General features: G+C 39.4%; 46 protein-coding genes (2 of these 46 cut by a window edge). 26 read left to right on the top strand and 20 right to left on the bottom strand.

The features are described from left to right. The 3 genes in view from bshB1 to R2S57_RS16225 are tightly spaced (at most 6 nt apart) and all read right to left on the bottom strand, a layout consistent with a single transcriptional unit that may run on beyond the window. Positions 1-212: the start of a bacillithiol biosynthesis deacetylase BshB1 gene (gene bshB1, locus R2S57_RS16235; RefSeq protein WP_316846007.1), read on the bottom strand. The gene continues 505 nt to the left of window position 1, outside the view; only the first 212 of its 717 coding nucleotides appear in the window; it begins with the start codon at positions 210-212; its stop codon lies beyond the left edge, outside the window. A gap of 3 nt (positions 213-215) precedes the next feature. Next, a complete protein-coding gene (locus tag R2S57_RS16230; RefSeq protein ID WP_316846006.1) occupies positions 216-728 on the bottom strand; it encodes a glutathione peroxidase in 513 nt (170 codons plus the stop codon). A gap of 6 nt (positions 729-734) precedes the next feature. Then, complete coding sequence (locus R2S57_RS16225) at positions 735-1,349, bottom strand: DUF4294 domain-containing protein (RefSeq protein WP_316846005.1); 615 nt, start codon at positions 1,347-1,349, stop codon at positions 735-737. A gap of 109 nt (positions 1,350-1,458) precedes the next feature. Here R2S57_RS16225 and R2S57_RS16220 point away from each other — a divergent pair, with 109 nt between their 5' ends. The 3 genes from R2S57_RS16220 to R2S57_RS16210 all read left to right on the top strand — a co-directional run bounded on the left by R2S57_RS16220 (position 1,459) and on the right by R2S57_RS16210 (position 5,642). Then, complete coding sequence (locus R2S57_RS16220) at positions 1,459-3,666, top strand: bifunctional (p)ppGpp synthetase/guanosine-3',5'-bis(diphosphate) 3'-pyrophosphohydrolase (RefSeq protein ID WP_316846004.1); 2,208 nt, start codon at positions 1,459-1,461, stop codon at positions 3,664-3,666. A gap of 160 nt (positions 3,667-3,826) precedes the next feature. After that, on the top strand, positions 3,827-4,330 hold the full coding sequence (locus R2S57_RS16215) for a transcriptional repressor (protein WP_316846003.1): 504 nt from the start codon (positions 3,827-3,829) through the stop codon (positions 4,328-4,330). A 31-nt stretch (positions 4,331-4,361) separates the two neighbouring features. After that, a complete protein-coding gene (locus R2S57_RS16210; protein WP_187591286.1) occupies positions 4,362-5,642 on the top strand; it encodes an adenylosuccinate synthase in 1,281 nt (426 codons plus the stop codon). 247 nt (positions 5,643-5,889) lie between these two features. Here the strand turns inward: R2S57_RS16210 and R2S57_RS16205 are convergent, their stop codons facing one another. Continuing rightward, complete coding sequence (locus R2S57_RS16205; RefSeq protein ID WP_316846002.1) at positions 5,890-6,207, bottom strand: hypothetical protein; 318 nt, start codon at positions 6,205-6,207, stop codon at positions 5,890-5,892. Between the two features lie 180 nt (positions 6,208-6,387). On the opposite strand from R2S57_RS16205, the gene R2S57_RS16200 reads away from it, so the two are divergent. Beyond that, a complete protein-coding gene (locus R2S57_RS16200) occupies positions 6,388-7,644 on the top strand; it encodes an anthranilate synthase component I family protein (RefSeq protein ID WP_316846001.1) in 1,257 nt (418 codons plus the stop codon). Between the two features lie 201 nt (positions 7,645-7,845). Here R2S57_RS16200 and R2S57_RS16195 read toward each other — a convergent pair whose 3' ends face one another. The 4 genes from R2S57_RS16195 to R2S57_RS16180 form a co-directional block, all read right to left on the bottom strand. Next, positions 7,846-8,652, bottom strand: a complete 807-nt coding sequence (locus R2S57_RS16195; protein WP_316846000.1) for a M48 family metallopeptidase — start codon at positions 8,650-8,652, stop codon at positions 7,846-7,848. A 97-nt stretch (positions 8,653-8,749) separates the two neighbouring features. Further along, complete coding sequence (gene plsY / locus R2S57_RS16190; protein ID WP_029279402.1) at positions 8,750-9,397, bottom strand: glycerol-3-phosphate 1-O-acyltransferase PlsY; 648 nt, start codon at positions 9,395-9,397, stop codon at positions 8,750-8,752. A 49-nt stretch (positions 9,398-9,446) separates the two neighbouring features. After that, complete coding sequence (gene nadC, locus R2S57_RS16185; protein WP_316845999.1) at positions 9,447-10,289, bottom strand: carboxylating nicotinate-nucleotide diphosphorylase; 843 nt, start codon at positions 10,287-10,289, stop codon at positions 9,447-9,449. A gap of 109 nt (positions 10,290-10,398) precedes the next feature. Next, positions 10,399-10,764 carry a DUF4783 domain-containing protein gene (locus tag R2S57_RS16180; RefSeq protein WP_316845998.1) on the bottom strand — a complete coding sequence of 122 codons (366 nt, stop codon included), beginning with the start codon at positions 10,762-10,764 and terminating at the stop codon, positions 10,399-10,401. Between the two features lie 205 nt (positions 10,765-10,969). Between R2S57_RS16180 and gpmI the strand changes: the two genes are divergently transcribed. Together gpmI and R2S57_RS16170 are read left to right on the top strand one after the other, a co-directional pair. After that, positions 10,970-12,493 carry a 2,3-bisphosphoglycerate-independent phosphoglycerate mutase gene (gene gpmI / locus R2S57_RS16175; RefSeq protein ID WP_316845997.1) on the top strand — a complete coding sequence of 508 codons (1,524 nt, stop codon included), beginning with the start codon at positions 10,970-10,972 and terminating at the stop codon, positions 12,491-12,493. Continuing rightward, on the top strand, positions 12,493-13,023 hold the full coding sequence (locus R2S57_RS16170) for a hypothetical protein (RefSeq protein WP_316845996.1): 531 nt from the start codon (positions 12,493-12,495) through the stop codon (positions 13,021-13,023). Before gpmI ends, R2S57_RS16170 begins: the two co-directional genes overlap by 1 nt. 49 nt (positions 13,024-13,072) lie before the next feature. On the opposite strand, the gene R2S57_RS16165 is transcribed toward R2S57_RS16170, so the two are convergent. After that, on the bottom strand, positions 13,073-13,693 hold the full coding sequence (locus R2S57_RS16165) for a tetratricopeptide repeat protein (RefSeq protein ID WP_316845995.1): 621 nt from the start codon (positions 13,691-13,693) through the stop codon (positions 13,073-13,075). A gap of 316 nt (positions 13,694-14,009) precedes the next feature. On the opposite strand from R2S57_RS16165, the gene lon reads away from it, so the two are divergent. After that, complete coding sequence (lon, locus tag R2S57_RS16160; protein ID WP_316845994.1) at positions 14,010-16,481, top strand: endopeptidase La; 2,472 nt, start codon at positions 14,010-14,012, stop codon at positions 16,479-16,481. An 83-nt stretch (positions 16,482-16,564) separates the two neighbouring features. Next, positions 16,565-17,515, top strand: a complete 951-nt coding sequence (locus R2S57_RS16155; protein ID WP_316845993.1) for a lipid A deacylase LpxR family protein — start codon at positions 16,565-16,567, stop codon at positions 17,513-17,515. A gap of 89 nt (positions 17,516-17,604) precedes the next feature. Here R2S57_RS16155 and arfB read toward each other — a convergent pair whose 3' ends face one another. Next, on the bottom strand, positions 17,605-18,012 hold the full coding sequence (arfB, locus tag R2S57_RS16150; protein WP_316845992.1) for an alternative ribosome rescue aminoacyl-tRNA hydrolase ArfB: 408 nt from the start codon (positions 18,010-18,012) through the stop codon (positions 17,605-17,607). 38 nt (positions 18,013-18,050) lie between these two features. After that, the gene (locus R2S57_RS16145; protein WP_316845991.1) at positions 18,051-18,575 is read right to left on the bottom strand and encodes a ferritin; all 525 of its coding nucleotides are present in this window, start codon (positions 18,573-18,575) and stop codon (positions 18,051-18,053) included. A 129-nt stretch (positions 18,576-18,704) separates the two neighbouring features. On the opposite strand from R2S57_RS16145, the gene cmk reads away from it, so the two are divergent. From cmk to R2S57_RS16110, 7 genes are all read left to right on the top strand, one after another. Then, a complete protein-coding gene (gene cmk / locus R2S57_RS16140) occupies positions 18,705-19,385 on the top strand; it encodes a (d)CMP kinase (protein ID WP_316845990.1) in 681 nt (226 codons plus the stop codon). 626 nt (positions 19,386-20,011) lie between these two features. Beyond that, positions 20,012-20,842 (top strand): DUF1080 domain-containing protein, encoded by an 831-nt coding sequence (locus R2S57_RS16135; protein ID WP_316845989.1) that lies wholly within the window; start codon positions 20,012-20,014, stop codon positions 20,840-20,842. A 60-nt stretch (positions 20,843-20,902) separates the two neighbouring features. Then, positions 20,903-22,405 carry a TPM domain-containing protein gene (locus R2S57_RS16130; protein ID WP_316845988.1) on the top strand — a complete coding sequence of 501 codons (1,503 nt, stop codon included), beginning with the start codon at positions 20,903-20,905 and terminating at the stop codon, positions 22,403-22,405. 15 nt (positions 22,406-22,420) lie between these two features. Further along, entirely contained in the window at positions 22,421-23,494 is a 1,074-nt protein-coding gene (locus tag R2S57_RS16125; RefSeq protein ID WP_316845987.1) for a hypothetical protein, read from the top strand. 189 nt (positions 23,495-23,683) lie between these two features. After that, positions 23,684-24,673 carry an SH3 domain-containing protein gene (locus R2S57_RS16120; RefSeq protein WP_316845986.1) on the top strand — a complete coding sequence of 330 codons (990 nt, stop codon included), beginning with the start codon at positions 23,684-23,686 and terminating at the stop codon, positions 24,671-24,673. A 782-nt stretch (positions 24,674-25,455) separates the two neighbouring features. Then, positions 25,456-27,390, top strand: a complete 1,935-nt coding sequence (gene rpsA, locus R2S57_RS16115; protein WP_131534443.1) for a 30S ribosomal protein S1 — start codon at positions 25,456-25,458, stop codon at positions 27,388-27,390. Positions 27,391-27,959: 569 nt separating this feature from the next. Then, a complete protein-coding gene (locus R2S57_RS16110; protein WP_316845985.1) occupies positions 27,960-29,627 on the top strand; it encodes a beta-N-acetylhexosaminidase in 1,668 nt (555 codons plus the stop codon). Here R2S57_RS16110 and R2S57_RS16105 read toward each other — a convergent pair. Then, positions 29,624-30,550 (bottom strand): AraC family transcriptional regulator, encoded by a 927-nt coding sequence (locus R2S57_RS16105; RefSeq protein WP_316845984.1) that lies wholly within the window; start codon positions 30,548-30,550, stop codon positions 29,624-29,626. The two genes, R2S57_RS16110 and R2S57_RS16105, sit on opposite strands and share 4 nt — an antisense overlap. A gap of 330 nt (positions 30,551-30,880) precedes the next feature. Here R2S57_RS16105 and R2S57_RS16100 point away from each other — a divergent pair, with 330 nt between their 5' ends. From R2S57_RS16100 to R2S57_RS16090, 3 genes are all read left to right on the top strand, one after another. Further along, on the top strand, positions 30,881-32,386 hold the full coding sequence (locus tag R2S57_RS16100) for an aldehyde dehydrogenase family protein (protein ID WP_316845983.1): 1,506 nt from the start codon (positions 30,881-30,883) through the stop codon (positions 32,384-32,386). Positions 32,387-32,519: 133 nt separating this feature from the next. Beyond that, on the top strand, positions 32,520-32,894 hold the full coding sequence (locus R2S57_RS16095) for a DUF779 domain-containing protein (protein ID WP_316845982.1): 375 nt from the start codon (positions 32,520-32,522) through the stop codon (positions 32,892-32,894). 307 nt (positions 32,895-33,201) lie between these two features. After that, a complete protein-coding gene (locus R2S57_RS16090) occupies positions 33,202-33,408 on the top strand; it encodes a hypothetical protein (RefSeq protein WP_316845981.1) in 207 nt (68 codons plus the stop codon). Here R2S57_RS16090 and R2S57_RS16085 read toward each other — a convergent pair. Beyond that, complete coding sequence (locus R2S57_RS16085; protein WP_316845980.1) at positions 33,405-33,803, bottom strand: DUF393 domain-containing protein; 399 nt, start codon at positions 33,801-33,803, stop codon at positions 33,405-33,407. The two genes, R2S57_RS16090 and R2S57_RS16085, sit on opposite strands and share 4 nt — an antisense overlap. A gap of 131 nt (positions 33,804-33,934) precedes the next feature. On the opposite strand from R2S57_RS16085, the gene R2S57_RS16080 reads away from it, so the two are divergent. The 5 genes from R2S57_RS16080 to R2S57_RS16060 all read left to right on the top strand — a co-directional run bounded on the left by R2S57_RS16080 (position 33,935) and on the right by R2S57_RS16060 (position 41,685). Beyond that, the gene (locus tag R2S57_RS16080; RefSeq protein ID WP_316845979.1) at positions 33,935-34,756 is read left to right on the top strand and encodes an aminotransferase class IV; all 822 of its coding nucleotides are present in this window, start codon (positions 33,935-33,937) and stop codon (positions 34,754-34,756) included. 282 nt (positions 34,757-35,038) lie between these two features. Beyond that, positions 35,039-35,593, top strand: coding sequence for a bifunctional pyr operon transcriptional regulator/uracil phosphoribosyltransferase PyrR (gene pyrR, locus R2S57_RS16075; protein ID WP_316845978.1), 555 nt, complete (start codon positions 35,039-35,041; stop codon positions 35,591-35,593). Between the two features lie 92 nt (positions 35,594-35,685). Further along, complete coding sequence (locus R2S57_RS16070) at positions 35,686-36,615, top strand: aspartate carbamoyltransferase catalytic subunit (protein WP_029279355.1); 930 nt, start codon at positions 35,686-35,688, stop codon at positions 36,613-36,615. A gap of 344 nt (positions 36,616-36,959) precedes the next feature. Beyond that, positions 36,960-39,983 carry a tetratricopeptide repeat protein gene (locus tag R2S57_RS16065; RefSeq protein WP_316845977.1) on the top strand — a complete coding sequence of 1,008 codons (3,024 nt, stop codon included), beginning with the start codon at positions 36,960-36,962 and terminating at the stop codon, positions 39,981-39,983. A 4-nt stretch (positions 39,984-39,987) separates the two neighbouring features. Further along, positions 39,988-41,685 (top strand): TonB-dependent receptor, encoded by a 1,698-nt coding sequence (locus R2S57_RS16060; protein WP_316845976.1) that lies wholly within the window; start codon positions 39,988-39,990, stop codon positions 41,683-41,685. A gap of 214 nt (positions 41,686-41,899) precedes the next feature. On the opposite strand, the gene R2S57_RS16055 is transcribed toward R2S57_RS16060, so the two are convergent. Next, positions 41,900-45,220, bottom strand: a complete 3,321-nt coding sequence (locus R2S57_RS16055; RefSeq protein WP_316845975.1) for a DUF5107 domain-containing protein — start codon at positions 45,218-45,220, stop codon at positions 41,900-41,902. Between the two features lie 76 nt (positions 45,221-45,296). Further along, the gene (locus R2S57_RS16050; RefSeq protein WP_316846009.1) at positions 45,297-46,652 is read right to left on the bottom strand and encodes a sugar porter family MFS transporter; all 1,356 of its coding nucleotides are present in this window, start codon (positions 46,650-46,652) and stop codon (positions 45,297-45,299) included. Between the two features lie 473 nt (positions 46,653-47,125). Here R2S57_RS16050 and R2S57_RS16045 point away from each other — a divergent pair, with 473 nt between their 5' ends. From R2S57_RS16045 to R2S57_RS16035, 3 genes are all read left to right on the top strand, one after another. Then, the gene (locus R2S57_RS16045; RefSeq protein ID WP_316845974.1) at positions 47,126-47,842 is read left to right on the top strand and encodes a hypothetical protein; all 717 of its coding nucleotides are present in this window, start codon (positions 47,126-47,128) and stop codon (positions 47,840-47,842) included. 142 nt (positions 47,843-47,984) lie between these two features. Further along, positions 47,985-48,482, top strand: coding sequence for a hypothetical protein (locus R2S57_RS16040; RefSeq protein ID WP_316845973.1), 498 nt, complete (start codon positions 47,985-47,987; stop codon positions 48,480-48,482). A gap of 97 nt (positions 48,483-48,579) precedes the next feature. Further along, on the top strand, positions 48,580-48,891 hold the full coding sequence (locus R2S57_RS16035) for a hypothetical protein (RefSeq protein ID WP_316845972.1): 312 nt from the start codon (positions 48,580-48,582) through the stop codon (positions 48,889-48,891). 74 nt (positions 48,892-48,965) lie between these two features. On the opposite strand, the gene R2S57_RS16030 is transcribed toward R2S57_RS16035, so the two are convergent. The 5 genes from R2S57_RS16030 to R2S57_RS16010 all read right to left on the bottom strand — a co-directional run. Beyond that, positions 48,966-51,143, bottom strand: coding sequence for an alpha-galactosidase (locus tag R2S57_RS16030; RefSeq protein WP_316845971.1), 2,178 nt, complete (start codon positions 51,141-51,143; stop codon positions 48,966-48,968). Between the two features lie 33 nt (positions 51,144-51,176). Continuing rightward, entirely contained in the window at positions 51,177-53,093 is a 1,917-nt protein-coding gene (locus tag R2S57_RS16025; RefSeq protein ID WP_316845970.1) for a glycoside hydrolase family 97 protein, read from the bottom strand. Beyond that, positions 53,090-54,121: an aldose epimerase family protein gene (locus tag R2S57_RS16020; protein ID WP_316845969.1), complete on the bottom strand. Its 1,032-nt coding sequence runs from the start codon at positions 54,119-54,121 to the stop codon at positions 53,090-53,092. Before R2S57_RS16020 ends, R2S57_RS16025 begins: the two co-directional genes overlap by 4 nt. Before the next feature lie 38 nt (positions 54,122-54,159). Beyond that, the gene (locus tag R2S57_RS16015; protein WP_316845968.1) at positions 54,160-56,490 is read right to left on the bottom strand and encodes a glycoside hydrolase family 95 protein; all 2,331 of its coding nucleotides are present in this window, start codon (positions 56,488-56,490) and stop codon (positions 54,160-54,162) included. A gap of 61 nt (positions 56,491-56,551) precedes the next feature. Beyond that, on the bottom strand, positions 56,552-57,671 hold the 3' portion of the coding sequence (locus tag R2S57_RS16010) for a DUF4998 domain-containing protein (RefSeq protein WP_316845967.1). It continues 92 nt past the right edge of the window; the window shows 1,120 of its 1,212 coding nt (coding positions 93-1,212); the start codon falls outside the window, past its right edge; the stop codon is at positions 56,552-56,554.

Below are 57,671 nucleotides of genomic sequence, written 5' to 3'. Positions count from 1 at the left end.
AAATTCTCACGGGCATGTAAGCCTAAAATTTTTGCAGAGTCAGCCGCTTCTTCATCTCTGGTTTCTGCGGTACCACGTGTACCCAGCTCACCACGGGTTAATTCTACAATTCCAACTTTTTTACCAAGTGCAATATGTTTTAAAATGGTTCCAGAGCAACAAAGTTCCGCATCATCGGGATGCACGGCTATCACTAAAATATCTAATTTCATTATTTATTTGGCATTTTGATTCAGCAGCTGCTGAATTTTCTTTTTAATTTTCGAACTCAATGGCTTGGTAAATGGCAAAAAATAATCTTCCAGTTCACCATTTTTGTTCACGATGTATTTATGAAAGTTCCAACGGGGTTTCGAACTTAATTTTGAGTTTTGTTTTTTATCGCTCAGAAATTGATAAAGCGGATGGGCATGTTCACCACGCACCATAATCTTGTGAAAAACAGGGAATTTTACCCCGTGATTGATCTCACAGAAAGACGCGATATCAGAACCATTTAGCGGTTCCTGTTTTCCAAAATCGTTGGTCGGAAAGCCTAAAATTTCAAAATCAGAGTTATTAATCTCGTCTTTAAGCTGTTGCAATTCTTTTAGTTGTGGTGTAAAACCACACTCAGAAGCTGTATTTACAATTAAAACAACTTTATTTCGGTAGGCTGACAATGGCTGCTCTTCGCCATTAATTTTTTTAACCTTAAAGGAATAAATATTCGGAATGCGTTCCTGCATTATATGTTATTGATAAAATCCCGAGGTACGGATAATAGATTCGATATCCCTATCCTCAGTCGGATCGTAAGTGCTTTTTAAATTATGTCCCACTACACGGGCAACAATCTGGTAAGAAAATGCCGCAAAACCACCCTTGGTTTGCTTTACAATTTCGTAGGTTGTTCTGCCCACTTCACGGTCGATCAGTTTCGTTAAAATCTGACCTTGTGTAATCGTTAAATCTTTTATCTCGCGGTTAAACATGTCTTTAATTTCTTTATCACATTGTTTAACCAATTGTTTTTGTTCTTTTTTCTCCGGTGTTTTTGCAATATCCTGCTCCAACTGCTCGTATCTGCGTTTTGCAAACAAGGCATAAGGCATCACTTTCAATACATTATACCTTAAACGGTTATATGCGGCCTGTTCTGCAGGCGACTTCCATATCCTGAGCGCATAAATAGATACATCATTAAGTTGCATCCATGGAATCATTACGCCATTGTCATTTGTGGAGGCTACTCTTATTGTATCGCTCTTGCCCATTTTCGGGAATACCGGGGCAACAGGATCCTGAGCCCATAGCGAAATGCTACAAATCATTACAATACAAAGAAAAAAGAGCCCTTTAAATTTCATAAATTTATACTTTTACAAAGTTAGGTGTTATTTCATATATTAGTTGTTTCACAAAACTAATATAAGTTTTATTCATAAATAAGACGCAATTTTTACGCAAAAAATACAAATGAAGACAGAGTTAGTGATTGATTTAGAGGCGGAAAAGCAAGAGATTCTAAAAAGATATAGGGCATTACTACGGGCAAGCAAATCTACTTTACAAAAGGGCGATAAGAAAGAGATCAGGAAAGCTTTTGATATGGCATTGGAAAGCCACAAAGATATGCGGCGCAAATCAGGCGAACCTTATATCTACCACCCTATTGCAGTAGCGCAGATTGCTGCTGAAGAAATCGGGCTTGGAACAACTTCAATTGTATGTGCGCTATTGCATGATGTTGTAGAAGATACCGATATCACGCTAGAAGATATTGAACGCGAATTCGGAAAAAAAACTGCTAAAATCATCGACGGTTTAACCAAAATTTCGGGTGTTTTCGATACCAATAGCTCTTTGCAGGCAGAGAATTTCCGTAAAATGCTGCTTACTTTGGCAGATGATGTTCGGGTAATCCTGATCAAACTTGCCGATCGTTTGCACAATATGCGCACGATGGATTTTATGCCACGCCATAAGCAGCTTAAAATCGCTTCAGAAACCATTTACTTATATGCCCCATTAGCCCATCGTTTGGGTTTATATGCCATAAAATCAGAGTTGGAAGATCTTTCGATGAAATATCTTGACCCTGATACTTACAAATTCATCGCAAAAAAATTAAACGAGAAAAAAGCAGAACGTGCGCTTTTCATCAAAAAATTTGTCGAACCGATTGATGAAATCGTTCACGAACAGGGTTTAGTGGCCGATGTTTATGGCCGGCCAAAATCGATCCACTCCATCTGGAACAAGATGAAAAAGAAAAATATTCCTTTCGAAGAGGTGTATGATCTTTTTGCCATCCGGATTATTCTGGATTCGGCCCCTGAAAATGAAAAGGCAGATTGCTGGAAAGCATATTCTATTGTAACCGATTTATACCGCCCCAATCCCGACCGTTTACGCGATTGGGTTTCCTCACCAAAAGGGAATGGCTACGAAAGTCTGCATACTACCGTAATGGGTCCCCGCGGACAATGGGTTGAGGTGCAGATTCGCACACAGCGTATGAATGAGATTGCAGAAAAGGGTTTTGCTGCCCACTGGAAATACAAGGAATCGAGCAATGATAATGGTTTGGATCAATGGATTCAGAAAGTGCGCGAAATGCTGAGCAATCCTGAAGCCAACGCGTTAGATTTCCTGGATGATTTTAAAATGAACCTCTTCTCTGATGAGATTTTCATTTTTACGCCAAAAGGCGCCTTGATCCAGTTGCCTTTAGGCGCTACTGCATTAGATTTTGCTTTTGAAATCCATACCGATGTGGGTGCAACCTGTATCGGCGCCAAAGTAAACCACAAACTGGTTCCAATCTCTTACAAACTTCAAAATGGTGATCAGGTAGAGATTATCACCTCGAGCAAGCAAACCCCAAAAGAAGACTGGCTAAATGTGGTGGTTACTGCAAAAGCCAAATCGAAGATCAAATCTTCTCTAAAAGAAGAAAAGCGGAAAATTGCGGAAAATGGCAAGGAAATCTTAGAAAGAAAGCTAAAATCATTAAAAATCACCTACAATACCGATAATTTACAAAAGCTAAGCTATTTCTTCAAACTGCCTTCTACACAAGAGCTTTTTGTGAATGTTGCACTTGGAAAAATTGAGCTAAAAGATATTAAAGAGTATTTATCGAGCGAAAAAGAAGTCGAAAACCGAAACCCGGAGCGCCCTGAAAACCTAACGGTTGACATGGTGAAGACTAAAATGAAAGGTTCGGAAAACGACATTTTATTGATCGGAGAAGATTTACAAAAGATAGATTATACTTTAGCCGCTTGCTGTAATCCAATCCCTGGCGATGATGTTTTTGGTTTTGTTACGGTAAGTGAAGGCATTAAAATTCACAGAACGAATTGCCCCAATGCTGCCCAATTAATGTCAAATTATGGCTACCGGATAGTAAAAGCCAAATGGAACAAACAACAGGAACTTACATTTTTAACAGGCTTACGTATTGTGGGTATTGATGATGTTGGATTGATCAATAATATCACCAGGGTAATTTCTACCGACTTCAAAGTAAATATGCGGTCAATTACGGTAGATACCAATGAGGGGATTTTTGATGGTTCGATTATGATTTTTGTAAACGATACCGAACATTTAGAAAACCTGATTAAAAATTTATTAAAAGTTAGAGGCGTTACCGGAGTGACCAGGTTTGATGCCTAGTTAGTCCGAAAGTCGGGAGACCGAAGTCGGAATTATTTGTAATGTAAACTTTTGACTCCCGACCTCAGACCTTCGACTTAATACAAATCTGTGTAATGATTTAATCCGTGTAATCATTTTTCAAAACAATTTACCTACCTTTGAATGGAGTTTAAAAACTATGTCTGAACAAAAAACAAATGAGCTCGTTCGCAAGATTTTTGAGGCTTATTTAGAAAACAAAAATCTACGTAAAACACCAGAGCGTTTCGCTATATTGGAAGAAATATATTCAAGAAACGACCACTTTGATGTAGAAACCCTTTATATCCATATGAAAAACCAAAAGTACCGCGTAAGTCGTGCTACGGTTTATAATACTTTGGAGTTATTGGTTTCATGCGATTTAGTTACCAAACACCAGTTTGGTAAAAACATGGCACAATTCGAAAAATCTTACGGTTACCGCCAGCACGATCACGTGATCTGTATTGAATGTGGTAAAGTAGTAGAATTTTGCGATCCCCGAATCCACCAGATCCAAACCATGGTTGGTGATCTTTTAAAATTTGATGTGAAACACCATTCGCTAAATCTTTATGGCTTCTGCTCCGATTGCAGTATGGCCAGAAAAGTAAGCGAAAGTGCAGAAACAGCCGAAAAAATCGAAGAAATTAAATCATAATACAAATAAAACCAGCTTAATTTATTAAATAATGACGCAAGTAGATGTACTTCTCGGCCTGCAATGGGGCGACGAAGGAAAGGGAAAAATCGTTGATGTACTAAGTCCAAAATATGATCTTATTGCCCGTTTTCAGGGTGGCCCAAATGCCGGACATACTTTAGAGTTCGATGGCAAAAAATTCGTTTTAAATACAATCCCTTCAGGAATTTTTAACGAAAAAACCATGAATCTTATTGGTAATGGCGTAGTAATCGACCCTATAATCCTAAAAAGAGAGTTAGATAATTTAAAAAAAGCTGGACATGATCCTGTTGCCGATGGCAAATTGGTAATTGCCCGTAAAGCACACTTGATTTTACCCACCCACCAGTTATTGGATGCTGCAAATGAAGCACGTATGGGTAAAAATAAAATTGGATCAACCTTAAAAGGTATCGGTCCAACTTATATGGACAAAACCGGACGTAATGGTTTACGTGTTGGCGATACTACCCTACCTGATTTCAAAGAGCGTTATGCTAAATTGGTAGAAAAACACACTGAAATTCTTTCTCATTACGAAGGTTTCGAATATGAACTGGCAGAAAAAGAAGCTTCATTCTTCGAGGCGATCGAATTCTTAAAAACCATTCCGCACGTAGATAGCGAGCACTATGTTAATGGTTTCTTAAAAGAAGGAAAAGCCGTTTTAGCTGAAGGTGCACAAGGAACTTTATTGGATGTAGATTTCGGTTCGTACCCTTTTGTAACTTCAAGTAACACTACAACTGCTGGTGCTTGTACTGGTTTAGGTATTGCGCCTAATAAAGTTGGTGCTGTTTATGGCATCTTTAAAGCATATTGCACACGTGTTGGTGGCGGTCCTTTCCCTACTGAATTGGATAACGAAGTTGGCGAAAATTTACGCGCTTTAGGTCACGAATTTGGTGCAACAACAGGTCGTGCCCGCCGTTGTGGCTGGATTGATCTTCCTGCATTAAAATATGCCATCATGTTAAACGGTGTTACCGAGTTAATTATGATGAAAGCGGATGTTTTAGATACTTTCGATACTATTTATGCTTGTACACATTACGAATATAATGGTGAAACGATCGATTACATGCCTTATGACATTATTTCTATCGAACCAAAACCAGTGTTAAAAGCAATTGATGGCTGGGCTACTGATGTAACTAAAATTACTTCAGTTGATCAAATTCCAGCTAAATTGAATGATTACATCGCGTTCTTAGAAAAAGAGTTAGAAGTGCCAATTAAATTCCTTTCGGTAGGACCAGATAGAGCACAAACTTTAGAATTACGTTAAAGTACGACTTTCGTCATCTCGACTGCAGCGCAGTCCCGAATTTTCGGAAGATAGATCTATATGAATCGCCTATAAAGATTTCTCCACTACGGTCGAAATGACGGAGATAGATAATAAAGAAAAGCAATCCATAACGGGTTGCTTTTTTCATTTCAGCCTTGTCAACTTTAATGACAGAAGCGAGCGAAAGTTGACAACGCTTATCAATTGATAGCAAATTAACTTAACAACCTGCTTAACATCATCTTCAATCTTCTACCCAGAGTAAATCAGAGAAAACATATTTAGCTTTTTTGGGGATGATATAATTCTCAGGTATCGAAACCACCAGCTCTTTTACAACTTTATTTTTAATACTATCTTTTGCAAGATAAACGCCTTTAAAAAATGGAAGGGTTTTCTCCCGGCCGCAATCAGCAAAAACATAAAGCGTGTCTCCTGTTGATTCCTGTTTACATACATATAGGTTTGCAAATTTTTTGTTCGATTCGCACTTTTCCATATTTGGAAAGTAGTACAGGATATCTACTATTGCACAGGAATCTTTCGCATTAGTCGTTTCCATTTTCACTTTAGCGATTTGAAGTTCGTCAAGATAAATTTTTCTTTGTTTAAGCATCGAACAACTGAATATGAGTATAGCTAGGAGGAAGAGGAATAGATACTTTACTTTCATGAGTTTATAAAATCCAAGGTAAAATTAATTTCTTACAATTACCATCTCAATTTCTACCTTTGCCGCAACTTGAAAAACCAACAAAATATATCCCATTTTAAACAAAAAGCATTGCACTGGGCAAACCAGTTCGAAGTATGTTGTTTTTTAGATTCAAACGATTACAAAGATGCCTATTCGGCCTACGATTTTATTATCGCTGCGGGTGCAGACGCTGAATTAAAATGTTCGGCAGGCAACTCCTTTGACCAGTTAAAAAGCTTTTATATTACACATAAACAATGGGTTTTTGGATTCTTTAGCTACGATTTAAAAAACGAAACTGAAGATCTCTATTCCAGTCATCCTGATCATTTGGGCTTCCCTGATTTATACTTTTTCGTTCCGAAATATTTGATCGCATTTAAAAATGGTAAAGCTGAGGTCTTAATTGGCGATCACTCCATTTTAACGGATATCGATTCGTTTCAGTTTAAGCCAAAAAACCAATCGAAAGCGATAAAAATCACACAAAGATTATCAAAAGACCAGTACATCAATAAAGTAGATGCATTACGAGATCATATCATCAGGGGGGATATTTACGAGGTTAATTTTTGTCAGGAGTTTTTTGCCAAACATGCCGAAATAAACCCAGTCCAAACTTTTGAAGCGTTAAACGAAGTATCCCCTACTCCATTTGCGGGTTATTTTAAGGTTTACGATCAATATATTTTGTCTGCTACACCTGAAAGATTTTTGTGCAAACGAGGATCAAAACTTACCTCACAACCCATTAAAGGAACTGCTAAAAGAAGTTTGGATCCAGTGGAAGATGAGGCTATAAAATTGCAGCTCAGGAACGACATTAAAGAACAGGCAGAAAATGTAATGATCGTTGATTTGGTACGTCATGACCTTACCAAATCGGCTGCTAAGGGTTCTGTTACCGTTAATGAATTATTTGGCATTTACAGCTTTCCGCAGGTTCATCAGATGATCTCTACCATTAGCTGCGAATTAAATCCGAAGGTTCATTTTATTGATGCCATTAAAAACGCCTTCCCAATGGGTTCCATGACAGGTGCGCCAAAGGTTAAAGCCATGAAATTGATTGAAGAATATGAAGTAACCAAACGTGGCATTTATTCGGGCTCAGTCGGATGCATCAGTCCGGATGGGGATTTCGATTTTAATGTGGTTATCCGAAGCATATTATATAACGCTGAGGCTAAATATTTATCTTTTCAGGTTGGTGGGGCTATTACTTATCAAAGCAGTGCCGTTTCAGAATACGATGAATGTTTATTGAAAGCCAGTGCTATTTTGAAGGTATTGGGGGGTTAGTTTATTGGTTAAATTTTTCATTCATAGTATGTCATCCTGAACGCAGTGAAGAATCTTTTTATCTCTTACTGTAACGTTTTACACTTTCGAATTTCAGATTCTTCTTAAACTCAGAATGACAAATTTTCGGAAAACAAAAAAGGCGGAAAATTTCTGCATGATGCAAAAACCTTCCGCCTTTCTATCTTCCGGCTTCTAACCTTACTTTTTATAATACTGTTGTGCTTCGGGTAAATATTTTTGAATCTGTGCAATACGCGTGGCATCACTTGGGTGGGTGCTTAAAAACTCTGCCGGTTTTTGTGCACCTGCAGAAGACGCCGACATCCTATTCCAGAAAGCAGTAGCGCTTTGTGGATTGTATCCGGCCATGGCCATAAAAATCAGACCTAAACGATCGGCTTCTAACTCCTGGTTACGGCTAAATTTTAGCATGGCAACCGGAGTACCTACACCGTATAGGGTATTGAAAATAGATTGCGTTTTCGGGTTTTTAGATAAAGCTACACCTGCTGCTGCACCAACACCCTGTGCAACCATCTCCTGCGACATACGCTCTGCCGAGTGACCAGCAATGGCATGTGCAATCTCGTGGCCCATTACGGTAGCTAAACCTGCATCATCCTGCGTTACAGGTAAAATCCCGGTATAGACCACAATTTTCCCACCTGGCATACACCAGGCATTTTTTTCGTTATTCTGAACCACGTTAACTTCCCATTGGTAGTCTGCAATCAGGTTACCATAGTTATTGCTATTCATATACGATTTTACAGCTGTAATTAGCCTGCTGCCGATAGTTTTCACCTTTAATGCCTGCGCATTAGAAGCGGGTAAAACTGTCGATTTATTTTCTGTTAAGAAAGTACTATAAGCCTGGAACGCCATTGGCAGCACCTGATCGTTACTCACTAAATCAAATCGACTACGGCCTGTTAACGGAACGGTAGAACATGAGTTAAATAATAAAATCCCAGCGACACTCGCTGTTAAAAATAACTTTTTCATAAATGCGATTTAAAATGATTAGTAAATACTGATAAGCAAAACCGAAGATTAAACAGTAAGCCTATAAATAAGTTTTAATGAAATGTGTTTTGTTCAATTAATTCGTTTTCTTCCTAAACAAATACACTTTAGATTCTTTGCCCTTCAGCAACCTTTCGAGGTTTTTTTGATGCGTAACGAGGATTAAGATACAAACCACCATGCCATAAAGCACTTCAGATTTGATCGAAACCTGAAACAAAAACACCACACTGAGCGGAAAAGTAAATCCTGCGCAGATGGAGCTTAGCGAAACATATTTAGTTAATAACAATACCACCACAAAAACCAGAACACAAAGCATAGATGCTTCGAAGTTAACTGCCAAAATCATTCCAAAAAGCGTAGCAACCCCCTTACCCCCTCTAAAACCAGCAAATACAGGAAATAAATGCCCCATTACTGCGGTTACGCCAAGCGCAAGCTGATAATTAACAAAAACGACTGAGTTTTGTGGCCCGGTTACCGACATGCCGATTAAATAAGCCAGATTGGTTGCGGTATAACCTTTCGCAATATCGATGATCATTACGGCAATTCCGGCTTTTTTGCCCAATACCCTAAAAGTATTGGTAGCGCCAGCATTACCACTTCCGTATTCTCTTACATCAACCCCATAAAAGGCCTGACCAAGCCATACAGCTGTTGGTATAGATCCAAAAAGGTAAGCAATTAATAGCGCGCTGAGAGAATAAACCGTAACCATAGCCTACAATGATACAAAAAATAAGCTTTTAATTTTATAGCAAATCACTTTAGTATGCTTTTAAACTCATATCCAGGCTTTTCACAGAGTGTGTAAGCGCGCCCATCGAAATAAAATCTACACCACAGGCCGCATATTCGGCAACATTTTCTTCGGTAATGCCACCTGAAGCCTCTGTAATAAATCTGCCATCGATTAATGCAACAGCAGCCCTTAAGTTTTCAAAACTGAAGTTATCAAGCATAATACGATCAACACCACCAATAGCCAAAACCTGCGATAATTCATCCAGATTCCTAACTTCAATTTCAATCTGAAGACTTTTATTTTGATCAACGAGGTACTTTTGAGCAGCTGTAATGGCATTCGAAATCCCACCGGCATAATCTACATGGTTATCTTTAATCAAGATCATATCATATAAACCTATGCGGTGATTTACGCCACCACCAATCCTTACTGCCCATTTTTCTAAATAACGAAGACCAGGCGTAGTTTTACGGGTATCTAAAATCTTGGTTTTAGTTGTTTTCAATAACGAAATAATTCGATGGGTTTTAGTAGCAATACCACTCATGCGTTGCATACAGTTTAGAACCAATCGCTCTGCGATTAAAATAGCGTGTGTGCTTCCTGCAACAGTTAATGCGATATCTCCTACTTTAACTGCTGCACCATCCTGCAATAATACTTCAACTTTCAGATTGGCATCAACTTCCTTAAAAATCTCAAGAGCCAGTTCAATCCCCGCCAAAATACCATCTTCTTTGATAATCAGCTTGGCTTTTCCCTGTGTTCCAGAAGGAATGGTTGAAAGTGAGGTATGATCGCCGTCACCAACATCTTCGGTAAGGGCATTTTTTATAAATTGTTGTATAAGTTGAATATCCAAAATGTAGATTTTATGCCGCAAAAATAAGAAATATTTGTTAGCAGACAATTTACTAATGGGTATAAAGATACGCTGAATAGCGGATTTTAAGAATTAATCAGCTACGCGGTTAATCTTTTGCAGGTTCGATTCTCAATTCCGTAATCGAAAAGCTTGTATTGAACTTCTTCATGGTAATGGAAACCCTGAAAGTTTCTTTCGCAGTGTTTAAGATTACTACACCAAAGCGGTAGTTTGGATTGGTATTAATTTTATGAAAAATACTTGTTTTTACCGGAGGATGTTTGATGAAAAAATCTCTCAAAATCTGTTCACCTTGTGCTTTTGAGTATACATCTTCCTCATCAATTATGATCAGTTCGATGGTTGAAGCAAAATTTTTGGCTATTTCTTTTGAATTGCCAGCCTTAAAATACGAGGATAAATCATCAATAATATCAGCCTGGAGGGCTGTAGAACTATATAATGATGACAAACTAATAATGAATAAAAATAAGCTCCGGATCATTTCTGTATTTTATACAGAACCCTATAGCTAAAATTATGCCATTAGCATATCAAAAAAAGGATTTCTTAATTTGTATAAGCTTCAATAAAGCTATATTTGCCATATAAACAAAACACTAAAACATGTTATACATGAAAATGTTTTAATATGGATCATAAATTTTTCAATAAAAATGGTAAACGATAAAAAACTCGCACTTATAATTCTAGATGGTTGGGGCTACGGAAAACAAGATAATTCCGATGCTGCTTATGCTGCCAATACTCCTTTTTTCGATTCGCTATTAAAAAACTATCCTAATTCTAAACTGGAAGCCTCTGGTGAAGCAGTAGGATTACCAGCCGGACAAATGGGCAACTCTGAAGTTGGACACATGAATTTAGGTGCTGGGCGTGTGGTTTACCAGGAACTTGGAAGAATCAACAAATCCATTACAGACAGAGAATTACACAGCAATCCTATTTTGGTAAGCGCATTCGATTATGCCAAACAAAACAACAAAGCGGTTCACTTTATAGGTTTGGTTTCGAACGGTGGCGTGCATGCGCACATCGAGCATTTAAAAGCCTTATGTGATGCCGCAAATGAGGCACAGGTACCGAACACTTATGTTCATGCTTTTTTAGATGGCCGTGATACTGACCCTAACTCTGGATTGGGTTTTATTACCGACCTTGAAAATCACATTCAAAATACCAATGCCAAATTGGCTACAATGGTTGGCCGTTATTATGCAATGGACCGCGATAACCGTTGGGAGCGTGTTAAACAGGCTTACGATGTAATGGTTAATGGTGTTGGCGAAAAAACTCAGGATGCTTTGGCAGCCATTAAAAAATCGTATGCAGATGGCATAACTGATGAATTTCTAAAACCAATTGTTTTAACAAAAGATAATGGCGCTCCGGTAGCGACCATTCAAAACGACGATGTGGTGATCTGTTTCAATTTCCGTACCGATAGAGGTCGTGAGATTACAACGGCTTTAACACAAAAGGATTTCCCGGAACAACAAATGCATAAACTGCCATTGTATTATGTTACGATGACAACTTATGATGAAAGTTTTGAAAAGGTAAATGTAATTTTCACTAAAGATGATTTAGTACAAACCATTGGTGAAGTACTGGCGAATAATAATAAAAACCAGATCCGCATTGCCGAAACTGAAAAATATCCACACGTAACTTTCTTTTTCTCAGGTGGAAGGGAAGCTGAATTTAAAAATGAAAAACGACTTTTAGTTCCTTCGCCTAAAGTAGCAACCTACGATCTTCAACCAGAAATGAGTGCAGCAGGAATTACAGATGCCATTACCAAAGAAATGGAAACGGGTTGGGCCGATTTTATCTGCCTAAACTTTGCCAATCCGGATATGGTTGGCCATACAGGTGTTTTTGAAGCAGTGATCAAGGCAGTAGAAACGGCTGATAAATGTGCAGAAACGGTTGTAAATACAGGTTTGGCGAACGGTTATTCATTTATTCTTTTGGCCGATCATGGCAATTCGGAGTTTATGGTTAACGGAGATGGGTCTGCCAATACCGCACACACCACCAACCTGGTTCCTTGTATTTTAATCGATAAGGATTATAAAACCATTGCTGATGGAAAATTAGGCGACATTGCTCCTACTGTTTTAAAAATATTAGGTGTTGCCATTCCAGAAGAAATGACAGGAAACGTTTTAGTATAATGGTTAAAAAACTGTATCTTCTGGTATTTGCTTTGGCCTTGTTTTCCTGTAATCAGCGAAAAGAAGCCGAAGCAAATACTGATTTATTATATTTTGATTTAAAAGGATATTTCGAAAAGGAAATTACCCGTTTGCAAAAACTAAATCCAGATGTAAACAAAACGGTTAGCATAAATGGTGCGGCAGAAAATAAAACAGCCAAAATAGCCGACTGGACAAAAGAGTTGGCCATCTTTGTCAATGCCGACATTAATAAAACATCGTGGAAAGGGAGTTTTAAAATAAAAGAACAAAACGGAGTAGATAGTTATACTTCTGATAATAAAAAAATCCCTATCAAAAAGGTTTCTATTACCTGGAAAGGGCAGAAAGCAGGTAAAATAGAGATCATTATCGATAACAAAAATATCTTATACCGATCGCTGGATACCTTAACCTATTATCCCGACAGCTTATATTCGATCAAAAATCAACAGAAAATCAGGTTGTTAAATGAGAAGAAATATTCAATTGTTGGAAAATTGAAATAAAAAAAGGGGACTCGAAGTTATTCATTCCCCTTTTCTTTATGACTAAATTTTATTTTAAGGTTGCTATCTGGGCTTTATCGTAAGTTACCCAGTCAATAATATCTTTTCTTAAGGGCTGTAGGGTCAATACTTTCTGAAAATCAGCTATTGAGTTATTGAAAGATGCCACACAAGCTGCTTTTTCTTCTTTTTTCTTTGCTTTAAAAGATTTGAAAATTGCATAATCTTTATACGCTAAACCACGGTTCTGGAACATCTGGGCATCTTCATCACCATTAATTTCGATTGCTTTTGTAAAATCTTTGAGAGATGCCAAATAAAAATTCTCGCGCATGGTATTTAACGACTCTTTCGGATCATTTGCAATTTTTAACCTGGCTATGCCGCGGTAATAATAAGCCGTAACTTCAGTAGGTTTAATCGTTAATAAACGGCTATAGGTGGCAATACATTTCTCGTATTCACGGTTTTGAAAATAAGAATAACCAAGCATTTGCAGCACATTTGCATTATCAGGTGTTTTGGCATCAGCTTTTTCTAATTGAGCGGCGGCAGTTTTATAATCACCTTTCATCATGGCCTGCATGCTTCTTTCGTAACTGCTTTGGGCAAAACTACCGGTAGATGAAAAAATAATGAGTCCTAAAATAGCCTTTTTAAAATAGTTCATGTATGAGTAATAAGTTTAACGAATCTAACGCCTAACAAAATTTATAGGAGAAATTTTTTGCAATATAATCCTATTCTGATAATTTAAAAGTTTTTAATTTTCTTTCATTTAAACCAAACGTCCTAAACATTAGCTTAAACGTTAAAATATGCTTTATATGATACTGGCTGAAATATTTATGTTACTCTGCCTTTTTAACATAAGATTAATGCTATTTTCACTTTGGCACAAGAGTTGAATTTATTAACTTAATAACAAAATTAAACAAAGTGGATACGATTAAACTGCCAGTTTGTCGTTAGCGGAAAATGTGATAATGAGTAAACAAGATATATTTGATTTCCATACAGCAATGCCAATCATAAACGAGGATACCGAATTTTTCCCTCTAATGTCTCAACAGGACGAAGAGGAAATGAACAATGAGGAAACGCCCGAAACGTTGGCCATATTGCCTTTGCGAAACACAGTTTTATTTCCAGGTGTAGTGATTCCCATTACCGTTGGAAGAGATAAATCGATTAAATTAATTAAAGAAGCGTACAAAGGAAATAAAATTATTGGAGTAGTTTCTCAAAAAGATGTTTCGATAGAAGATCCTACTTTTGAGCAGCTTAACACCGTTGGTACTGTTGCAAACATCATTAAGCTCTTGCAAATGCCCGATGGAAATACCACGGTAATCATCCAGGGCAAGCAACGTTTCAGCTTGATTGAAGAGGTACAGAACGAACCTTACATCAAAGCTGTTGTTAAGAAATTTGAGGAGCAGAAACACAAGGCAGATAAAGAGTTCAAAACCTTGATTGCCTCTATCCGCGAAATGTCTTCGCAGATTATACAGCTTTCTCCAAACATCCCGAGCGAAGCCAGTATTGCGCTTAAAAACATCGAGAGCAATTCATTTTTGATCAATTTCATTTCATCAAACATGAATGCCGAAATGGCCGATAAGCAAAAAATACTCGAAATGGGTAAATTGCAGGAAAGGGCACAAAAAGTAATGGAGCTTTTAATGGTCGAGTTACAAATGCTCGAGCTGAGAAATCAGATCCAATCGAAAGTACGTACCGATTTAGACAAGCAACAACGCGATTATTTCTTAAATCAACAGCTAAAAACCATTCAGGAAGAATTGGGGGGTAACTCGGCCGATTTAGAATTTGATGCCCTACAGGAAAGAGCTAAAAAGAAAAAATGGACTCAGGCAGTTGCAGATCACTTTGATAAAGAAATAGATAAGCTTGGTAGAATGAACCCTGCCGCGCCTGATTATTCGGTACAGTTAAATTATTTAGAGTTACTTTTAGATTTACCCTGGAGTGAATTTACCAAAGATAACTTCGACCTAAAAAGAGCACAGCGCATCTTAGATAAAGACCATTTTGGTTTAGAGAAAGTAAAACAGCGTATTATTGAGTACCTGGCTGTACTCAAACTAAAACGCAATATGAAAGCGCCAATTTTATGTTTAGTTGGCCCTCCGGGAGTTGGTAAAACATCTTTAGGCAAATCAATTGCAAAAGCATTGGGCCGTAAATATGTACGTATGGCTTTAGGCGGTATCCGCGATGAAGCAGAAATCCGTGGTCACCGTAAAACTTATATTGGTGCGATGCCTGGCCGCATCATTTCATCCATTAAAAAAGCTGGTGCAGATAATCCTGTTTTTGTTTTAGATGAGATTGATAAAGTAGGTACCGACCACCGTGGTGATCCATCATCAGCTTTGCTGGAGGTTTTAGACCCTGAGCAAAATAATGCGTTTTACGATCATTATGTGGAAGTGGATTACGATTTATCAAATATCCTGTTCATTGCAACAGCAAACTCTTTAAGCACCATACAGCCTGCTTTGTTAGATCGTATGGAAATAATTGAGGTTAACGGATATACCATTGAAGAAAAAATAGAGATCGCTAAAAAATACCTGTTACCAAAACAGAAAGAAAATCATGGAATCCAAACCAAGGATATCAGTCTTAAAACTGCCCTGATTGAGAAAGTGATCGAAGATTATACCAGAGAATCGGGCGTTCGTGGTTTAGAGAAAAAAATAGGTTCTTTGGTGCGTGGTGTGGCCACAAAAATCGCCATGGAAGAAACCTATGATGCAAACTTAAGCAGTGATGATGTCGAGCGTATTTTAGGCGCTCCGATTTACGATAAGGATTTGTACGAAGGAAATGAAGTGGCTGGTGTAGTAACAGGTTTAGCCTGGACAAGCGTTGGGGGCGACATTCTTTTCATCGAATCAAGCTTAAGCCCTGGAAAAGGAAAATTAACATTAACCGGTAACCTGGGTGATGTAATGAAAGAATCGGCAGTAATTGCCTTGGCTTATTTACGTGCCCATGCAGCCGAATTCGACATTGATTATTCGCTATTCGACAATTGGGATGTACATGTTCACGTGCCGGCAGGTGCTACGCCAAAAGATGGTCCATCGGCTGGAGTAACCATGCTTACCGCATTAACATCCGCATTTACACAACGCAAGGTGAAACAACATTTAGCCATGACAGGCGAGATCACACTACGCGGAAAAGTACTTCCGGTTGGTGGCATCAAAGAGAAAATACTTGCGGCCAAAAGAGCAAACATTAAAGAAATTATCCTTTGCAAAAGCAACCGTAAAGATATTTTAGAAATAAAAGAAAATTACATTAAAGACTTAACATTCCATTATGTAACCGAAATGAGCGAAGTAATTGAGCTGGCCTTAACTAAGAATAAGGTTAAAAAACCATTGGATTTAAGCATTAAAATTGCTCCGATTGTGAACTAAATTGTAATTCTTTTGGATTAACAATTAAAAATCCAATAACAATAAATACTTTTATAGCCCAGGTAATTGCCTGGGCTTTTTTTATGAAATCACTTTTATCCGCCATAGTTTTTTGTTTGGTTGCTTCAGCCAGTTTCGCACAGTCATTTAAAAACGAGTTTGGTTTTAAAACCGAAAACGATGCTTATCTGGCAACTTTAAACGACCGTTATTATACCAATGGATTGTTTATCTACTTTCGCCATGCCATTAATACCGAAAAACTGTCGGACAAAATAGAAAAAAAGACCTACGAAATTTCTGCCGGGCAGAAAATGTACACCCCTTACTGGGGCATGGTTCCTAACAAAGAAGATCAGGACAGGCCTTTTGCGGGTTATCTTTATGCTGGTGGTGCTTATTCTGTTTTCTATAAAAATGAAAGTGTTTTAAAAACCAGTGTAGAATTGGGAACCGTTGGACCAAATTCGCTCGCACAAACCGCACAGCGTTTTTTACATAAAACGGTTGGTTTTTATACGCCTGCAGGCTGGGATTACCAGATCAAAAATGAATTGGCCATAAACCTTGCTGCAAATTACAGTAAATTACTTTTCAGACCCGAAGACCCAATTGTCGATATCAGTGCACAGGGATATGCCAATTTAGGTACAACATTTTCCGGACTGGGAACATCAGTCTTGTTCAGAATTGGAAAAGTAAATCAATTGTTCAATAGTGCGTACCATAATGCGGTGATCGGGAATGCTAAAACCAAAAGCCTAAACAATTCGGAATTCTTCTTTTATATAAAACCACAATTAAACTTTGTTGCCTACGATGCCACCATTCAGGGAAGTTTATTTAACGACAATAGTCCGCTAACATTTGGCGTAAAACCAATTGTTTTTGAACAACAATTTGGTATAAATTACAGTTCAAAACGGTTCACAGCAGATTTTAACGTGATTTTCAAAACCAAAGAGGTTAAAAGTGTGGCCAAAGCACAGAATTATGGGGGATTGAGTTTGTATTATCGGTTTGGGAAGAGTTAGGTTAAATGTTCAAAGGTTGGAAAGTTGAAAAACTCGCCATTAACTGTGTAAATGTGGTGTCAGATATTTCTATCTGACACATTGTATTTTCAAAAATCACTTACTTTCCGATTTCTTTTCTTTTCAGCAGTGGAGGCTTTATTTTTTAACCTCTTTTCGATAACTCCTTTAGGAATCTTGGTTGGCTTTCTTTTCTTCTGTACAATAAGCGAACGCCTTAATAAATCGATCAGTTTCGCAATGGTTTTCTCTTTGTTTAAAAGCTGGCTCCTATCTTCTTGTGAAACGATGTGTAACAGGCCTTCAGTATCCAGGCGATTAGCCAATTTTTCTTTTAGTAATGTTTTCTCCTCATCACTAAAATATGCATAAGCATCAACATTAAAAATAAGTTCTACCTTACTCGAAACCTTATTTACGTTCTGCCCACCTTTGCCCCCACTTCTGGAGGTTTTGAAAATAACAGACCGTAAAATTTCTTCTCTTGTGGGTAACATGCCGCAAAAGTAAGAATTTGGAGCTTAATAAAAATAGGTTATTCTTCTTCTTTTGACGCGCTCACCTTGCTACGCAAACCCACGATATCTTTATCCAACTGGTAAATACCTCCCCTATCACTGCCAACCAATTGAAGTTTCTCTAACATGGTTTTCGCCATTTTTTCTTCTTCCAACTGCTCATCTAAATACCATTGCAAGAATTTGAAAGTAAGGTAATCTTTTTCGTTCAGCGAAAGTTCTACCAGATCGTTAATACTTTTGGACACCAATAACTCATTATCCAAAAAATCCTGAAATACTTCTATTACCTGTGAGAAAGAATTTTTCGGCATATCTAATGCCGTGATTATCGCATGTCCATCGCGGTCGTTAATATAATGGATCAACTTAAGCATATGGTGACGTTCTTCGTCGCTCTGGCGGTAGAAAAATTCTGTATAACCTTCTAAACCAGGCTGCGTTTCTAACCATGAGGCAATGCCCAGATAAACTTGTGATGATTCGGCTTCCAGTTTAACCTGATTATTCAGCGCCGACAACATTCTTTCAGATAGTAACATAATGGTGTATTATTTTTATAATTAAACACATCCATCAAATCAATGTTTTAGCATAAACTTGTTTAGAATCTATCTTTATACCTTTAAAAAATTCAGCATTTTGTTTCTATTTTTTACCTTTGCACCACGATGAAGAAAAACCTGGTAATAGCAATAGATGGCTACTCATCTTGCGGGAAAAGTACATTAGCAAAGGCATTGGCTAAAAAATTAGGTTTCATTTATGTAGATAGCGGAGCGATGTACCGTGCCGTTACCCTGTATTTTTTAAGAAATAACATCAATATTGCTGATGATGCCAAAGTTGTTGATGCTTTACAACACATCGAATTAAATTTCCATTCACGCGATTACGAATCACACATTACCCTAAACGGTGAAGAAGTTTCTGATGAAATCCGTTTAATGCCTGTTTCAGAAAATGTAAGTGAGGTATCAGCGCATAAAATTGTTCGCCACGAAATGGTGAAACAGCAGCAGCGCATGGGAAAATCAAAAAACATTGTTATGGATGGGCGCGATATCGGCACCACCGTTTTCCCTGATGCACCTGTAAAATTCTTTATGACAGCCGATCCAAAAATCAGGGCCGAACGCAGATTTAAGGAACTGGAAAGCAAAGGCAATAACGAAACTACTTTAGAGGAAGTTTTCGAAAACCTAGCACACCGCGATTATGCCGATACCACCAGAAAAGAAAGTCCTTTGGTTAGAGCTGACGACGCCGTTATTCTAGACAATACCGATCTTACCCAGGAAGAACAACTGGCATTTGCATTGGAAAGAGTAGAGCCTTTTTTGGTTCGTTAGCCTCTTAGTTGGTTAGAGTGGTTAATCGGTTAATTGTTGAAATTGGTTAACTGTAGAACGACCAACTGAAAACTGGTTATTGTTTAAATCGATTAAAAACTCCCAGCAAGGAGCCACCAGCCCTTCGACTCCGCTACCATTAATGTTATTTGGTAATTACTTACTAATGAGAGTCTTATTACTTGTGCATTTCCAGCCAACTAGGCCATAGCACCATATCTTCGTTCTACTTAAATCCGGCCTAACAAATTTTTCGGGCTCCACTGAACCAGCCATTCCACTTGCTTCGAAAGAAAAATTTTCAGCCGGCATTTTTTGTTTCTTTTTGATGCCAAAAAGAAAGAGCCATTCGGCGGCGGCGAGCCGAGGCAAGACGGAGCAGCAGGGAAAAAAATAATTTATACGTTAATCATATTGATTTTTATAAAATAAATTACCCATTAGGGTTACATATAGAGAGAAATAAACTGATTGTTTAATTGGCTACCAGACAATCAACCATAAACTATCCAACTATAGACTAAAGACTTCCGACTCCTGACTTCCGACTCCGAACTAACTGTACTACTACTGTTTTCTTAGAGAAAAAAATTTCATACTTTTAGCACCTAACCCAAATGTTAACCATGAAATTAAAATCAATTTACCTTACTGTATTATTTTTATCGCTCGTAATCTTAAATGCCAATGCCCAAAAAGGCTGGATTAATCTTTTTAACGGCAAAGATCTTAAAGATTGGAATATCAAAATCGCCAAACATGATTACAAAGAAAATTATGCCAATACTTTCCGTGTTGAAAACGGTGTAATGAAAGTAAGTTATGATGGATACAAAGAATTTGACCAGCAATACGGACATATTTTCTACAAAAAACCTTTTTCGGCCTATCTTTTAAAAGTAACCTACCGTTTTGTTGGCGATCAGGCTAAAGGTGGTGAGGGCTGGGCTACAAGAAACAGTGGTGCCATGTTGCATTGCCAGGATCCTGCTACGATGTTAAAAGACCAGGATTTTCCAATTTCAATTGAAGGACAGATTCTTGGCGGGGATGGCGAACACGAACGCCACACCAGTAACGTATGTACACCGGGTACATTAATCAATTACAATGGTAAATTATTTACGCCGCACTGCTTAGATTCTAAATCGAAAACTTATGCTGGCGACCAATGGGTAACGGCAGAATTTTTAGTATTGGGCGATTCGGTTATAAAACACATTATTGCTGGCGAAGTGGTACTAGAATATACCAAACCGCAAATTGGTGGTGGTAATGTTTCTAATTTCGATCCAAAAGTGAAAATAGATGGCAAAGCTTTAACCTCAGGTTATATTTCATTGCAGAGCGAAAGTCACCCGATAGAATTTAAAACCGTAAAGCTTTACGATTTAGAAGCCTACATGAAAGATAAAGCTAAACTGGATAAAGTTTTGGCTAAAATATTAAAAGAGTAAACCAAAGTGCTACTCGATTGTTAAATGATGAGGTAAAAAACCTACAGCTAAATTTATACGATGCTCAACACTCATTTATTTAAATCTTTTACCTTATTTTTCTTCCTTTTAACTGCAAATGTTGCTTTTGGACAAACGGCATACAAGGTTAAAGACATTCCAGACCCTAAAAAAAATGGTGGCGGTTATGTAAGTGATCCTGATCTGATATTAGGTGATGGTGCGGTTTCAACTTTAAATGGCACCATCACCCAATTTGAGCACCAAACCAATGTTCAGGTGGCAGTGGTAATCGTGAATGATTTTGATCACGACAAGGAAGATTTTGATTTTGCGTACGCGCTTTTTAACACCTGGGGAATTGGATCCAAAACCAGCAATAACGGTTTGCTTCTGTTTATTTCAAAAGACCGTCGAAAATACCGCTTTATAACGGGAACTGGGATTGAAGGTGTATTGCCGGATGTTAAGCTTAAACATATTGCCGAACAAAATCTCCTCCCCGCTTTCAGGCAAAACGATTTTAGCACGGGTATTACCAATACCATTAACGCAATTGGTGTTATTATTTTAAATCCTGAACACAAATCAGAACTGAATCAATTTTTTACGCAACGCGAAAGCAACAGCAGTTTAGAAAATTTTTGGCTACCTACAGGAATAATCATATTGGCCTTTTGGGGGGTGTTCAAAATCGTGAACCGACAGGCTAAAAATGGTTTAAATTTAAAAGCCTTTGACAAGAAGAGCAGTTATGATACGACCATAGCGAAAGGCTGTGGTGTGATTTTCTTTCTTATCATAGCCTGTATCTTTGTTCTTGTTTTTACAGGGGCTTTTGATATTTTCAGAAACATCAAGCTGGCGCAAGTGCCTTATATTCTTTTTTCTATTTTAGCCATAGGACTTTTCTTCAGGTATCTTTTCTACATTTCACAATTGCGGAAAGCACACCAGGATGATAAAAACTTTTTCGATTCGGTTGTGGCCTTCCACAAGAAAAACTGGTGGTTAGTGCTCTTTTCTCCGATCATTTTAATCGCCATTATAATCCATTTGATCAAGCGTGTTAAAACCATAGATCGCTTTAAACCAATTCTGGATAGTAAAAACAACCCAATGATCAGAGTAGATCGTGATATCAATATCGAAGGTGAGCCTTTTTTAACACCAGGCCAACGTAAGGAGGAAGTGGTTAAGGCTTACGATTACGATATCTGGGAAAGTGCTGATGATAAAGAACATATCATCAAAACGTGGCCTGCAGAGGAATACAATGGCTATACGGAATGCCCTGAATGTAATTTTAGAACCTACAAGCTGAATAAACGCGTAACGGTTAAACAGGCCACTTATAGTCACGCTGGCCAGGCAAAGCTGATTAATGAATGTAGTTTTTGTAAAAAAACAGAATTTATAAAATGGATCACGCTTGCCATGCTGGTCGAATCCAGCTCGTCATCGAGTTCTTCTTCATCGGGCAGCAGTTCATCATCCTCTTCATCGAGCAGTAGCTGGGGCGGTGGCAGCAGCAGTGGCGGTGGTACCGGCGGAAGCTGGTAGATTAATCTAAATTACATGACCAAAAAAAATATTTTGACTGTACTTGCCATATTATTCCTTCTGCTCGTAGTCTACCTGTTTAAATTTACAGCCATCAATATCGCATGGAGCAACATCTTATTTCCCCGTGAACTTAAACAATACCCCTATTTAAATAACGGTGCACAATCTGAACATTTTGAAGCCGAATATCTTTTCTATGATCCTGCAAATATAGATTACGATACCGAAACAGGTGGCTTTATCATCACCACTGCACATGTAAACCAGGCATTTGAAGTATACCATAAACTCGATGCCCGTGGAAATGTAATCGATTCATTGGTTAACGATACCAGCGCCATACACACTTTTCATAACGACGCTGTTGTTTTTGGTGCAGACTATTTTATCGATTGGTCTATCTCTAATAATAAGCAAAAGCAAGTTTTTACTGTGTTCCAAAATCAGGATTTTAAAATGGATGGGAAATCCTGGGAAGAGAATTTTGAAAAGAATTACAAAAATGCACAGGCAGTTACCTATAAGGCTTCAAAAGATTGGGATTATTTAACTTTTTATTTCAAAACTGCTCAGGGATGGATGGCTATGAACAGCCAAAAGAATGACGAACGGATTTATCAGGACATGGCTTCGGAAAATGATTTGGATTTTAAAGGTTATCCGGTTAAAGGAAATAGGTTTATCCCATTAAAAAGTAGCATAACAGGAAAATATCCGTTATTGAGCTATAAAAATCGCAATCAGGTTGAGGGCCGTCCTTACAACTGGACAGATCCGAAGAACCCGGTTGTTTTAAAATATTTCAAAAAAGAAAACCTACAAGGTAGGGCAGGATATACCGGATTGCCACAAACCTGGGGCGGGGATGCCTATTTAACGCTAAAACATAAAACAGAGGTCATCCGATTTAAGGAAATTGCCCTCAAAGATGTAGGCTTTTTTACCAAAGCCGAAATCAATCTGGATCTATACAAAGTACCACAAGCTTTTGAAGATAAATCGGATGTTGCTTTTATTATCCTTTCCTACGGAACAAATGTTGGCGATCGCGGTGGAAACGGGCTTTATGTAATTAAAAGAAAATAATCCTGTCCCACTGTTGTAAGGCCTGATTTTTTGTTAGGATAAACTTTGTTGGAAAATCTTTTAGATCTTTCTAGAGCCATTCGTAAAAGAATTTCTATTTTTGGCATAATAATGGCTCGCTAGGCATCTTAAAAACAGATGCTTTTTTACGCAATTAACGCTCTGTTAAAGCATCTATAAAAAAACAACATGACCAGAATTTTATTCCTATTTTTTGCCCTCTTTATATTTTCATCTACTGTTAATGCACAAGATATATACCGTGTTAAAGCCGATAAATTGCGTGTTAGGGCAACTAAGGATTCGAAAAGTAAGGTCATCGGATCGATTTCTAAGAATGAAAATCTGACGGTTTTAGATGCAGGTGATGCTAAATTTTATAAGATTAAATTAAAAAACAGCGAAGGCTGGGTGAGTAAAGATTTCGTTGAAAAAATTGCTCCGGCAGCAAAACCAGCTACTCCACCTGCACCTCAGCCAAATGCTGCGCAGCCAGCCTCTATGTCGCAGGCAACAGCGAGTAACGACATGTACCGTGCAACTGCAGATGATTTAAGGGTTAGGGAAAAAGCCGATCCGAAAAGTAAAATCGTTGGGCACCTCCCAAAAGGTGAAAATGTTGCCGTTATCGATTCATCAAATACAAGTTTCTATAAAATCAAGGTCACTAATGGTGAAGGATGGGTGAGCAAAGAATTTTTAGTGCGGATTTCACCTGTTAAAGCTGCTGTTGAAAAGACACCAATTTCGGCATCTGTACCCCAGGAAAAGAAAGATTATACCAATATTATCTTTTTTGTGGTGGTGGGTTTAATATTGATTACGATATTATACTTTTCGATTAAATATGCCAGTGGAAATAAATTCCTGATCGGCTTTTCGGTTATTGTAATCCTCGTAACGAGCTATTTTTGCTACATTACTTTTATTCAAGCTAAAGTGGTAACAGGCACTTTTGCCAGCAACGAAGACATACAATACAAAACTTTCAGCTTTAAATCGAAAGATTCGGTAACTGTTACCGATGCTTATACTGATTCTATTTTTACTTCAAAATATGTAATTGAAGGCGACATGATCAAATTGTATGATCAACAGAACACCATTATGTTATTGATCAGAGATGATCAAACATTAATTGGAGAAGGTTTTACGAGGGGAACATTTACGAAAAAATAACCGCTCACATCACACGAAACGTTCCTACGGAACGAAAAAAATATACCCATTTTTTTCTACCTATGAATCGTCCCGCTGGGACGAGCAGAAGGATGCCCCAATGTTATCGGTAGGTCTGGATTTATTTCGAAATCTTTTTTAAAAAGCATGAGATTGTCCTTCGACAGGCTCAGGATGATAATGTTTTTTTATTTTTAACTAAATAAGCCGTCCCAGCGGGACGAGTAGGGCGATACCTCGATTTTATCCGTCCGGCTGAATTTATTTCGAAATCTTTTTTAAAAAGCATGAAATTGTCCTTCGACAGACTCAGGATGATAATTTTTTTTTATTTTTAACTAAATAAACCGTCCCAGCGGGACGATTCGTGGGTAGCAAAATAACAGATGTTATTTGCGTTTCGTTCCGTAGGAACGTTTGGTAGGGTTTTGTGCAAAGCCCATTGTTTTTAAACCCGGTAGAGCGGAATAGCCCGCATCCTGATTCTTCATCGGGAGAGGACTATAAGCGATAACGGGACTACTGTTTCAGAAGCAATACTGCACGCTCATTTTCAAATCATTAGCTAGATTAACCGACTTAATTATAAAACATGACTCCTAGATTTTCAAAAAACCGAGGGGTAAATTAAATAACCACCCCGCCTTTCAGGCACCCCTCCAAGGGAGCGGAATTATAAAGAGCTAAAAATCAGCAAGATTTATTAAAAAAATCTTTTCTATTAATTAAAAAATTTTTACCTTTGCAGTCCCTAAATAGGGAAAAAAGGAGATAATTAATTAATGGCTAAAAAACAAGTAGCAGAAAAAGAATTAGCAGCTAAAACAGCTGAACTTCAGGGAGAAGGCGGACGCCTGACTGAAAAAGAAACGATTGAATCAGAAGCTGATTCAGTTTCGATCGAATCGATCAAATCATCATTAGCAACACCAACCGAAGATTTCGACTGGGATGCAGATGAAAAAGTTTTCGGTAATTACAATGATGCAGACCGTAAAAAGTTTGAAGATATGTATGCTGGAACATTCAATCAGATCACTAAAGGTGAGATCATCAGCGGTATTGTTGTTTCAATCAACAACAAAGACGTAGTATTAAACGTAGGTTTCAAATCAGACGGTTTAGTTTCTACTTCAGAATTTCGTGATACACCAGATCTAAAAATCGGCGATTCAGTTGACGTTTTCGTTGAAGCACCAGAAGATGCTAACGGTCAATTGATCCTTTCTCGCAAAAGAGCAAAAACCCAAAGATCATGGGAAGCGATTAACGAGGCTCTTGAAAATGATAGAATCATCAACGGTTTCGTTAAGAGCCGTACTAAAGGTGGTTTAATTGTTGATATCATGGGCGTTGAAGCTTTCTTACCAGGATCTCAAATTGATATTAAACCAATCCGCGATTACGATGTATACGTGGGTAAAACAATGGAATTTAAAGTTGTTAAAATTAACCATGAGTTTAAAAACGTAGTTGTTTCTCATAAAGTGTTAATCGAAGACGATTTAGAAAGCCAAAAAGTAGAGATCGTTTCTAAATTAGAAAAAGGTCAGGTACTAGAAGGTACTGTTAAAAACATTACTGATTTCGGTGTGTTCATCGATTTAGGTGGTGTTGACGGTTTACTTCACATTACTGATATTTCTTGGGGCCGCATAGAGCATCCAAAAGAAGTATTGTCATTAGATGAGAAAATCAACGTTGTTGTTTTAGATTTCGATGATGAGAAAAAACGTATCGCTTTAGGTTTAAAACAATTAACTCCACACCCTTGGGAGAACTTAAGCACCGACATCCAGGTTGGTTCTAAAGTAAAAGGAAAAATCGTAACTGTTGCAGATTACGGTGCTTTCTTAGAAATCATCCCAGGTGTTGAAGGTTTAATCCACGTTTCTGAAATGAGCTGGTCGCAAAACTTAAGAAATCCACAAGAATTCTTAAAAGTTGGTGATGAGATCGAAGCTGAAGTTTTAACTTTAGACAGAGACGAACGCAAAATGAGCTTAGGTATTAAACAATTATCTAACGATCCATGGCAAGAAGTTGCTGCTAAATTCCCAGTTGGAAGCAAGCACACCGCTACTGTTAAAAACATGACCAACTTTGGCGTGTTTGTTGAGATTGAAGAAGGTATTGATGGTTTAATCCACATCTCTGATCTTTCATGGTCTAAAAAAGTAAACCACCCTAACGAATTCACTAAAGTAGGTGATGTATTAGACGTGGTTGTTTTAGAACTTGATGTTGATAACCGTAAATTAAGCTTAGGTCACAAACAATTGGAAGAAAACCCTTGGGATACTTTCGAAACGATCTTCACTTTAGATTCGGTTCACCAGGGAACAGTTGTTAAAGTAACTGATAAAGGTGCTGTTATTGCTTTACCATATGGTGTAGAAGGTTTCGTACCAACTAAACACATGGTTAAAGAAGATGGTACTTCAGTTAAAGCTGAAGAAACAAATGACTTCAAAATCATTGAATTCAACAAAGAAGCAAAACGCATTGTAGTATCTCACGCCCGTATCTGGGAAGAGGTTAAAGCTGAAGCTGTTGCAGAAGAACGCGCAACTAAGAAAAAAGAAGCTAAAGCTGCTGTAACTGCTGTTAAAAAAGTTAAAGATTCTGTAGAGAAATCTACTTTAGGAGACTTAGACGTATTGGCTCAATTGAAATCGCAATTAGAAGGCGAAGAAAGCAAAGCTAAAAAAGGCTAGTTCTTTTTAACTGATCATATTAATCCCGATAGCGTAAGTTATCGGGATTTTTTTTGCACCTCTCCCTATTAAAGGTAGAGGTTTTTGGTATTCTGTGCCTCCTTCTCCTTGAAGAGAGGACAATTAAGGAAGTGCTTTTAACCCTATCTTAGATTTTGCGTTTAAATGGTTAATCTTTTTTGTGAAATTAAAGCAACCGTTCATCAATATTACAGCTACGGAAACACGGGGTGCATGGATCTCCTCCATGAATCGTCATTGCGAGGCTGGGATTGAGCGAGCCGAAGCCCGCCTGCAACGGGCAGGCAATCTTTTTCGCTTTTCTTTTTATCAGAGAGGAAATTTCCAACCTGAACTTATATTCTCTTAAATGCCTTATATGGTAAATAATAATTTGAAAACGAAAGCAAGCACTCGTCGGCAAGTACAGCCCCGCTATACTTTCTGCCGTGAAAAACGGCATCCATCCTATCGGGTTTATGTAACAAAGTAATTCGTCCTACCAAACCTTCTGCTTTCATCCGTCTATAATTATTACTTTTGAAAAGCATAACCCTACCCTTTTCAGTATGAGAAAAATTATCCTTTTGTTTTTAACAATTATTTCCATCAAACTTGCAGCACAGGAAGTAAATTTAATTCCCCTTCCTGTTAAGCTTGAAATAAAACAGAAATCAGCTCCTTTTACAATAGATCAAAATACACAGATTGTTGCCGCAGATTCTTTGATCAATAGTATCTCTTTTTTCAAGGATTACCTTTCAAAGTATTACGGAGTTACCATAAATAGGGATAGCACTTTAAACAAAAAAAGTAATGTGATCAAGCTGGTGGTAAATAACGTTAAAACAGCAAATCCAGATCGATACGAACTTATTGCAGATAACAAACAGATCCAGATTATTGCTTCATCATCAAAGGGCATTTTTTATGGCATACAGACCCTTATCCAGCTTTTATCCTATTCAAATAAAGCCCTCCCGATCCAGATTCCAGCTGTTTCCATTACCGATTATCCCCGTTTCGATTACCGTGGTATGCATTTGGATGTAAGCCGTCATTTTTTTGACGTAACCTTTATAAAACAGTACATTGATTATTTGGCGCTGCATAAAATGAATTATTTTCACTGGCATTTAACGGATGACCACGGCTGGCGGATTGAAATCAAAAAATACCCTAAGCTTACTGAAATTGGCGCCTGGCGCGAGGGAAGCATTATCGGTTTATGGCCGGGACAAGGAAACGAGAATATAAAATACCAGGTTTTGCCTACAACAGTAAAAATCACACCAAAAGATGCTGTGATTAAAACCGATGGCATTAAACATGGCGGATATTATACCCAGGAGCAGATTAAGGATGTAATCGATTATGCGGCTAAACGGTATATTACCATCATTCCGGAAATTGAAATGCCGGCACATAGCATGGCCTTATTGGCGGCCTATCCCGAATTGGGTACTGAGCCCAATACAAAATATGAAGTTGCCCAAACCTGGGGGATGATGAACAAATATAACAATGTACTTCAGGCTTCTGATACAACTTTTAAATTCCTGGAAAATGTGCTAACAGAAGTGATGGACCTGTTTCCATCGCCATATATCCACATTGGAGGCGATGAGGCTTCTAAGGTATGGTGGAAACAATCGTCAGTTTCGCAACAGATAATGAAGGATAATGGTTTAAAAAACGAAAGTGAACTGCAGAGTTATTTTATCCGTAGAATGGAAAAATTTGTAAACAGCAAAGGCAAAACCATTATTGGCTGGAATGAAATTTTACAGGGCGGCTTGGCTCCAAATGCTGTGGTAATGAGCTGGCAGGGTGAAAAAGGTGGCGTCGAAGCCGCCAAACAGCAGCACAAAGCCATTATGACCCCTGAAAATAAAATGTATTTCAATCACGCTCAATTCGTAAAAGAAGATAGCTTAACGGCCAACAAATTTTCACCTTTAATTGATGTATACAATTATGAGCCGATACCGGCTGAATTAACTGCCGAACAGGCAAAATGCATATGGGGCGGACAAGGTTGTTTGTGGAGCGAGTACATAACCAATCCGGCGAAGGTGCAATATCTATTATTTCCAAGATTAGATGCTCTGAGCGAAATTTTATGGAGCCCGAAAGAAAAACGCAATTATCCTGATTTTCAGAAAAGACTTAAAACACAGTTTAAACGATATGATTTAATGGGCATTACCTATTCTAAACGGTATCTGGAGAATTAGTGGATCAATTGTTTTGCCACCTGGATTTGATAAGCACCCGGTGTTATGCCCACAATCTTTTTAAAAGCCCTGATAAAGTAATTGGCATCGCTAAAACCCAATTCATAACTGATTGAAGCAACTTTGGCTCCGGGCTGCACCAGTAAAATTTTGGCTTTATTTATTTTTTCTGTCAATATAAAATCGTTCGGACTGATGCCCAGTTCGCGTTTAAACAACCTGTAAAACGTCGCCTTGCTCATACAGGCCTTATCGCTCAAACTGTTGATGCTGATCTTCTCGTTCAGGTTCGCCTTAATGTAGTTCAGCACGAAAGCCAATGGATTTTGATTGAGGTTATAGCCCTCGTCGCTAATTGTTTTAAGGTTCTGGGTTTGCATAATGCGCACCAAGAGCTCTTTCAGCGTTAAATCGGCCAGCACATCTTTTTCTTTTGTCCGTTCGGAACAGATGCGGATAACTTTATTAATGAGGTAGGCAATTTCTTCGTTGTTATAAAAATGATATTCATCATAATTTAACAACCACTTTTCGTTACTTCCCTCCTTTGGGAAAAACTCGTTTAAATAGGCAATTGTTTTTTGGATCTGCTCCTGATCGATAGCCAGGGCAATACACTGGGTAGGATTGAGACCGGTAGCCTCGGGAAAATCAATCTCCATCTTCACGGCAGGCGGAACAATAACCGTTTGGCCGGGAAAATAGTCAAAACCTTTCTTATCAAATAAATGCATTACCTTTTTCCCCCTGAGCATACTCGTAATTACAAAATCGTTAAAAGTAAGGGGAACCTTATAAGATTGGGTATACGTTTCGAAAACATTTAGTTCGCAACGCTCCAAGGTATACGACGTTCTGTTCTCTACCAAAGTCTGCAACGTTTCCGAAGCACTGAGCTTTACCTGATCCAATGTATGTTGCATAAACCGAAAAGATATGGTTAGACGTATTAATACTCTCAAATATAATTAATTCATCTTGTTATAACGTCATTAAAAACATCTATTATACCACCTAAATGTGCTAATCGCCACTAACACAAATAAAGGTCATTGCAACAACACTATGCAACATCAGCTGAAACAATAGTGCTACCAATTGATGCGATTATACTACCTGCGCCATGCAGTTTGCCATTAGGTTTGTATTAACCAAATCTGATCACCACAAAAATCGTTATGAGCAATTCCGTTAAAATCCTGGACCCCAATAAGCTCATGATGGCTTTTAAAATTTAATCATCAATAATAATTATGGAAAATTTAATTGAGAAACCATCATTCAAATCCCATTACGATAACTATATCGGGGGAAAATTTGTAGCACCGGTTAAAGGCGCTTACTTCGATAATATATCGCCGATTGATGGTAAAGTTTTTACCAAAGCAGCCCACTCCACCAAGGAAGATTTAGAATTAGCTGTAGATGCCGCACACGAGGCATTTAAAAGCTGGAGCAAAACCTCTTCTACCGAAAGAAGCATCATTTTAAATAAGATTGCACAGCGGATGGAAGACAATTTGGAATACCTGGCCACAGTAGAAACCATTGATAACGGAAAAGCCGTTAGGGAAACCCTGGCTGCCGATTTACCTTTGGGTGTAGACCATTTCAGGTATTTTGCAGGCGTGATACGCGCTGAAGAAGGTTCGTTATCAGAACTCGATCACAATACCATTTCGTTAATCGTACACGAGCCGATTGGTGTAGTGGCACAAATTATTCCCTGGAATTTCCCATTATTAATGGGGATATGGAAATTGGCTCCTGCCCTGGCAGCCGGAAACTGTGTGGTGTTAAAACCAGCTGAAAGCACACCCATTTCGATTATGGTTTTAATGGAACTGATTGGCGATTTGTTGCCTCCTGGAGTGGTAAATGTGGTAAACGGATTTGGTGCTGAACTGGGACGTGCATTGGTTACCAATCCTAAAGTATCGAAGGCTGCATTTACAGGTTCTACCCCTACTGGCCGATTGATTATGCAATATGCTACTGAAAATATAATTCCTGTTACGCTGGAACTTGGCGGAAAATCGCCAAACGTTTTCTTCAGCTCGGTAATGGCCGAAGATGATGCTTTTCTAGATAAAGCTGTTGAAGGTGCAGTCATGTTTGCTTTAAACCAGGGCGAAATTTGTACCTGTCCTTCACGTTTGTTGATCCAGGAAGATATTTATGAAAAATTTATCGCCAAAGTGATCGAAAGAACGGAGGCCATCAAAATCGGCAGTCCATTGGATAGAACAGTGATGATGGGTGCACAGGCTTCTAAAATTCAGTTTGAGAAAATCGCACAATATATTAAGCTGGGCAAGGAAGAAGGTGCAGAAGTTTTAACCGGTGGCGAAGTAAATGAATTACCGGGTGAATTGGGCGGCGGTTATTACATTAAACCAACCATCTTTAAAGGCCACAACAAAATGAGGATTTTCCAGGAGGAAATTTTCGGTCCGGTGTTGGCCGTTACCACCTTTAAAACTGTTGAAGAAGCCATCGAAATTGCAAATGATACTTTATACGGATTAGGCGCAGGTGTATGGACACGTGATGCCCATGAGCTTTATCAGGTGCCCAGAGCCATTCAGGCAGGCCGTGTTTGGGTAAACCAATACCACGCTTACCCTGCAGGTGCACCTTTTGGAGGTTACAAACAGTCGGGGGTGGGTAGAGAAAACCATAAAATGATGTTGGGGCATTACCGCCAGACTAAAAACATGCTAATTTCTTATGATAAAAATAAATTGGGTTTCTTTTAGTAGATCATAGTTACGGGCTTGTTAGTTGAATACTCGTCGTTTTATCGCAGTAGCTTAGCAAGCTATAAAAAGACATGCGATAGGCACCATCGCTATCAACCATTAGACGATTAACCATCAACAATAAATAATCATGGTAGAACGAATAAACAGTACAGAAAAAGCCAAAGAACTCATTGCAGTACTGAAAGAAAAACACGGAGAACTCATGTTCTACCAGGCCGGTGGCTGTTGCGAAGGCACTCAGCCACAATGTTTCGAAAAAGGAGGTTATTACCTGCGCATGCGCGATGTTTGTTTAGGTGAAGTAGAAGGCTGTGAGTTTTGGGTAGACAGAGATCTGTTCGAATACTGGAAATTTTCGCACTTTACGCTAGATGTACTGGATGGATTTGGCGTGGGTGGCTTTTCATTGGAAACTCCGCTACAAAAAACATTCAAAATACATTATCGATTATTCACGGAAGAAGAATTGAAGAATTTAACTCCTGTACAAATTGCAGAGTAATTGTTGTTTATTTGGTTTAAACAGAGGTCAGTTTGGAGCAATCCAGCTGACCTTTTTTGTTTATATATTCTATAATAAATCGTCCTCGACTGGTACGCAGTGAAATGCCTGCCCGTACAGGCGGGGAGAGATCTATCTCGATAGATTTAGCTTCGCGGAGCAATCTTGGTTCCCGAGTTCTTTGCACTTCATCCGATAGCTATCGGATCGAAATGACAAACATTACTTTGTAAGCTGTTATTGGAAATTTGTCTCGCAATTCCCTGTTTTTAAAAATAAATGCAATCTTTGCATTCAAAATAAAATCATGCGTAAACTATTTGCCGTCCTTTCTACCATCATCACTTTATTTGCCATTAAAGAAACGGTATACATATTTATTTCTACTGAGCCGGATATGGTGAAACAAAAAGCCATTATGATTGTAATTGCCTTAAGTATCAGTATTCCTTTAATCATCCTTTCGCTTTGGCTTTGGTCGCCAGGCAGAAAGAAAAACGATCAGCAAAACTAAGCAATAAACTTACTTTTTAGCTCGGGTGTGGGTAGCCAGCAGCTCTCCTCTTTTCCCCACCAGCGGTAACGGTTTTTGGCAATGATATCGTAAAACCAATCCCGGATAAACTTGGGAACAATCAGAAAAACAGAAAGTACCGGGATTAATCCATTGAGTTTTTTAGCGATCCTTAATGCCGCAGATGATTTGGTATAAAGCTTATCCTCTTCCAACAACAAAATGGTATTTAACTGCTTTGGGTCGGCGTTAAATTTTGGTAGGATTTCTTTGGCATAATCTCCCTGTAAAGCCGTAAAATGGAACTGATTTTTCATATCATGTTCTATCACAAACTGCACCGATGCATTACACAAATTACAAATGCCATCAAAAAAAATTAAAGGTTGGGCCATAGCATAAAGTTAGCCATTACAGCAGCAATAAAAATCAGTGTTATGTATTATTCCAATTTATTTAACCGCTTTATTGGCGATAAAAAAGATAATCCTGTACATTAGCTTTTGGTTAATAAAGCTTAATAAGCATGTACATTTCAATCAACAATGAGCTGTTTTTACAGAAAGACGCCCAAATTTCGGTAACCGACCTGTCTATCCAAAGAGGTTATGGAATTTTCGATTTTCTGAAAACCATCAATCATAAACCTATTTTTATCCAGGATTATTTCCACCGTTTTTATAGCTCGGCCAGAGAAATGCATTTGGAAGTTGAACTCAGCAGGGAACAACTTCATGAGGCCATTCTTAAACTGATCGAAAAAAACAACATCCCAAATTCGGGTATCAAGATCATCCTAACAGGTGGTTTTTCTGAGGATGGTTACACCATGGTAAAACCAAACCTGATTATTATACAAACGCCCTTAAATATTATCGAAAGTGAAACGAGCAAAGCACTAACCTTAGTGAGTTATAACCACCAGCGGCAAATTCCGCAGGTAAAAACGATTGATTATTTACAGGCCATCCGTTTGCAAAAATTCGTAAAGGAAAACGGTGCCGATGATTTGCTTTACCACAACAATGGCAAGGTAAGGGAATGCCCCAGGGCGAATTTTTTCATCATCACAGAAAACGAAATTATCACCGCGAAAGATGAAATATTGAAAGGTATTACGAGAGGTAAAATTTTGAGTCTTGATATTCCAAACTACACCTTTGTGGAAAGAGATTTTACATTGGATGAAGTTTACCATGCCCAAGAAGCTTTCATCAGTAGCTCTACCAAAAATGCCTTTCCGGTTAACCAGGTAGATGGAAAGTTAATCGGTGATGGAAAGAATACGATTACAAAATTGATTAATGATAAAATCCTGGAACTAATCGAATTGGACCAGAAAGGTTGACACGGTGGGTTTTAAACCTTTAATAGTTACAGAAACCGGCCACCTAAACCGGATGGAAACGGCAGCTCCCGATCCGAGCTATCGGATGAAAACCGGGACTACAGTGTACAGCCGGACTAACGTTAAGATAAAAAACTGAGCTTGCCTTCCAAATCATCTTAAAATAATTAAATCGATTTTTAAACATTGGAATAGAACAATTTAGCTATCAAACCCTAAAACAATCCACATAGCACTTTCCTACCTTAAAACATTTTTATATATTTGCCCAATCCTTCTTCAATGCAAAAGAAAACACTTCTTGACGGACAAAAAATTCAGATTACAATTAAGAGGCTCTGCCATCAATTAATTGAAAACCACGACGATTTCGCGAATACCGTTTTAATTGGCATCCAGCCAAGGGGTATTTTTTTGGCAGACCGTATCCACCAGGAACTCGAGCAGATTCTTAAAAACAAGAAAATTTTAAAGGGAAACCTGGATATTACCTTTTTTAGGGACGATTTTCGACGTAAAGACGGATTGGTTACAGCAAGCAGCAACTCGATCGATTTTATTATCGAAGGCAAAAAAGTAATCTTAATTGATGATGTACTTTGGACCGGCAGAACCATCAGGGCAGCACTAGATGCCTTACTTGCATATGGCCGTCCGGAGAAAGTGGAACTTTTGGTTTTGATAGACCGCAGGTTTAGCAGGCATTTACCTATCGAACCCGATTATATTGGGCATCAGGTAGATAGCTTAAACTCACAACAGGTAAAAGTAACCTGGGCGAGTGAAGGAAGTGAAGACAAAGTGATTTTAATATCAGAACCACCCTTGCCAAAATGAGCGTAGATACCTTCCAAAAGAATTATTTTGGCATGGAAGCGCTATCTGACAATTAAAATAATATAATAAACAGATAAAAACAATAAATAAAAATGGCAGCAGAAAAACTATCAACCCGACATCTTTTAGGCATTAAAGATATTAACCGGAATGATATAGAATTGATTTTCGAAACTGCAGATAATTTCAAGGAAGTGATTAACCGCCCGATTAAAAAGGTTCCGTCGCTCCGAGATATTACCATTGCCAATATTTTCTTCGAAAACTCTACCCGTACCAAACTTTCGTTCGAACTTGCCGAAAAAAGACTGTCGGCAGATGTCGTTAATTTTGCAGCTTCATCCTCTTCGGTAAGCAAAGGCGAAACGCTGATTGACACGGTAAACAACATCCTGTCAATGAAAGTTGATATGGTGGTGATGCGCCACCCATATGCCGGAGCTGGTCAGTTTTTAAGTAAACATGTAAAAGCGCAGATTGTTAATGCTGGCGACGGTGCACACGAACACCCCACACAAGCTTTGCTTGATGCTTTCTCGATCCGCCAGAAACTGGGCGATGTAGCTGGCAAAAAAGTGGTGATCGTTGGCGACATCTTACACTCACGTGTAGCCATCTCCAACATTCTTTGCCTGCAGCGTTTAGGTGCTGAGGTAATGGTTTGCGGCCCAACCACCTTAATCCCAAAACACATCCATCAATTGGGGGTAAAGGTAGAGCATAACTTAATTAAAGCCTTAAACTGGTGCGACGTAGCCAATATGCTGCGTATCCAACTGGAACGTCAGGACATTAAATATTTCCCGTCGCTAAGGGAATATGCCATGATGTATGGCTTAAATAAACAGATTTTAGACAACCTCGATAAAGAAATCATTGTGATGCACCCAGGGCCAATTAACCGTGGCGTGGAGATTACCAGTGATGTGGCCGACAGCAAACAATCGATCATTCTAGAACAGGTAGAAAATGGTGTTGCCGTGCGAATGGCCGTGCTGTATCTGTTGGCTAGCCAGGGGTAGGTTAGTTTGGAGTGGAGAGATTGGAGTTGGGAGTCTGAAGTCCCAAGTCTATAGTCTTGAGTCCTCAGTCCAGAGTCTTCAGCTTTATTGGTTAATTGCTTCATGTACTTCAAGATTTTATAATGACAGTTGGCAATGTAACAATCTTTAACAATTACAACAATACAGTTAACCGATTTAAACAATTAACCAGTTAACCAATCTGCCTTTTTTCCACATTCGTTCCCCCCTTAATACCAAAGCAAAAATCCTATCGTTAATTTGTGTTATTAACAGATGTTAATTACTTCTGTTGATAAGCTTTGATACTATTTATAATTTAGTACCAACCATATTTGAAACCAATGCAGAAAAAATACTTACTAATTCCGCTATTTTTAGCTGGAAGTTTTAGCACCTACGCCCAAGTTAGCGCTGTGCAGAACCTCAACAAAAACTATCAAACGGGCTTAGAATTATTAGACAAAGAGAAATACACTGCGGCTGCACAACAGTTTAAACTTGTTGAGCTGCAACGTTATAAACCTTCTACCCAAACGGAGAGTAATGCCGAATTGTCTTTACTAAAAGAGAATGCGAAATTCTATGCCGCTGTTTGCGCACTAGAATTAACCAATGCCGATGCCGAAAGTTTATTCCAGGCATTTATTCGTGATTATCCGTTAAACCCGAACACCAAACTGGCTTATTTCTATGTTGGAAAAACTTATTTCAACCAGAAAAACTATAAAAAAGCTTTAGAGTGGTTCGAAAAAACAGATCCTTCTACCCTTTCGGGCAAACAAAGAAACGAATATCAGTTTAAACAGGGATATGCTTATTTCGAACTAAAAGAATACGACAAAGCAGAGCCTTTATTCGAGAAAGTTAAAAAAGAGGAAGGCGATTTTCAGGAAAGCGCCACTTACTACTTTGCTTATATCAACTACTTAAACAAAGAGTATAAAACGGCATTAGCCAATTTCGAAAAGTTAAAAGGCTCCCCTACTTACGAAGCCAGTTATCCTTATTATATCACTTCGATGTACTATCTGGACGAGCGTTATGATGATGTAATCAGCTACGCCTTGGCCTCTATTCAAAAAACAAAACAACAGTTTGAGCCAGAAATGTTGAGTTTGGTTGCAGCCTCTTATTTCGCGAAATCTGAATTCAAAAATGCAGAGAAATATTTCGCCGAGTATTATGCGAAAGACAAAAGCGAAACCAAAAATAACCTTTTCATTTACCAGTACGGTTATTCTTTATTCCAGAACAAAAAGTACAAAGAATCTGTTGCGGTTTTAGAAAAACTGAATACCGACGATATTTACCTGCAAAATGGTATGCATACCCTGGGTAAAGCTTTTATTCAATTGGGCAATAAACAAAAGGCGCAGAGTGCCTTTTTCAGGGCTTCGCGTTTAAGCTTCGATAAAGGCATCCAGGAAGAAGCCTGGTTAAATTATGCCAAGTTAAGTTACGAATTAGAATTCCACCAGCAGGCTTTAGAAGCCACGCAGGGTTTCTTAAAAACTTTCCCGAAATCGCGTAAGATAAATGAAGCCAAAACTTTATTGGGTGAAGTTTTATTAACCACCAAAAACTATCAGGCAGCTGTTGATATCCTGGAGCCTATTCCGGATAAAAACCTCGAAGCTAAAGAAGCTTACCAAAAGGTAACGTATTTCCGTGGGCTGGAGTTTTATAATGAAAGGGCATTCCCTAATGCATTATCTATGTTTTTACGTTCTGAAAAGTATCCTGAAGACAATGAGATCAATGCTTTAAATACCTACTGGAAAGCAGAATCGATGTACGAACTGCGCAAGTACGGAGAAGCAGTAAGCACTTTTGAACAATTCTTGAAAATGCCGGATGCCGATAAAACAGGTGTTTACAATTTTGCCAACTATGCACTGGCTTATGCAGCTTTCGAAGATGAGAAATACAGCAAATCAGCTACTTACTTCGAAAAATTCTTAGCGGGCAATGATAAAGACCAAAAAACAATTGATGATGCCACCATCCGTTTAGCGGATTCATATTTTGTAAACAAAAGTTATGGTGATGCCATGGCGAATTATAACAAGATCATCAGCCGCAAAACCACCTCAGAAGATTATGCCACTTTCCAGAAAGGCATGATCCAGGGATTGGAAACACAGTACGATGCAAAAATTGCGACGATGCAAAGCTTGCTGAATACTTTTCCAAATTCGAACTATGCCGATGATGCCGGTTTCGAAACCGCTTATACCTATTTCAACAAAGGTGATTTCGATAAATCTAAATCAGACCTTGTGGCATTGGTAGCCAAATATCCACGCAGTAGTTATGTGGCAAAAGCTTTGGTAACCATTGGTTTGGTTCAATACAACCAGGATCAGGATGATGCCGCTTTAGAATCATTCAAAAAAGTAATCCGCGATTATCCTACTGCCGACGAAGCTAAACAGGCCATGGAATCGATCAAGAACATTTATGTAGACCGTGGAGATGCAAATGGATTTATCACTTATGCCGCTACTACCCCACTTGGCAATTACTCTGGCTCGGAGCAAGACAATATCGTTTTTGCTGCTGCAAACAATACCTATTTAAAAGGTGATGCCAATGGCGCATTCCAGGCTGTAAATGCTTACTTCGATAAATTCCCTAAAGCGAACCACGAAAAGGAAGCCAAATTTATCAGGGCAGAATCGCTGGTTAAATTAGGTCGCCCGGACGAAGCCATTCCTGATTACGAGTTTATCTTAAACGACTGGACAAGTGATTATACCGAACGCTCGTTGGTGAGTATATCTACCTTGTTCTTAAATCAGAAGAAATATAACGAGGCTATTGTTTACCTAAAAAGGTTAGAAACCACTACCGATTACAAATCGCACTATAGTTTTGCCATCAACAACCTGTTAAAGGCTTACACGGCTTTAAACATGCCTGATGATATGCTTAAATATGCGCAACTCACCAAAGAATCTGAAAAAGCTTCGGAAGAGGAAAAAAACAGTTCGGGTTTATTTTCGGGTAAAGCTTACCTGTTAAAAGGTGATACCACTACTGCAATAAAAGAATTTAAAAACGTAGTGGCCAAAACAAAAACCATTGCTGCAGCCGAAGCTAAATACAATCTGGCTTTATTGGAATACAACAAAGGTGATTTCAAAACTTCATCTAAAACCTGTTTCGACCTGATCAACAACATGGCCGCTTACGATTACTGGGTAGCAAAAGCATTTATCCTTTTATCTGATAACTATGTGGCGCTTAAAGATAATTTACAGGCGAAAAGCACACTTCTCAGTATAATTGATAATTACGAAGGCAAGGATGACATCATCCCTACAGCCAAAGAAAAACTAGAAAAACTAAACCAGAAGAAGTAGCCTTATGAAATCGATTAAATATATATATAGTTCACTGTTTTTGTTAGCTGCTGGATTAATGACTGCACAGGCGCAGGATAAAAAGACTGAAGAAAAAGGAGTTGTAAACGAAGAAATCGAAGTTGTCCGCCCTTATAAGCCGATTTTGGCAGAGGCGGTAAAGCTGAGGAGAAGTCCGAATTTAGACGACGTTAAAACTTACAAAGCAAAACTGAACTATAGCATTCTGGACAGAAAGCTGGAATTGAACAGCGATATCCAAAAGCTGCAGGCACAGGCCCTGGCCGAAGAAAAAGAAAGCATATTGGTTAACAATTATGTAAAAGGTGCCTTCGGTTCGCTGGCCACCCTTTTGGGCGAAGCTTATTTTAATACCGGGAAAGATGAAGGCCTACAGGTAGGTGGATATTTCAAACACTTTAGTCAGGAAGGAAAGCTGAACAAACAAAACAGCAGCAACCAACAGTTAAGTGTTTTCGGCCGTAGCATTTTAGATCAGAACACCGTTAGTGGCCGTATTAATTTTGAGCGTAATGGTACTTATTTTTATGGTATAGACGATACCCGACCAACATTTAACACTAACCCCGACAAACAAGCCTTAACTACCATTGAACTGGAAGGTGAGCTGGTGAAAAACTTTACTGAAGATGAAGATGCTTTCAGTTACGCTTTAAAAGCCAACGGCTACATCTGGAACGATAAGTTTAGTGCCAAAGAAAACTACCTGAGCTTAAACGGTTATGTAAACAAACGCATTAATTCGTTAAACCTGGGTTTAGCCGCATCAACTGAGTTTGGCAATACCAAAGATGCCTTAACCAGTGTTGGCAATAACCTGTTGCGTTTAAACCCCTATATCCGTTTGCAGGTGAAAGGCGCTAAAATTACCGCCGGAATTAACTTCGTACAGGAATTTGGTGCGTACAGCAGCTCTAAAATATTCCCTGCTGTTACGGCCGACTTTACGCTGATCCCTGATTATTTACAGGTTTTCGGAGAAGTTAAAGGTGATGTAAACAGAAACTCTTTAAAAGGTTTTACCGACGAGAACCCGTGGTTAAACAGCAATATCCTGGTTAAAAATACAGTAGAAAAATTAAGTTTCAGTGCGGGTATTAAAGGTACTGGCGGTCCGGGATTTGGTTATAAAGCACGTGTATATGTAAAACAGTTTGATGATATGCCATTGTTCGTAAACAACTTTACCGATTTTAACAAGTTTGATGTGATTTACGATTTCGGTAAAACGAAATTAACAGGTTTAGAAGGCGAAATCTCTATTCAGGTGAGCGATGCTTTAAAGTGGACCGGTAAATTGAACCTTGATGACTGGAAACCAGCTTCTGAAACCTACTCTTGGTTTAAACCAGGTTTAAAAGTAAGCTCGAACTTTATGTACACCTTCAATAAAAAATTAAGCTTTAATGCAGGTGTAGTGATTCAGGATGATGTAAAAGCAAAAGTATATACCGGCGCTCCTGTTCCTGCCTCACAATATGTAATTCCGAACACCAACATAGAGCTTATTGAAACGGTTAAAGGTTATGTAGATTTAGGTCTTGGTGCAGATTACCGCATCAACAAAAAGTTCTCTGTTTTTGCCAAAGCAAACAACATCTTAAATACCAATTACAGCAGGTACCTGTACTATCAGGTAAACGGATTTAATATTTTCGGAGGCTTGACTTATTCTTTTTAAAATAAAGAAACTTCCGAAGTCTTGCCTTAACATAAAAAAAGCCTCCAATAGGAGGCTTTTTTTATGGACTTATTTTAGCTTGCTTGATTAGTGCGCTCGTCATGCTGATGCGATAGCTATCGGATTTATTTCAGGGTCTATTTTGCAGGAAGGATGCTGAAATAAATTCAGCATGACGACTGTCTATTTCCCAGCGCAATAATCCGAAGTAACCCTAACGCACTGTCTCCGTAAACATCGGAAGTTTAGTCAACAATTTTTGATGTACCACCACCCCAAGGTGGCCTTTTTCAATAGCCAGCACTTCTTCAAAAGAATCAGCTGCCAGTTCCATCTGTTTTAAACCTAAATAACCCAGCCCCTGCATATACAAACAGTGTATTTTATTGCGTTTATCAAGGTCATCTTCCCAAATGGTTAAATCGGGTAGCGACACCGCAAAATAATCGATACTCACATGGTCATTGATATGCGCTTTTGCATAATCCACCAGTTTTTCGAAACGCAGATCGGCCTCCGGTTTTCTATTGAGTTGAAGCAGCGCCAAACCCTGGTAAAAAATCTTATCGGGCTGTTGGTCGTTGTAAAAAATTGCCGCAGCAGGTTCGCTTAAACCAGTGGCTGCTTTTTCCCAATAAGCATTTGCCTGGGTGGTATCATTCAGCTTCTCGAAAGCAACAGCCAACCAGTAAAAAATATCATTTTCCTGTGCACCGGTTAATTTGCCTTCTGCAAGGTTATGCGGATACTGCTGCGCATCGTTGAGGCATTGGATGGCTGTTTCATAATCCCCATCAGCGATAGCCTGTTTTGCCAGTTCTACCAAAGCAGTTACATACTGAATGGCTACCTTGCCTTCGCCGCCTTCCCATGGGTGGAAAATTCGGTTTTTTAATAAATCAAGTGCTTGCTGATGTTCGCCATTAAGGTTTAACAGGGTGATATATTCGAGATACACATCATCGCGTTGACTAACAAGACTCTTGTTTTCTTCCAGGAAATTAAACCTGAAACCAAGGTCTTTATTTACCCGCTTATACAACTGATCGAGTTCCATTAAGATACGGGCATCACTTTTATCGAGTGCAAATGCCTGTTCCAATAAGCTTACCGCTTGCTCCTGTTTGTTGGTTTTGTTGTAATACGCCAAAGCAAGGTTGCGCTGAACAGTCGGGAAATTTGGGTCGATAACAATCGATTTTTCCCAACAGGCAATTGCGTCGTTATAATGTTTAAATGCATACCAAAAATTACCTAAATAATAAGGTGCCCGGGCATCATCAGGATTTTGTTTAATGGCCTCGTTCAGTGCTAAAACAGCTTCGATCTGATTTGGGAAACAATATTCCGGATTGGCAATTGCCGCTTTGCTATAGCTTGTTTTAGCCAGTTCTCCGTTTCCGGTTTTACCATAAAACCAGGCCAGGTAATAATAGGCCAACGGATAAACATCCTTTTGTACTTCAATACCTGCATTTAATAACAAAATCGCCTCTTTGTATAAACCCGCAGCAGCATAATCGAGCGCATATTCGATATAACTGTGAATATTTGCCCTGATCAGTTTATGGATTTCTTTTAAGTCCTCAGCATTTTCAGACAACAGGTATTTTTCAAAAAGGATACCGAAATTAAAATGGTCGTTTGCCAGATAGGTTTCAGCCGTGGATAAAGCCTTCTTATCAAAGCCCATTTTACGTAAGATGGCTACATGTAAATGCAGGGCCTTTTGATCGTTTGTATTTTTGGAAACTGATTTTGTGATGTGCTCCAACGCAACTCCCAGATCACCCTTAAGCACATCGAGCTGTGCGATATTAAAATACCCCTGATTTTGCCAGGCCGCATTCCAGATTGCTTTATAAAAAGCATCGTAGGCCTCTTCAAACTTATCCTGAAACTTTAAGGATAAACCCAGATTAAAATAAGCTTCGCCATCGTAAGGATTTGGATTGCGTGCGGTAAGGGTTTTAATTGCCTTTTTAAAATAGGCCTCCGATTCGGAAAACTTGCCTCGCCTTAAGTTTAAAAGCCCCACAGCGTTGTTGCACCTGATGTCGCCATCATCTCTTCTTAAAGCTTCGTTGTAATAATCGAAAGGATTGTAAATGGCATGTCGGTATTGTTCAAGATGTAAGCCCGTTAAGAATAACTGTTCGTTGTTTTCAATCTCCGCCGGAGCCTTTGCCGGTTTGGCCGCTTCAGGAATATCAGTCTCATTTTCGCCCTCCCATTTCCAATCCACTAAAACATTACCTTTTTCATCGTTAATGCTGATCTGCAATTGTTCGGGGTTGCCCTCAAAAGCAATTTCCTTTTGATAAGATAAAGTTGGCGCAGCATCGTAAGTATCGTTTAACAATTCGCGGTCACCATCCTTCAACATGATACTGGTATTTGGATAAAGCCCCGTAGTATATACCTTCACAATTAATTTTCCATCGGTCTGCTCAATATTCACCATCGCGTTTTTGGTCGCGTTTTTCACCACACCCAAATCGCGGTATGGCATATAATATTGTACAAAATCTTTATACTCTCCCGGCATAATCCACGAAAAATCGGGCTGGTTATCGGTATACACGCCACACATCAGTTCGATATACGGTCCGTCTTCGTCGGTAAGGTTACGGTCCCAGGCCTGACCAAAATCGCCATTGCCCCAGGTCCATTGTTTTTTCCCTGGTGAGATATGGTGATTGGCCACATGCAACAAACCCCCTTTGCTATCATTCTCATATCCACCTACAAAATTGTATTTGGAAGCAACCGCCATATATGAGGTGGGCACCGGAATATTTTTATATCGGGAAATATCCGTACCTGGCGAATAATCTACCTTATAATAGGTTCCCTTTGCGATCGGAAAAGAAGAAACATCACGTTTGCCGTGATCGAAAACCGCATTTACATCAGGTGGAAATACCGACTGGTAATCGTCGTTAACTTTTACCGCAGGGTTTGCCCACCATAAAAAGGTTTGTGGAAAGGGTGTTCTATTGTATAATTGCCCTTTTATTTCGAGGTAATTTTTATCGGGATACAAGGTAAAACCAATCGTACCTTTTGTACGGAACATGCGCTCTACCTCACTGCACCAAACCGTTGCACTGCCATCTTCATTTTCTTCAAATAACGAATCAACCGCATCGAATGTAGATGGGCGATGGTGCTGAGGCCAGTTAAATTCGATACCACCCGAAATCCACGGACCGGTTAAACCCACCAATGCAGGTTTAATTACCTGGTTGTAATAGATAAAATGGCGGTTTTTAGTTTTATCGAAAGCCATCTGTACCCTTCCGCCCAGTTCGGGCAAAATCATGATCTTTACGAAATCATTTTCCAGATAAACGGCCTGATAGATTTTATCTACTTTTTCATCCGCAATTTTTTCAATCACAGGGTATGGATAAACAGCTCCACTACTCCCCTGATAAACTCTCTTCTCTATAAATACCGGATTTTTTTCTGGCAAACCAACTTCATAGGTTGGAATCACAACAGCTTCAGTCCAAACTTTAACTTTCATCATTTTGAATGCACAATTATATTTTTGATTGATTTTCTTCTAAAAGAAATTAATTATCTGGGTATAGGTATCGGTTAAATCAATGTCCGGTTAAAGTGGTTTCCAGTTCTTCCAAAGTTTGTCCCTTGGTTTCTTTCACCTTTCTTTTCACAAAGAAGAAGCCCGCCAAACAGATTACCGCATAGAGGTAAAACGGACCAAAAGCGCCCAGCCATTTGGCCAAAATCGGGAAGGTAAATACCAGTACGAAGTAAGCACTCCATAAGGCCACAATGGCCACCGAAGAAGCTTTGCCCCTGATGCTGTTCGGGAAAATTTCTGAAATCAACACCCAGGTAACCGGCGCCAGAGAAGTGGCATAAGTGGCAATGGCCAGCAATACAAAAACCGAAACCAGGTTGGCCTGTGCATTACTCTGCAACAGAAAGGCCAGTATAATATACAATATCGATAGTCCCAATGAACCGATAAGCATTAATGGCCTACGCCCCAGTTTATCTACCTGCCACATGGCCAGGATGGTAAATACCAGGTTTACGATGCCGATGGCAACGGTTTCGAAAAGCTGCCTGTCTAAATTGGCACCCACCGCTTCGAATATGGTAGAGGTATAATTAAAAACCACATTGATGCCGCATAACTGTTGAAAAACAGCCAACGTAATGCCCACCACTACTGCCGGACGGATCGCCTTTGCAAAAACAGCTTTATAAGTCTGTTTCTCTTCGCCTCCCTGCATCGAACTGCTTATTTTAGCAAAAGTTTGTTCTACAAAATAAGAATTACCGATTTTGTTCAGCACTTTCCTGGCCTGATCGATCTTGCCTGCCTTGATTAACCAACGTGGACTTTCGGGCAGCCATAACACCCCCACAAAAAAAAGTGCTGCAGGGATGGTACCCAAACCGAACATCCAACGCCAGGCATTTACGCCATAATCGGCCAGTTTATAGTTGATTAAATTGGTCACCAAAATACCAATTACTACCGTTAGTTGATTGATGGCCACATTTCGACCACGTTTTTCGGGCGGCGAAACTTCGGCAATATACATGGGGCTCAACATCGAGGCCATGCCCACACCTATGCCTGCTGCAAAACGCATCAGGATAAAAATAGTCAGGTTATGGGAAAGTGCCATACCGATGGATGATACTGCAAATATGAGTGCTGCCAGCATCAGTCCAGGCTTGCGCCCCTTGCTATCGGCAATATTGCCCGCCATTACACAGCCTAAAATGCAGCCTAAAGCTAAAGAGCCTGTTAAGAAGCCTTCCCAATAGGCATTAAGCGCAAATTCGGTACGTAAAAATGGCAAGGCACCAGAGATTACGGCGAAATCGAAGCCAAAGAGATACCCGCCCAACGCTGATATAAAGGAAATGCCTAAAATGTAAGTGTTATTGTAGGAAACAGTCTGATTGTTCATTATGATTGGTATTTGGTTAGCAGATCTTCAATAAAATCTGATATCCAAAACTACTTATCCAATCCTAACAATCAAATAGCCCGTGAAAGCAATTTAATGGATAATTGAAGCAAACGCATGGACAATATGATCATGATTGTCGGGTTGATAATCTGCAAAGATGTTTGAGGCGTTAACCGCAAAGCGCGCAGAGATTAGGGCGCAGAGGGCACAAAGCTGTAATTTTATTTTATCGTCTATTCCGCTTTTTTTACCACCGAGTACACGGAGAAATGCACAAAGGGCACAGAAATTTACCTATCGGTCGGTGTCTCACCGACCGAAACTTAAATACTCAGAATTTAACCAGCATAAGCAAGATGAAATAGAACAAAAAATTTATTTCCTAAAAAGAATTCCGTATTATTACATATGGCTTTAAATCAAAAGCCTAATCATCCCAAAAATTAACTTCATGTATTACTTAATCAGCAAAGCTTATGTCAAGCACAGAGACTGGCTATCCAAAAAATGCAGCCAATTTTAAAGATTTAATCATTAGGTTAAACACCTTGGGAGATGATTACCAACCACCAAAAGCCATGTTTGAGCTAAAAGCGCTCGAACAGCTATCCAAAAATGCCGAAGATGCCATGCGGGCCGTAAGCCAGGTACTACCGGTTTACAGCAAAGCTGTTGACGACCAGGAGCTTATATTTAAACCCTTAAATAATTTAATTACCAAAAGCTTTAATTATTTAAAGGCCGCAATAGCCAATCCTGCCGAGCTGCAAACCGCTAAAACAATAGCCGATGGCTTAAGAGGACAGTCAAAACGAAAAGTTGTGGCGACCGATGCCCCTGCCAGTACCGCCAGCACAAAGCGGTTATCGTACGACAGCAAAGTCGAAAATCTTAAACGGTATATCGAGGTATTAAGTGCCAGTAAAATTTACACTCCAAAGGAAAGCGATATCAGCATTGCATCTTTACAGGCCTTATTGCTGGCCATGGAAAACAGCATTACAGCAGTGGCGATTGCAAAAACACCTTTAGATGATGCCCGTAAAAAACGGCACACCATTTTTTATGCCGAACAGATCGGTTTAGTGGAAACCGTATTCGGGGTTAAAAATTATATTAAAGCATCACTTCACCAAGATCATCCTGAACGCAAGCACATTTTGGCACTAAGCTTTAAGAAGATGAAACAGTAAGTATATTAATTTGAAATGCTTACCAATACTTTCCTTAGGCCATCTGAATCAAGGTGGCCTATCTTTTTTACCAATAAATATTAGATGTTAATGTATATTATAACGATTTTGAATCATTTAATAGCTAGTAAAATACACTCCAATGAAAATATTTAATGTACAACCCATAACAATAAACGAATACATCTATAATGATGAATATCTGGAAGAAAGTAAAAGAAGTCGCAGCTACTCATCTGGCTTTGATATTACCGGAGATAAAGTTAATGGACTGAACACACTTTATATCAATTTTGATATTCTTTTCCATGTTGGCACGACCAATGAACAGACAGTTGTTACCCATACAGGCCCGGGCAAATACGAAATAGCCAGTTCATTTGAAGCAGGTGAAGATGTATTTATATCTTATAAAAGTTCATGTCAGTTTAATTTTGAAAGCGAGGGATTTGATTCCGATTTAGCTTCTTTAACTGATTTCCTAACTGATTATCAAGCGCATACCAAGTTATTTTTTAATCAATATGGATATAAGCCTTTAATACCCATCGAAGAAGAAACGCGCCTGTTTCAAACTTTGATAGCCGACGCCGAATTGGCCATTGAAAACTTGCGTGCAAACAACATGTATAAGTTTTAATCTACTTTTATCTGTAGTTTTGTGTCTCACCAAATGAACTTAAATAATATCATATCCTTGGTAGGTGATGAACCGACCAATAGAATAGCACAGTTTATTGAACAGACCCTCACAGTTTATTGAACAGCCCCGTTTTTTAAAACAAAGCACCCACTTTTTACAACAAGACACTCGCTTTTTACAACAAATCACCCGCCTTTTACAACAAAGCACCCGCTTTTTACAACAAGGCACCCACCTTTTACAACAAGGCACCCGCCTTTTACAACAAGGCACCCGCCTTTTACAACAAGACACCCGCTTTTTACAACAAGGCACCCACCTTTTACAACAAGAAACCCGCTTTTTACAACAAGACACCCGCTTCTTAAAAAAGTATCAGTTGCCATTAAAACATAAAAAGCCGTAGAACTAACCAGATCCTACGGCATATGTATGATTATAACCCACCATACCAGGGCTGAGAATATTTTAACGGGCGAATTACAACGCCTCTATTTTTAACACCACACTCGTTCTGTATTGGTTTACATCTGGGTTAAAACCGATTTTCATCAGGAAATCGCCATTGTAAACTTTAGTTGCATCGATCGATGATTTGGCACCCGGAAATATGTTGATCTCGGAGATCTTGTACTTTTTTGAAGCATCCAATCCATTAAATTTAACCGGCAGTTTACTCCCCTCCCCATAACGGCTGTTTACCAGATAGTTAAATACAATACCTGTTTTTTTATCTTCAGTAAGGTATAACATCGAGGCCACACTGCTTTCGCGCGGGTTCGAAAGCCTGTACTGATCGCCCTGCCAGATCACGGGTTTAACCTCGTTATACGTTTTAATGGCATCCTGACAAAACTTCAAATCGTTGGGCATTAACTGGCCAACTACAATATCGAAACCCATTTTGCCCATCATGGCTACATCGGTACGGAATTTAATGGGCTGCTTTCCCCAATCGGTAACATGGTTCGAGCTCGAAATGGCCGGATAGAAATAAGAATATTCCCACTGCATAAAAATTCTTTCCAAAGGATCGGTATTATCGCTTGGCCAAAACTCGGTGAAGTATTGCAAAGCAGCATAATCTACCCTGCCACCACCGCCAGAGCACAACATCATGGGTACGGTGGGGTATTTCTTTCTGATGCGTTCGAGCACTTTATACAAACCACGCACATACTCAATATAAAAGTGCGACTGGTTTTTAAGGGTGGCCGAATGTGCATTGTAAATTACCGCATTACAATCCCATTTGATGTAAGCCAGTTCAGGATTTTTAGTAAAAAGATCATCCACCACACCAAAAACAAAGTCTTGTACCTTTGGATTGGTGAGATCGAGCACCAATTGGTTACGGAAATAAAACTCCTCCCTTTTGGCTTCTTTCACCACCCAATCAGGATGTTTTTCATAAAGCTCACTTTTAGGGTTCACCATCTCGGGTTCAATCCAGATGCCGAATTTTACCTCATTGTTTTTGGCTTCTTTAACCAAAGATGCAATACCGTTTGGCAGTTTCTTTTTGTTTTCGGCCCAATCGCCCAAACCGGCAACATCGCCGTTGCGTGGGTACTTGTTCGCAAACCAGCCATCATCCAATAAAAACATATCTACACCCAACTTTTTGGTGTCTTTGATCAATCCGAACAGTTTGTTTTCGTCGAAATCGAAATAGGTGGCTTCCCAGTTGTTCAACAGCGTAAGGCGTGTGCCTTTACCATCCAACAAACGGTAATTACGGGCCCACGATTGCAGGTTCCTACTTGCAGTACCTTTACCCGTGGTAGATAAAGTGGTAAGGAAGGCCGGTGTGGTAAAAACTTCGTTTGGTTTTAAGGTGTACGCCGATGCATAATTGTTGATACCGGAAATGATCCTCAAATTATCCAGGTTATCCAGCTCAAGATCAGTCTTAAAGTTACCGCTATAAGCCAATGCGCCATAAAGCACCGTACCTTCGTTTTCAGTTGCGGGTTTATCCATCGAAACCATAAAAACAGATGGCTGGAAGAGGTTGGCACGGGTACCCAATTTCGAATCGAGTGTTTTTATACCATGTGTAATTTTTGTTTCTTCGGGCTGCATTTCTTTTGCCCAATCGCCATGGTATTGGGTAAGGTAAAACGAGCCGCCCCTTAAATACAGATTGGCAGAAGCAAACTTCTGTAAGGTTACATTGCCTTTCTCGTTATTTTTGATCTCACTCCATTGCTCTACCACATTCTCGTTGTAATATACTTTGTAATAAAGGGTAGTTTCGAGCTGATATGCAGGATCTTTTAATACAATACTGGTAATGCTAACATCATCAGATTCTTTTTTCACATTATGACTCACATAATGCAGATCGAGCGAATTGTTCCCATCGGCATGGGTAACGGTAATGGCAGGCTCGAATAAATTTCGCGTTCCCGAAGTGCTGTAAGCGGCATTGTTAACCCCGGTATATTCACTCCCCTGCTTATAAACGTTGGTGATATCGGCATAATCGCTTTGCGTGGCAAGCTTTGGCCCATAATACAGCATTTTAAGATTGGCTTTGGGGTCGACCTGTAAAACCATGGCATTCTGTTTGGTTTCGATGGGGATAAGCGTTTGCGCTTTTACCTCGAGCAAACACAACATGAGGCCCGAAAATAAAGTGACTGATAGTTTCATATAATAAAGGTTCAATGAATAAACGATCTGTAATTATGGGTGGATAACGATGGCAAAACCACCACCCTTTGCCATATTAATCGGCAGAACGGTCTTTTGGTTTACGGTAATGGATTTGTAGGTATAGGCTGTTGCATCGGTATTGGCATTTGCCCCATCCGTATATATTTCTGCCTGGTATTGCTGTCCCGGCTGGAGAAAAGAAAAATCTACACTCACTTTGCGTTCCTCCCAGTTGCTCATCCCACCCACAAACCAGTTCTTGCCTTTTCTTTTGGCCATCACCACTTCTTCGCCCAGTTTTGCAGAGAGTGCTTTCTCTTCATCGTATACCGTTGGCACTACCGATAAATAGCGCATAATGGTGTCTTCTTTCATATAGGCACTAGGCGAATCGGATAACATGGCCAACGGTTGGTGATAGATTACATACATGGCCAGTTCGTGGCACCGTGTACCCTGACCCGATGGCAAGCCCGGATCGGTGGGCTTAAAAGTTTCTTTAGTTTTGTTGCGCATCGCGCCGGGTGTATAATCGAACGGACCGGCCAGCATACGGATAAAAGGTGTTAAAACATGCAAATCCGGATTGATGCTATAATCCCATTTATCGGATTCGGCTCCCCTCACGGCTTCGTAGTTTACAATGTTGGGGTAGGTTTTTTCCAAACCGGTAGGTTTGCTACAGCCATGAAAATTGATCATCAGTTTCCTTTTGGCCGCAGCTTTCGCAATCAGTTCGAACCATTTAATGGCCTCCTGATCATCGCGGTCGATAAAATCTACTTTCAGTCCCGCTGCGCCTATCGATTGTATAAAATCGAGGTTATTATCTAAATCTTTAAGCAAGGTTGAAGCCACACACCATAAAAACACGCCAACATTTTTCGATTTCGCGTTGGCGATCACTGCCCTGATATCGTTTCTAGGGTTGATTTTGGTGAGATCATAATTGTCAGACCAGCCCGCATCGACCATTAAATATTCGAGTTTGTATTTCGCGGCAAAATCGACGTAATAATTGTAAAGTACGGTGTTGCGGTGATCCATTCCGGATGGGATTGGCGCCCCAGGCAAGAGGGCATCATGCCACCACTCCCACGCGGCCTTTCCGGGTTTGATCCAGTTGCTATCTTTAATTTTGGAAGATGTAGCCAGTTCGGTAACAAGGTGATTGGTGAGCAGTTGTTTATCATCTGTAGCGATGATGGCCAAACGCCATGGATAACTCCGCTCGCCAGTGGTTTTGGCAATAAAAGGAAAACGCTGCTTCACTACCGAAACAAAGTTGCCCCAGCTTCCGGGAACAGCAAGCGATGGCAATTGTGCCCATTCGCCAACAAATCCGGCTTTTTCTTTTTTAACATACATGCCTGGATAATCGAAAAGATCTGATTCGGCCACAATTACCTTTGTACCTTCTTGATAGGCAAAAAGTGCAGGTGTGGTAGCCCTTTTCCCTACCGGAATAGCTTCAACAGCATCCGATTTAACATAAACCCCTTCCCAGGTGGTGTAGTTATCAGTTTCCTGAAGAATCGCTGCAGCAGCCGGGTTAACATTGAAGGTGGCCGTTTCGTTGATTACTTTTACCGAATCTTTTAAATGGGTAATAAAACGGTACGCAAACCCTTCATTGTATAACCTGAAAACCACATCATATCTTTTACCAAAACTTAAGGTTAAGGCATTGTACCGTGCTGTTTTCTGGCCCGATGTTTTATCAGGCACATCGCCGCTACCAAGATTCGCGTTATCGAATTCCATCCCAATGGGAGAAAAACTGATGATTTCTTTTTGTTTTAACGTAACCGAATAACCCAAAGTTTTTCCAGTGGTTATGTTTACACCAATGTTTCCATCGGGCGAGGTTAGGGTATAATTTTTCTGTGCAAAAGCGATTTGAGCAACCAAAAACAGCATCCAAAAAATAGGCAATAAACGTCTCATCGTAATATCGTATCGAACTGGTAAATAATTTTCTGTTGGTAAACTGCGCCTTTTTCGATAGCTACAGTTGGGGCAATAAATTGGTTTGGGGCATCTGGATAATGTTGGCACTCCAAACATAAGCCATTAAATGCGCTATAAGCTTTGCCGTGGTGGCCAATGCCTACCGTAGCTAAAAAATCGCCGGTATAAAGCAGCACACCCGGGCTATCGGTAAAAACCTTTAACCTCCTGCCTGATGCTGCATGTAGTAGTTCTGCAGCCAGCACCAGCTCTTCTGGTGTTTTCTTTTCTAACAGGTAATAGTTATTTAGTCCTTTGTTGTTATTTCCAGCAATCACCTCGGCTATCTGTTGCCCATTAAAGGCGTTTTTCTGTGTGGGGATAATCTTTCCGGTAGGGAGATAATCCTGATCCATTTCGAGCATTTCCGTTGATGGAATGTTTAAGCTGTGATCAAAGATATCGGCATGTTTACCGCTTAAATTAAAGTAAGCATGGTTGGTAAAACCTACAATCGTTTTTTGGTTCGACCGTGCCTGATAGTTGATCAATACTTCATTGTTATCACTCAGCTCGTACGTTACCGAACAATGCATATCGCCTGGAAAACCGCCTTCACCTTCGTGGCTGTACAGCGTAAAAAACACTTTATTGTCTTCTGTATGGTAATTAAATACCTTGTTGCTAAAACCAAAAGCTCCGCTGTGGTTGCTGTGCAGTCCATCGTTGGTGTGCAAATGAAAGGTTTTGCCATCGAGCATAAATCTGCCATTTGCAATGCGGTTTGCAAAGCGGCCAATGGTTGCCCCCAGGTAATTCTGATCATCAACATAATCTTCAGGCCGGGCAAAACCCAGTACCACATCGGCAAGTAAACCATTTTTATCGGGCATCATTACCGATACCAGTGTTGCACCATAATTGGTCAGCGAAATAGATGCACCCTGCTTATTGGTCATTTTAATGAGCTTCACTTCATCTACCGGATTGCCTAAACTATTTTCTGTTGTATTGGTAATGTTCATTATATGTTTTGGTAGATATAAGGGACAAATCGTTTTATTTAACCTGTTCTTTTTGAAGAAAGTATATTGATCAGTTTGCCGTTTATTTTAACTTTTACCGAACTTCCTGTGGGCGAAAAAACCTGATAACTGGTAATCAGACCGTTTTTCCAGCTCAGGTTCACGGTATAATTTCCCCTGGCTTTTAAACCCTTTACACTTCCGTATTTTTTCCATGCATCGGGTATCGCAGGCAATAAACTGATATACCCTTCATGGCTCTGGATCAGCATTTCGGCAATACCGGCAGTAGCACCAAAGTTTCCGTCGATCTGGAAAGGCGGACCTGCAGAAAGCAGATTATCATACACACCGCCACCTGCACCATAATTGATATCGGTACGTTGGGTAGGTTTTAACAGCTCCCTAAAAAGTTTAAAGGCCCTGTTCCCATCTCTTAACCGCGCCCAGAACAAAAGTTTGTAAGCGATAGACCAGCTTGGTCCGTCGTCTCCGCGTACATTCAAAGTCTTTTTTGATGCTTCAGCCAAATCTGGTGTACCATCAACAGTAATCAATGAAGCAGGATAAACGCCATACAAATGCGAAATATGTCGGTGCTGAGGATCTGTTTCTTTATAGTCTTCAATCCATTCCATAATCCTGCCGTCTTTAGAAATCCTGCCCGCTGGTGGCAGCAGACTCAGTTTCTGTTGAAGTGATTTTTGCAGATCTACATCCTTACCCAACTTTTTAGCGGCTTCAATTACATTGGTAAAAAGCTCCCTTACAATCTGATTATCGATGGTTGGGCCTATGGTTACATTGGCTGTTTTTCCGTTGGGCATGTAAAAGCTATTTTCCGGAGAAACCGAAGGAGCAGTCATCATCCAGCCTGTTTTAGGATCGGTAACCAATACACTGCTGTAAAACTGTGCCGAGCCTTTAATAATCGGGTATATCTTTTTGAGATAATTTACATCTTTGCTAAACGCATAATGATCCCAAAGGTTGTTGCAAAGCCAGCCCGAGCCTGCATTGGCAACACCCCAGGAGGCGCTCTCCCCAGGTTCGGTAAAACCCCAGATATTGGTAATCACATGGGCAATCCAGCCATCGGCGTTGTAATAAGCCTTAGCCGTTTTTTGTCCGTTAGGTACCATATTGCCTACCAGATCGGCCAATGGCAGGTTAAGCTCTGAGAGGTTGACCACTTCCAATGGCCAATGGTTCATTTGAACGTTCACATCCAAATGATAATCGCCATTCCATGGTGTGTGGACCTGGTTGGCCCAAAGTCCCTGTAAGTTTGGGGGCAAAAGCCCAACCCGTGTACTCGAAATGCTCAGGTACCTGCCATATTGAAAAAACAAAGCAGGTAATTGTAAATCAGATTCAGGGTTTTTATAATATAGCGCTAAACGCCTATCAGTGCTCAACTGACTGTTTTCGCCAGTGCCAAGGTCAATATCCAATCTGTTGAATAACTTTTGAAAAGTCTGCTGGTGTTTTAATTTTTCTACTGCATAGTTTTCTTTAATGGCTTTATCCAATAAAAGTGTTGCATTTTGCTTAAACTGATCATCTTTATAACTTGTTTTGGTAGATAGGTAAATGGTAAGTACACTGGCTTTTGTTACCTCAAGCGAGTTGCCTTCTTTACTGATTTTACCACCTGAAATTACAGGCTCTAATAAAGTGAGGTATTGCATGCCTTTCCCGTCAATACCATTATCCAACTGACCTGAAAGTTCGATCCGGTTTGCTTTAACTTCGCTCTCCCCACGTTCAGGCCGGCTCAGCGATAATTTACAATTAATCTGCCCTGGTTGATCGGCAGTAATCCTGATGATGGCCACATCGCCACTGAAACTGGTAAAATACTCTCTTTTGAAATGCACATTGTTCAACGTATAATCAGTTGTAGCAATCGCATTGTTGAGCAAAAGTTCTCTTTTATAAACTGCTGGTGTTTTTTCCTTTCCCTCATACTGGTATTGGATATTCAGGTTACCCAACATTTGAAAACAGCCCCAGTTGGCACCCCCAGATCCTTTTCCGGTACATACAAAGTTTTGATTGACCAGGTTTTGGGCTTCATCGTTTTTACCTTCCAGGATCAGCTTTCTGATCTCGGGCAGGTTTTTATAGGCTTCGTAATTATTGGCATCCTGCGGTGCGCCCGACCAAAGCGTAATATCGTTCAGCACAACCTGCTCGTTGTTTATTCCCCCATCAGGCATCATGCCCAAACGGCCATTGCCCAGGGGCAATGTTTCTTCCCAACGGCTGGCAGGTTTATCGTACCAGAGTTTGAAAGGTTTGTTTTGGGCAAAACTTGTTGACAAGCCAAAAAGTGCAATAAGGACGGTAAAGATCAATCTTTTCATTTGATATAGTAGGATCGGATATTTAAGCTACGCCACCATGAAGATGGCGTAGCAGAATGTATTAGTTACGTTTATAAAAAGAGAATTCGCTAAAGTGCATATAACCTTCGCCACCCCAGGTTTCGAGTACTTTAAAGCGGATATACCTGTATGTAGGGATCGAGGTAGGGAAAACAAATTTCTCACCAGCCTGTGCAAATGCTCTATCCTGATCGGTATTTTGACCTTTAGGCAATCCAGATGGTTTAAAAGAAGTAAAAGTCTGGAGTTTTGTCCAGCTGTCCCAACTTCCGTTTGGATTAGGATTGTTACTGGCCCAAACTTCAAAAACCTTAATGTTGCCTACGCTGTATAAAGCACTTTCGCGTTGCCAAAGCTTAAAGTTATCCAACTGCACCTGTTCGCCGATATCGAAGGTAAACCATTGCGGCATACCCGATCCACCCGTGTGGAAACCCTGGTCCTGCCCTTTAATATTATCCCAAACATGCGGCAATATCCAGCCATATTCTGATGGGATATCGGTTGGCAGCGTTAGCTGTTTAAAAAGAGATTTATCACACTCGGTAACTTTAATAATGGTCGGAAAATTAGAAAACTGCGGGACGTTAAAGGCATCGATCGATCCGGCTTCGGGATAATAAGAAGACCGATATTGAATGCTTGTACCAAGTTTATAGTTCGGTATGGTAATGGTATTATCATTCGCCAGTAACTGCCGTTCTTCTATCACGCCAAGAATATTGGTGTAGCGGATCGTGGTGGCCACATTCATGGTATCTCTTTTATTAAAGTTTAAATTCAGGGTACCATCCGCCTGGAACACATAAGGTTCAGTAGCATTTATACCCCTGTTTAATAAGGTTGCACTATAAGCGGCCCCATATACCCTAACATTATTGATTTCGGTTGCTATGGATTTATTGCCATCGCTATCGTACGAAACTACTGAAAAAGTATACACATATTCATCCAGGTTGGGGATGATCACCTTTACTAAATCGCTTGGATTGTGCGTAGTAGCGGGTACTTCCAGTGTATTGGCACCGTTGTTCCAGGTAATGATGTATTTGGTGATGCTTGGATCGGGACTTGGGTTCCAGACCAATTGTGCACGCAGGTTACCAGTGTTATAACCTGCCGTACCAATTTTACCCGAATATTTGATCTCCTTATTATCC

It is taken from the genome of Pedobacter psychrodurus, assembly GCF_032678585.1.
Lineage (GTDB): Bacteria > Bacteroidota > Bacteroidia > Sphingobacteriales > Sphingobacteriaceae > Pedobacter > Pedobacter psychrodurus_A.
This window is presented reverse-complemented; position numbering and strand designations above follow the sequence as displayed.

What these genes read in the sequence shown, in the direction of transcription:
- R2S57_RS16230 (WP_316846006.1), bottom strand. Translation starts at nt 728, where the DNA reads ATGCAGGAACGCATTCCGAATATTTATTCCTTTAAGGTTAAAAAAATT.
- R2S57_RS16225 (WP_316846005.1), bottom strand. Translation starts at nt 1,349, where the DNA reads ATGAAATTTAAAGGGCTCTTTTTTCTTTGTATTGTAATGATTTGTAGC.
- R2S57_RS16220 (WP_316846004.1), top strand. Translation starts at nt 1,459, where the DNA reads ATGAAGACAGAGTTAGTGATTGATTTAGAGGCGGAAAAGCAAGAGATT.
- R2S57_RS16215 (WP_316846003.1), top strand. Translation starts at nt 3,827, where the DNA reads ATGTCTGAACAAAAAACAAATGAGCTCGTTCGCAAGATTTTTGAGGCT.
- R2S57_RS16210 (WP_187591286.1), top strand. Translation starts at nt 4,362, where the DNA reads ATGACGCAAGTAGATGTACTTCTCGGCCTGCAATGGGGCGACGAAGGA.
- R2S57_RS16205 (WP_316846002.1), bottom strand. Translation starts at nt 6,207, where the DNA reads ATGGAAACGACTAATGCGAAAGATTCCTGTGCAATAGTAGATATCCTG.
- R2S57_RS16195 (WP_316846000.1), bottom strand. Translation starts at nt 8,652, where the DNA reads ATGAAAAAGTTATTTTTAACAGCGAGTGTCGCTGGGATTTTATTATTT.
- plsY (WP_029279402.1), bottom strand. Translation starts at nt 9,397, where the DNA reads ATGGTTACGGTTTATTCTCTCAGCGCGCTATTAATTGCTTACCTTTTT.
- gpmI (WP_316845997.1), top strand. Translation starts at nt 10,970, where the DNA reads ATGGTAAACGATAAAAAACTCGCACTTATAATTCTAGATGGTTGGGGC.
- R2S57_RS16170 (WP_316845996.1), top strand. Translation starts at nt 12,493, where the DNA reads ATGGTTAAAAAACTGTATCTTCTGGTATTTGCTTTGGCCTTGTTTTCC.
- R2S57_RS16165 (WP_316845995.1), bottom strand. Translation starts at nt 13,693, where the DNA reads ATGAACTATTTTAAAAAGGCTATTTTAGGACTCATTATTTTTTCATCT.
- lon (WP_316845994.1), top strand. Translation starts at nt 14,010, where the DNA reads ATGAGTAAACAAGATATATTTGATTTCCATACAGCAATGCCAATCATA.
- R2S57_RS16155 (WP_316845993.1), top strand. Translation starts at nt 16,565, where the DNA reads ATGAAATCACTTTTATCCGCCATAGTTTTTTGTTTGGTTGCTTCAGCC.
- arfB (WP_316845992.1), bottom strand. Translation starts at nt 18,012, where the DNA reads ATGTTACCCACAAGAGAAGAAATTTTACGGTCTGTTATTTTCAAAACC.
- R2S57_RS16145 (WP_316845991.1), bottom strand. Translation starts at nt 18,575, where the DNA reads ATGTTACTATCTGAAAGAATGTTGTCGGCGCTGAATAATCAGGTTAAA.
- cmk (WP_316845990.1), top strand. Translation starts at nt 18,705, where the DNA reads ATGAAGAAAAACCTGGTAATAGCAATAGATGGCTACTCATCTTGCGGG.
- R2S57_RS16135 (WP_316845989.1), top strand. Translation starts at nt 20,012, where the DNA reads ATGAAATTAAAATCAATTTACCTTACTGTATTATTTTTATCGCTCGTA.
- R2S57_RS16130 (WP_316845988.1), top strand. Translation starts at nt 20,903, where the DNA reads ATGCTCAACACTCATTTATTTAAATCTTTTACCTTATTTTTCTTCCTT.
- R2S57_RS16125 (WP_316845987.1), top strand. Translation starts at nt 22,421, where the DNA reads ATGACCAAAAAAAATATTTTGACTGTACTTGCCATATTATTCCTTCTG.
- R2S57_RS16120 (WP_316845986.1), top strand. Translation starts at nt 23,684, where the DNA reads ATGACCAGAATTTTATTCCTATTTTTTGCCCTCTTTATATTTTCATCT.
- rpsA (WP_131534443.1), top strand. Translation starts at nt 25,456, where the DNA reads ATGGCTAAAAAACAAGTAGCAGAAAAAGAATTAGCAGCTAAAACAGCT.
- R2S57_RS16110 (WP_316845985.1), top strand. Translation starts at nt 27,960, where the DNA reads ATGAGAAAAATTATCCTTTTGTTTTTAACAATTATTTCCATCAAACTT.
- R2S57_RS16105 (WP_316845984.1), bottom strand. Translation starts at nt 30,550, where the DNA reads ATGCAACATACATTGGATCAGGTAAAGCTCAGTGCTTCGGAAACGTTG.
- R2S57_RS16100 (WP_316845983.1), top strand. Translation starts at nt 30,881, where the DNA reads ATGGAAAATTTAATTGAGAAACCATCATTCAAATCCCATTACGATAAC.
- R2S57_RS16095 (WP_316845982.1), top strand. Translation starts at nt 32,520, where the DNA reads ATGGTAGAACGAATAAACAGTACAGAAAAAGCCAAAGAACTCATTGCA.
- R2S57_RS16090 (WP_316845981.1), top strand. Translation starts at nt 33,202, where the DNA reads ATGCGTAAACTATTTGCCGTCCTTTCTACCATCATCACTTTATTTGCC.
- R2S57_RS16085 (WP_316845980.1), bottom strand. Translation starts at nt 33,803, where the DNA reads ATGGCCCAACCTTTAATTTTTTTTGATGGCATTTGTAATTTGTGTAAT.
- R2S57_RS16080 (WP_316845979.1), top strand. Translation starts at nt 33,935, where the DNA reads ATGTACATTTCAATCAACAATGAGCTGTTTTTACAGAAAGACGCCCAA.
- pyrR (WP_316845978.1), top strand. Translation starts at nt 35,039, where the DNA reads ATGCAAAAGAAAACACTTCTTGACGGACAAAAAATTCAGATTACAATT.
- R2S57_RS16070 (WP_029279355.1), top strand. Translation starts at nt 35,686, where the DNA reads ATGGCAGCAGAAAAACTATCAACCCGACATCTTTTAGGCATTAAAGAT.
- R2S57_RS16065 (WP_316845977.1), top strand. Translation starts at nt 36,960, where the DNA reads ATGCAGAAAAAATACTTACTAATTCCGCTATTTTTAGCTGGAAGTTTT.
- R2S57_RS16060 (WP_316845976.1), top strand. Translation starts at nt 39,988, where the DNA reads ATGAAATCGATTAAATATATATATAGTTCACTGTTTTTGTTAGCTGCT.
- R2S57_RS16055 (WP_316845975.1), bottom strand. Translation starts at nt 45,220, where the DNA reads ATGATGAAAGTTAAAGTTTGGACTGAAGCTGTTGTGATTCCAACCTAT.
- R2S57_RS16045 (WP_316845974.1), top strand. Translation starts at nt 47,126, where the DNA reads ATGTCAAGCACAGAGACTGGCTATCCAAAAAATGCAGCCAATTTTAAA.
- R2S57_RS16040 (WP_316845973.1), top strand. Translation starts at nt 47,985, where the DNA reads ATGAAAATATTTAATGTACAACCCATAACAATAAACGAATACATCTAT.
- R2S57_RS16030 (WP_316845971.1), bottom strand. Translation starts at nt 51,143, where the DNA reads ATGAAACTATCAGTCACTTTATTTTCGGGCCTCATGTTGTGTTTGCTC.
- R2S57_RS16025 (WP_316845970.1), bottom strand. Translation starts at nt 53,093, where the DNA reads ATGAGACGTTTATTGCCTATTTTTTGGATGCTGTTTTTGGTTGCTCAA.
- R2S57_RS16020 (WP_316845969.1), bottom strand. Translation starts at nt 54,121, where the DNA reads ATGAACATTACCAATACAACAGAAAATAGTTTAGGCAATCCGGTAGAT.
- R2S57_RS16015 (WP_316845968.1), bottom strand. Translation starts at nt 56,490, where the DNA reads ATGAAAAGATTGATCTTTACCGTCCTTATTGCACTTTTTGGCTTGTCA.